Source organism: uncultured Ruminococcus sp. (assembly GCF_947301925.1).
GTDB lineage: Bacteria > Bacillota > Clostridia > Oscillospirales > Ruminococcaceae > Ruminococcus.
Window position 1 is genome coordinate 57,672 of the sequence record NZ_CAMYUE010000002.1, and the last position, 57,671, is coordinate 115,342.

Genomic DNA, 57,671 nt, shown 5'->3' on the forward strand with positions numbered 1-57,671 from the left:
GTACACGCTATCCTCTATTACCTCGATAAGGACGGCGAAGACGCAACTCTTGAAACATGGGCTTCCGCAGAGGATTATATGAATAAGTTCAACGAGAATGACGGTGAAAAGATCTGGAACCTTATCAAGAGCACCAATGACTACGGATACTATATGCAGAAGTATCTGTACGACCACTCCGCAGCAGGCTGGAGCTGGTGGGATCACCAGGCTATGGAGAAAGCATACAGAAACAATGCCGATTTCAGGCTCGCCAAGAACCGCGAGAAGTACACAGAAGCTCTGAAGGCTTACGAGAAGGTCGAGAACTTCAACAGCGACGTCAAGAAGGTAAATCAGACACTCACTCTCGACGCAAATACAAAACTCACACTGAAGGTATCTCTTGCCGAAAACTATAATGGCAGCGTTTCCATGAAGCTTGACGGCAAGAAGGTAACTCCCAAGAAGCTTGATGACGGCCGCTATCAGGTAGCTGTATCGGGTATCCCCGCTCATAAGCTGGGCGATACACATACCCTTGAGATCATCACAAAGAAGGGCACATCTACCTATAAGGTATCTGCTCTGTCATACGCTTATATGTGCGTAGTAGATCCCATTGATAATTCAGAGCTCTACGCTATGTGCGCACTCTATGAATACTACAAGGCAGCAGTTGACTACATATCATAATAATTGATATAAAAGGCAGTCACCCATAACGGTGACTGCCTGTTTTTTCTATACGCTCTCTGCTAATCTCTTTTTCCTCTGATATATAACCGCTCCCGCACATATGACCGCGGCAGTGATACAGAATATCTGGTTCAGGGATATGATCTTCCCCGTATGTGAAGCACGGAGAAAGTCCAGCAGCCCCTTTGCCGCCGCTGACATAAGTATGACGGCAGGAACAGTACAGTGCCTGCGTCCTGCGTGCATGACCAAAGCTATAACGAATATGACAAGGAACGCCGCGGACTCCGCTATCTGTACGGGAAACACGCATATCTCCCCTGCTCTGCCGCTGTATTCCAGCGCAAGAGGTCCGCTGTAGTCCATGCCGTGGCAGCAGCCTGCCATCAGGCAGCCGAGCTTTGCTATGCTGTACATCAGCGGAAGCGTCACCGTGCAGCTCTCAATAAGTATCCGTCCGCAGCTGCGGTCCCGTGATATGAGAGCCATTGTAAAGGCGCTCATGTACATACCCAGAGCGCCTCCCACCGAGGAAACGCCTACGCCCTTGCCGCCAGTGTAGAGCTGCATGACCAGTATTGCGAAGAATGCAGCCATAGGCGGCGCAAGTATAGTCCCGTAGCCTGCGATGCTCTTCTTCACGCCGCTCTTTACGTTAAGCAGGAACTGCACCCCGAGCCCTGCGATGAACGAGATTATGAGCATGACCGCATAAGGCGGTATCGGGCCGTGATCCGTATCTATATGTATAGTCATGTCTCATTCTCCTCTCAGCACGGGATATTGCATTCCTTTAACATCTGATAGCAGGCCGCCAGCAGCAGGATACCTGCGATAAACGAAATGGCCACTACTGCGATATAGAGTATCATCAGCACCAGACCGAAGGTATTCTTCGGATAGCTTGCCCTTACGATTATCATAAGCACTATGGCTGCGATAAATGCCGCAAGGGAAAAATAAGGTATAAAAAATACGGAAACCACGCTGAAGCAGAACAGCCCCAGACTTATGCCGCAGAGCATATTGGGAGTCGTGCCGGCGCTTCTATCCTGATAATTGGCCACGGGAAGTCCAAGCTCGTATCTGCGTGCGCTGTAAAAACTTGATATATTCACCCATGTGGAATAGTCGAAAACCACCCTTTCACAGCCGCTCTGCATCATTACATGATAGTATTCCTGCTGATCCAGAAAATGCACATATCTGCCGTCGTTCATCAGTGAAAAGCCGTAGTTTGCCATTATATCCGCCGCTGTCCCTACAGGTGCGAAAATTGCTGGCCTGCCGCAGTACATATCAAAAGCACAGCCTTTTATCTCATAGTAATCAACTGTCATATCAGTCACTCCTTCCGAAGGCTCTCTGTCCCTCTCTATGACCTGATTATATACTATCACGACTGTTTTTTCAAGATGACGGGAATAACTTTCGCAGTGACATTTGTAACGATCTGCTCATACATAACGGGAAAGACCACCTGCACAGCCTTTCCCGTTTTTTCATATCACTTCTTGTCCGATTCTCTCTTTATCCTGAACTCTACGGAGCGCTTGAGGTACTCAAGATACTCCTCATCGCGGCACATAGCCTTGCCCGGAGCGTCAGACAGCTTCGCAACAGGTCTGCCGTTGACGTACTGGAGCTTTATGACTATATTCAGCGCCTGCTCCTCGGTATCGTTGGAGCAGAAGGTTCCGATACCGAATGATACCTTGGACTTATTGCAGAAATACTCATGGAGCTTCTGTGCTCTGTCGAAATCAAGGCTGTCGCTGAACAGGAGCAGCTTCGTCATGGGATCAACGCCGTACTTCTTATAGTGGGCGATGATCTTTTCGCCCCACTCATAGGGATCGCCGCTGTCGTGACGGACGCCTGTATAGTTGTTTACCATCGAGCGGTTGAAGTCCAGCAGGAACAGATCCGTTGTGATAGTATCCGTAAGAGCAGTACCGTTATCGCCGTCGTATTCGTCATACCAGTCCTTCATGGCATAGTGGTTGGTATATGCCAGCGGTATGGAGTCTATGCCCTGATACATCTGTACGAATTCATGTGCGTATGTGCCTATGGGAGTTACGTTATACTTCATGGCAAGGTACACGTTTGACGTACCCACACAGCTCTCGGTCTCTGTGCAGAGGCGCTTTACCACAACATCCTCCCACTCGCGCGAAAGTCGTCTGCGGCAGCCGAATTCAGCGAATTTGAAGGTATAGGTACCGTCGTTGAGAGCCTTTATCTTTGCGTCCAGCCGCTCCTCAGCGGACTTTCTCAGCCTTTCGTAATCGAACTTCATGCGGAAGTATACCTCGTTGACTATCTCCAGCAGGTATATCTCGAACTGCATAGCCGAGAACAGCGGACCGTCAACAACTATCTCCAGCTCGCCCTTGTCATTGAGCTCAGCCGTCACATAATCCCTGATGGGGTGCCATAGTCTGAGAAACTCAACGTAATCGTCCTTGATGAAACGAATGGAACGGAGATAATCCAGCTCGTCCTTTTTAAAGCTGAGAGTGCAGAGGTGGTCGATCTGTTCGTTGATCTCCTGCACCATTTCGGCAGTGAAAACAACGTCCTTGTTGCGGCACTTGAAGTAATACTGACCGCAGAGGTCTGTGTGCTTGTGGAAGATGACCTGATCCATATTGAACTTGTAGAGGTCGGTATCCAGCAGCGAAACAACAATTGGTTCAAGCTTCATGGTATATCATTCCTTTCCGTTATATAATATCTATCTGGCAGCTTCTCATGGTCTCCAGAGCTGCTTCGTGCTTTTCGGGAGTTACTCCCGCGCAGCAGGCCGCGTCCACCATAATGGCTGCCTCGGGATAATTCGCCTTCACTATCAGTACATTGCTGACTACGCATATATCCGTGCAGAGGCCTATGAACTCCACCGAGAATTCCTCGTCCTCTGCGGCTTCCTTTATGAGCCCAGGCAGCTTTACAGAGCCGAAGGTATTCTTCTCTACGGCAGTGAAGTCCTTACCCTTTAGGGCAGCTGCGATATCCTTATTCAGCTTCCAGCCCTCTGTGCCCTTTATGCAGTGAGGAACAGGCAGCTTCTTTCCCTCGGCAGTCTCCATATAGTTGTCGAAGTGAGTATCGTAGGTAACGAATATCTTTCCGTCGAAGGCCGCTATCTTCGCCGCAGCTGCGGGAACGATGGCACAGGCCTCAGCTGTGCCGAGAGCTCCGTCAATGAAGTCCTTCTGCATATCCACTGCTACCAGTATCTTTTTCATGACAATATCCTCCTTATTATTGCTTTTTTCTTCTGTAGAGCTTTGCGGGACGGTGTCCCTGTCCCCTGACGAATGAGCCTGTCTCCTCCACATACCTGCTGACCATTCTCCTGAAATTCGCAGGCTGGAAGGAGGTGTTCAGTATGGTCTCCTGCACCTTCTGAAAAGCTGAGAGAGTGAACTCCTCCGGCAGAAAATCAAAGATGGTATCATAGCTTTCCGCCGCTCTCCTCAGAGCTGTTATTGCCGAAGCGATCATAGCCGCATGATCGAAGGCAAGCGAGCCGCTGTCCTTTATGCTGAAGAAGGTACGTCCGAAACCCGAGCTCTCCTCGGTGAGAACTGCATTCAGAACGATATCCTCATAGCTCAGCTCCAGGTGATACCCGCCGCCCCCGTCCTTTTCAAAGCTGACATTGAACCACTGAGCGTCAGAGGCGTCGTCCATAGCCACCTGCTTTACCGACTCATCGCCGATGATAGACACATAGACGCTGGATATTATCCAGCCTCTTGGGTCACGATCAGGCCTGCTGAAAACTCCCACGGGCATTATGGAAACAGGAAGCACATCCGTCTCCTCCTTTATCTCCCTCAGCGCACATTCCTCAACAGTCTCGTCGGACTGAAGGAAGCCTCCGGGAAGAGCCCACATACCCTTGAAAGGGTGTCCGCCCCGCTTTATCAGCAGCAGGGACAGCTTGTTCTCGGGGTTCCTGCGATAGCTGGAATTCTCCTCGGACCTTATCATGAACGCAGCCACATCAGCCGTCACGGAAGGCCTTTCGTAGTCGCTGAGCCTGTACTCCGACAGGAATTCCTTTTCTGTCGCCATGGGCATCACCTCCTCTGTTATTTCTATTATGATAATAACACAAAAACTATAAGATGTCAAGTACTTTCCGAAAAAACTTTTTTGATTCGTTATATAACACTATCACTTTTATACAAGTACGGAGCTTTCTGCATTTTTACCAATGTGAGCCGTGCCGTATTGTCACATACTACAAAAAAACTTCCCTGTGCGCCGCAGTTCACAAAATATTCTCAATTCTCACAGCCGATTATGATATCATATAATTATGATGATAACAAGGCTCTGTCTATGCCCGACAGACGCAGAGTCTGAAAAATAACAGCTTAGGGGGGCTGAACGTGAATACCGACAGAATAAGCAATATCACCTTTGATGACGCCATCAGATACGCAGGACAAAGTGCGGACGCTGTTTTCGTCGCCGACGGCAAAGCAGATGTTTACAAGGCCTTGGTCAGACGGGGATTTTTTTCGGAATACCTTCGTGAGGAAGGCCGCTACCACGATCTTATCGAAAGACTCTGGTATCACTTCAACAACAGCGAGGACAAGGTCATAGAGGATTACCATGTGTTTATACCAACTGCGGGTAAATTCGCAGGCAAGTACAGCAAAAGGCTGAACATAACCTTTAACGAAAAGGCGCATATCGTTCAGATGACCATTTATCCCATGGAAGAGGAACAGGTATACCTGTTCGTTCTGAACGAGCTTGACGGAAGTTTTTACATCGACGAGACCCTTACCACAAAAAAGGTCAGCACCATTCAGAACACCTATCTTTTCTCCATGTATGTCGATCTGGTAAAGGACACTACCAACAGCATAAGCATAACCGAAATATCCGACGAGGTCATGAACCAGCAGCTGAAATACTCCGACTGGCGCATGATGATCGTGAATATGATATGGCCCGACGATAAGGATATATTCCTGGAGAGGACGGATCCGGAGTATCTGAAGAAGAACCTTGCTCCCGGACGCACTACCTCCTTTGACTGCCTCATGATGAACCTTGAGGGAAAGTTCATATGGGTAAAGCTGATATTCAGCCGCGCCGAGACCCTCAACCCCGACGATTTCAGATTCGTATTCATGGTGCAGGATATACACGAGAACGCAGAGGAGCTCATGTCAACGCTGAAAAAGTACGAGGATCTGGCCTCAAAGGATCCCCTCACTTCCATATACAACCACGGCAGGATCGAAACAGAGATGTTCAACGCCATTGAGAACATTAAGAAAAACGGCGGCAGTGTGGCAATGATGATACTCGATATCGACTACTTCAAGCGTGTCAATGACGAGTTCGGCCATTCTGTAGGAGATGTGACCCTTGTCCGCTTTGCCGAGGTCATAACGGATTTCCTCAGCGATCACAAGGCTGTAGCGGGACGCTGGGGCGGAGAGGAATTCGTTGCCGTAGTCTACGATATCGATGAAGAAGCGGCCGTAAGTCTGGCAGAAACCCTCAGAGAAAAGGTAGCCGCAGAGGACTTCACAAAAATAGGACATATAACCTGTAGTATCGGCGTTACCTCCGCAGGTCCCGACGACGATCTGAACACAGCCTTCAACCGCATGGACAAGGCGGTGTATTCCGCAAAATCCGCAGGCAGGAACTGCGTAAAGGCGGTATTCTGACATATGAGAAAGCTAATAATAGTCGAAGGTCTCCCATGCTCGGGAAAAAGCACCACTGCCCGTTATATAGCGGAACAGCTGGACATGACATACATAGACGAGGGCAGCGGCTGTCACCCTGCCGACTACGAATTCCACGCTTACATCACCTGTGACGAGCTGAAAAGCTTCACGCCGCGGCAGCAGTCCCGGATACTGAACTGTGCAGAAAAAAAGCAGGGAGGTTACATTGTCCCCATAGGCAGCTTTGAAGGCGAACTCGCAGAAAAGCTTATCAGCCGCAAGATATACGACTTTCTCCCCTGGGAGACCGAGTACCCGCTCATGCTGGACAAGTGGAAGGAATTTGCCGGCACTATCGGCAGCAGGCGCTATGTTTTCAACTGTGTGCTGCTCCAGAACCCCATGTGCGAGACCATGATGAGATTCAACTATGACATATCGGTATCCGCAGGATATATAGGCAGAATATGGGATATCATCGCACCTCTTGAGCCCTTTGTGGTATACCTCCGCACGGAGGATATAAGAGCAGCTGTGGAAGCTGCGGCTCCCGCACGCGGTGAAGAATGGCTCAGCGGCGTTATAGATTATCACTGTAACGGTGCATACGGCAGAGCCCACGGTCTCAGCGGAATGGACGGATATATCGAGGCTCTCGCAGAGCGGCAGCACCGCGAAACAGAGATACTGAAGTCACTCGGTGCAGACCATATCATAATCGAGGCCCCTCAGAAAGACTGGGAAAAGACCTACAAAGACATAATGTCAGCAATATGACCGATGCCTCCTTCCTGCGGGAAGGAGGTATTGTTTTTTTATACTTGACTTCATACATATTATAGTCTATAATTAATATATAATCCGACTTTTTATCAGGGAAAGTCGTCAGATTATACAATCAACAAAATGCTATGGCAGCATATCACACGACAAAAGCCGCTTGATAAGCGGCGATCTCATTCAGGGAGGGAACAAGAATGAAAAAGAAAACATCCAAACATCCAATCAGAAAAATGATGGCACTATCCATCGCTGCGGTAAGCACTGCCGCCTTTGTGCCGTTCACGGCCAATGCGGACTGTCTCGGCCAGAACGACTTTGACGATGGAATAGCACTGCCATGGTCGGTATTTCGGAATATACCTGCCGAGCAGCATTTTGAGACCGAGGGCGGAAGCTACAATATCACCATCGTAAATCCCGGCGGAAAGGAAAGAGGCGGAGATTCAAGATGGGATCTCGGTATACGCCACAGAGATCTCCATATTGAGAAGGATCACAAGTATAAGATACACTGGGAAGTTAATTCTTCAAATAACGGCGAGCTCGCAACCTACATAAACGATGTCAGCAGAAACGGAATGAGTTATAACACAGGTGTATGGCAGAACAACAGTGGCCAATGGGATCTGGGCTGGAACAATGTGAAGATAGAAAAGGGCGATAATAAATTCGACAGTGAATTCACTGCCGACAGAACTATAGAGGTAGCTGAATGGGCGTTCAATTACGGCGGTGCAGGCCCTTATCAGCCTCAGGACTGTTTCCCCGAGGGTACCACGCTCAAATTCGATAATATGCGTCTGGAATGCGAGACCTGCGGAGAGGTATTCAAGGACAAAAGTTCTACCCCTTGTCTCTGGGATCCCTCAAACGAAATGGGAATTGTAACTCCCAGAAGCGACGTAAGGATAAATCAGGTTGGCTACTTCTCATTGGCAGACAAAAGGGCAACTTACGCTACAAGCGAAGAAAAGAGCGCCGTAAGCTTTGTTGTCAAGAAGAACGGTAACACTGTATATGAGGGCAAGGGCACGCCCATAGGCTTTGACAAGGAGGCAGGAGAATACTGCCAGATACTGGATTTCAGCACGGTAACTGATCCGGGTACCTACACCATAGAGGTTGACGACCAGGACAATGTTTACACCAATCCCCGCACAGGCGAGGTCTATAAGAAATATATAAGCCATGAATTTAAAATAGGCCATGATATCTACTATGGGATACTCACGGATGCAATGAATTACTACTACCAGAACCGCTCCGATGAGGATATAATCGAGAAAAACCTTACTTCGTACAATCCAAAGGATCCTAAAGGCAAGCATGGACTTGCACATTCTGCTTTCCACAAGAAGGACAAGGCTTATATCCAATCAAAGTGGGTAAGATACTACGAAAATGAATTTGACGGCAATACTAAGGATTCTATCGACGTAACAGGCGGCTGGTACACAGGCTCAACCTATACAAAGAACGTTATATCAGGCGCAAACTCGGTATGGCTCCTCCAGAATATGTACGAGAGGTCTAAGGTACTGGATGATCCCAATGAGGAATCTCTCAGAGAGGCAAGATACGAGCTTGAGTGGATGTTCAAAATGATAGTTGATCCCGAAAAGGACTCATACTGGGGCAAGAACCATACAGGCTTCGTATACCATGAGGTCAACGACCACAAGTTTATAGATTTCGATGCTGATCCCATGGACTATCAGGAAAAGTATAAAGCTACCCGTATAGTAAGACCTCCGACGTATGCGGCTACTTTCAATATGATAGCCTGTGCAGCTCAGGCTTCACGTCTGTGGAAGGGCATAGACGATGAATTTGCTGCGGAATGCCTTGAAAAAGCTGAGGCATCATGGAAGGCTGTGATGAAATATCAGTCAAAATGGCATATTAACTACGGACAGTATGAGAGTGACCCGCAGTTTGCTCCCACTGTGGGTTACATAGGAACTGGACTGTATGATGACAATTATGTTCAGGACGAAGCATACTGGGCAGCCTGCGAGCTGTTCTCAACAACAGGTTCAGACGAGTATTACGACTACCTGAAAGCATATAATAACGAAACAAATGCTTCAGGAAGCGGAAAGGCATTCGATATAGAGCTTGTATCCAAATCAGAGAATACTCCTATTGCCTTCTTCGATGATGAACATACTGCTTCTATGGGAACACTTTCGCTTTACCTCAGCGACAAGACCTCTGATATGGATAAAGAGTACATCTCCGACAATATCATCAAAGCGGCAGATATACTTTTAGAGAGGGAATACGATCCGACCAACGGAATGGGATTACCATACAAGCAATTCCGGAACGCTGACGTGATAGGTGTGCCCGGTCCCCTGATCTTGGAAGGGTATGCTCCCTCCTCCAATGCATATGTAGCAAATAATGCTATAATCATGGGCTATGCCTATGATGCGGCAAATCATGATATGAAGTACCTCAACGGTTCGGCACAGGCTCTGGACTACCTTTTTGGCAGGAACGGTCTCGGCATATCATATGTCACGGGATACGGCACATACCACACTGAAAATCCCACACACAGATACTGGAAGCACGAGATAGACAACGATTATCCCATGGCTCCCTGGGGAGTACTGGTCTGCGGACCTAATTCATTGCTTGAAGACGATCATGTTAAATCTCTCGGAATGAGAGTGGGTCAAGTCGCTCCTCAGAAATGCTACGCCGACTCAGTAGAAGCCTGGAGCTCAAACGACACGTCTCCTCAGTGCCAGGCAGCCCTCATATGGAACCTCGGCTTCATCGAGGATGCAATGATCTTCGGTCCCGTTCCGCCGCCTGTCACAACAACTACAACGACTACTACCACGCCTCCTACGGTCACTACAACAACTACCACTGTTCCCGATGATAAGCCCATAATAATCTGCGACAAGTTTGATCTGGAGCCGTACGAAACCGCTACTATATCGGTTAAAAACGCTTCGAGCTTTACCATAAAGCCCGAAAAGAATGCAGACGGAACTGATTTTACTTATAGCTTTGATGTAACCAACAACTCTGACGGCTCTGTTTCCGTAACTGCCAAAGGCGGCGGCATTGCAGTATTTGATGTAAATGCAGACGGAGTTTACAAGAAAGTTATCATCACCTGCGCATCGGGCAATGGTGCCCCCGGTTCTAACAGTTACGGTTATGATATCGTAAGGAATGCAAGTATTGAGAAATGCTCAGGCAAGGTCGGCTTCTATAAACTTGAGGGCAAGGAGGACTATATCCTGTTCTCCGATTCCTTCCTTTACAGACAGACCGACGTAGATGCTGCCACCAAGCTCGGCAATACAGTCTCAGGTGTGATATGCTATGATAGACAAACCAGGTACGTATCATGGGCTGCACTTACGTCCTCCGAGGGCGAACTTTGTGAGCTGAAGCTGGGTGATACCAACTGCGACGGAACCATAGAGCTTGCAGACGCTATACTCACCATGCAGAGCCTTGCAAACCCCAATAAATATGGACTTGCAGGCACAGCTCCCAAGCACCTGACAGAACAGGGCAAGGAAAACGGCGACGTTGATAAGTCCACAGAGGGACTTACCTCCAATGACGCCCTCCGCATACAGGAGTATCTGCTCAACAAAAAAGTATCATTCGACACCATGTATTAACAAAAAATTCCCGAAGCCTTACCGCTTCGGGGATTTTTTCATTATCTGTTATTGATGCTCTCGGGGTACATATCATGGTGAGCCAGTCTGTCCCATGCCAACTGCTCCCACTTTGTTCCTGCCATACCGTAATTGCAGTAGGGGTCGATTGATATGCCGCCTCTGGGCAGGAATTTTCCCCACACCTCGATATACTTGGGCTCCATGAGCTTGATGAGATCCTTCATGATGATATTGACACAGTCCTCATGGAAGTCGCCGTGATTGCGGAAGCTGAAAAGGTACAGCTTCAGCGACTTGCTCTCCACCATTTTCTCGCCGGGGATATAGGATATGTATATCGAAGCGAAGTCGGGCTGTCCCGTTATAGGACAGAGACTTGTGAACTCGGGACAGTTGAACTTCACGAAGTAATCGTTGTCGGGGTGCTTGTTGGGGAAGGTCTCCAGCACCGACGGATCGTAGTCCGAGGAATACTTTGTATTGTTATTGCCAAGGAGAGTTATGCTCCCCTTCTCATTTTCTGTTCTACCGCTCATAGTTATTCTCCTTTCATTGCAGGGTCGTCAATTCCGTTTGCCCTGAATGCAGCTATCCTGTCACGGCAGGTGCCGCATACTCCGCATGGACTGTCGCCGCCCTCGTAGCAGCTCCATGTGAGCTCATAGGGAACTCCCAGCCTCAGTCCCTCGGCAACCACCTGCGCCTTGTTCATGCCGATAAAGGGAGCGATAACGCGGAGCTCTCCGCCGCTTCCCAGGTGTATGGCACGATTGATGGCGTCGTTGAAGTCGCTGCTGCAATCGGGATAGGCATTGCCTGCGGCGTCATCGCTGTGAGCGCCGTAGTATATCTCCGTACAGCCGTTTGACAGGGCTATGCTTGCCGCAGAGGCAAGGAAAAGGCCGTTCCTGAACGGAACGTATGTAGATACGGGCTTGCCGCCGGTCTTTTTGAGCTGCTCCGCGTAGCTCTCCTCAGGGATATCCTCATCCGAGCCTTTGAGCAGAGAGCAGTCGCTGTCTGCAAATATCAGCGCAAGGTCAAGCTCCTTATGCTTTACGCCGTAACGCGCGGCTATAGTCCTTGCCGCTTCAAGCTCGCGGCTGTGCTTCTGTCCGTAATAGAGCGAAAGTGCAAGCACCTCGTCCGCTCCGTATTTATCCGCAGCGATGGCGAGACAGGTAGTGCTGTCCACGCCGCCGCTGAAAAGTACCAATGCTTTCATGACGTCCTCCTCAGTCAAATTTTACCAGCTCTTTCAGCTCGGCGCTGTCACGGAAGGCTCCCATAAAAGTGCCCGTGACCGTCTTTGCGTTGGGGTTGCGTATTCCCCTTGCCGTCATACAGCTGTGACTGCCCCGTATCATTACTCCCACGTCGGGAGTACCTGCGGCCTCGGAGATTATCTCCGCGATGTCCTTGCCCAGACGCTCCTGGAGCTGAAGACGCTTTGCCGCCATATCGCAGATACGGGCTATCTTGCTTAGTCCCAGCACCCTGCCGTGAGGGATATAGGCAACGTTTACGCTCATATCGTACATGAGAGCCAGGTGGTGCTCACAGTAGCTGAACACGGTTATATCCTTCATTACCACGGCGCTGTCCGTATCGGGATCGCTGTCAGTCTCAAAGGTCTTGCCGAACATCTCCGCTATCTGATGATTGGTATATGCCGTTCCCTCAAGGACCTCCTCAAGCATACGCGCCACGCGGGCAGGAGTCTCCTTCAGGCCCTCACGCTCCGGATCCTCTCCGATAGCCTTTATCAGTCCGAGAACGTGGTATTCTATTGCTTCTCTGTCCATCAAACGCCCCTCCTTGAAGGCTCCCATATGAATTTATGCAGCTGTAACTGCAATCTTACGCCGTTCATTCTGCGCTCCTCCATGAACGCAACTATGTCCGCAGGATCTATCTCGCCGAAAACGGGGCTGATGTACACATGACAGCGCTCCGTCAGCTTGTATGTCTGTATTATATCCGCTGCCCTTTCCAGATCCTCCATGCTGCCCGACACGAATTTCACCGTATCATGGCAGTCCAGCAGGCGGAAGTTTTCCATGCACATGAACTCCTCCATACCGCTTGAGGGCAGCTTGTAGTCCATAGTAAAAACGGGTCTGTGCTCAGAGGCAGCCAGCCCGTCAAGGGCAATACTGCCGTTGGTCTCTATCTCCACGCGGCAGCCCATTTCCATGAGCAGAGCGATAAGTCTGCCGCACTCCTTATGGAGAAGCGGCTCTCCGCCCGTAAGAGTGACATTATGTACGCCCGTTGCCGATACCCAGTCCGCTATCTCCTCCGGTGTCTCAGTATCGGCGGGAGCATTTTCACAGTTGGCCCAGGCGGTATCGCAGTAGGAGCAGCTGAGATTGCAGCCGCGGAAACGTACAAATACAGCCAACTCGCCTGCGTGAGCGCCCTCACCGTTTATACTCACGAATTTTTCAACTACGGGAAGCATCATATCCCCTCCTCATATACGGCGCAGTTTTCGGGAGTCTCATACACCGTGATACTTTTCACGGGAAGTCCCTTTTCTCTCAGAACGCCAAAGAAATGCCTTGCAAAGTTCTCGGCTGTAGGACGGAAGTCCACACATATCAGACGGAAATCCTCACCGCGGAGAGCCGCAACAGTGGTCTCCTTCAGTGAGCCGTTCTCATAGATAAGAGCGTGATCGAAGCTGTCCGCAAGGGCTCTCACCTCATGCTTGAGGTCGCCGAAGTCGATGACCATGCCTCTTTTTTCGCCCTTGCTGATGAGCTGACCGCTGTACACAACAGCCTCCACCTTCCAGCGGTGGCCGTGGATATTGGCGCACTTGCCGTTATATCCCGCAAGGAAGTGCGCGCTGTCGAACTCTGCGGAAGTTTTCAGATAATACATTTTTTCACCTCAGATAAATAAAAAGCGCCTGCCATAAGCAGACGCATCTGTATCACACAAAGAGCGCAGTATCCCCTGCACTCACAGATGCCCTGGTTTTGTTTAACGACAGGATGGCGCAAACGAACTGTCGGGAGAAAACTCCGAAAAACATTATAGCATTTATCCGCGAATATGTCAAGAGGCTGCGAAAAACTACACACAGGAAAAAGCCGCTATGGGTTGCATAGCGGCTTATATACTCATATACTGTTATCACAGCAGTCTGTTCTTTCTCCTTCTTCTCAGCAGGAAAGCACCTGTGCCTGCAAGAAGGACTGTGGATATGCCTGCCACCTTGACCCATGTCCTGCGGACCAGGAGCCTTACAACGCTTGTGGTTACAAGCACGTTCCTGTAGGTGTACTCCACCTCGTTATCGGCCATATCCGTAAGCTTTACCCTTATGTTCTGGGCGTGACCCGAATTGGGGATAACGAATGTACACTCGTCGTCGGTCAGTCTTGAATGAACCTTGTCGCCGTTGATGTAGACCTCAACGCTCTTGAGATTGACATTATCGCTTACCGAGAGATGAGCAGTATAATTCTCGCCCTTGTATGCGCTGTTCTCGCTGATGTTCAGCGGTATGCACAGAGGCTTTGTCTTGTCCACGAAGAATGTGAGCTCCGCCTTCTTCTTGTCGGAGTCGCTGACGTTGATATTGCCTGCCTCATCGGTTGAATGGACAGACACGGTGTACTTGGCGTCGCTGTCGAAGTTACTTGCATAGATGGTATATGTGTACTCCGACCACTCCTCACTGCCTCCGCTGTGCTCAACATAGTAGTCCCTGCCCTCGCTGAGCTCGATGATCTCCGAATCCTTTGTGATATAAACGGAGCTCTTGCCCGAATGCTTGTCGGCATTGTACTCGGTTATGACAACATCCTGAGGCTTTGAGAGATACTTGTTCTCCAGCTTTCTTGTTTTCTCGCTGAACTCGAATGTAGAGCCGAACCTGTTTACCGAGAAGCTGTAGGACGTCTTGCGCTCGTTGTCGGCATTGTCCTTTACGCTGGCATTGATGGTATAGATATCATCATATGTCTTTCTCGCAGGGAAGTTATCGAATATGTACTCCAGACCGTCGGGAGTCTCATTGAACCTGCCCTCATAGGCAAGTCCCTTTCCGCGCTTTGCACCGTCAAGAGTTATCTTTATGCTATCCTTGTCAAGATTTGTGTCGCTGAATCGTATACGGGGCATTACAACAGCGTCGCTGTTGGCCTTTTCGATATCGCTGATACCGATAGAAGGAGCGGAGGTATCGATGCAGAAACGTGTGCTGTACGCTTCAAGGTGGTTGCCCGCCTTATCGCGTCCCGAAACGTTTACCGCATACTCGCCGTCCTTGCTGAGTTTTACTGAGGAGGTATAGTATCCGCCTGCATTGCTCCACTCTGACGGCTTGGGGAAGCCCTCGGCGCTGCCGTTGAGAGTTCCCGAAACGTTTATCCTTGAAGGATCGAAATTCTGATCGCTGATCCTGAATGTCATGGTCATATTATCGCGGTAGTAATGCTCGTTCTCGAGGCTCCTGTCAAAGCCCACATTGAGAACGGGAGCCGTTCTGTCCACGGTAAAGGTCTGCGAGGTATAGTCGGGAGCTTTTCTGCCTGCCATATCCCTGCACTTTACAGCAAGGGTATATACGCCGTCATCATCGAAGGTGACCTCGGCGCTGTGCTGAGCAGAATCCGTACCCTGAACACCGCCTGCGATATTCCATACGGGGCGCTGTCTTACGCCGTTTACGGTTATCTCCACAAGTTCTCCGTCAAAATTGCGCTCGGTAACCGTGACAACGGCCTTGCGGGCATTCCTGTATATATCATGGAATTCCTGATCTCCGCTTCCCTGATCCGTAAATGCCACATCCACCTTGGGATCGACCTTGTCTATGCTGAAGCTCTTGCTGTCAGCCTCCTCGGAACCGTGTCCCGCTTTGTCGCTATAGCCCAGAGAAATGGTATTGCCGTTGCGGTTATCCGAGAAATGTATGCTGCCGTTCATGGCGGTGATGATATTAGCGAAATCTCCCGACGGCTGCCATATATCCGCACCGTCGCCTTCGAGGCCTTTATCCTCGTTTATCTTTACTGTACCGCTGCCCTGACCTGTTGATGAAACCGTAATTTCGGACAGACCCGAGAAGCTGTCACGGACGCTGAGCTTCACGTCAATATCGCTGCTGTAGAGGGGCAGCCCTTCACCGTCGAAATGATCGGCAGCGGGCAGCTCTATGGAAGCAGACGAGCTCTGACCGTGCTTTGTACCGGTCTCGGTTATGATACCGAAGGTGGTAACGGATTCGGAGCTCCTATCGGTATTGCTCTTCAGGCTCACCACAACTGTTCCGCGGAAATCCGCAGGTACGGTGAAGCTCCACTCCTTGTCAGCCTCGATGACCTTCACATCAGGCACCTGCCTGCTGAGGGTACCGTCCATATTTATAAGGTGCAGATTAACAGCGGATATGCCCGATATAGGTATATTGCTGCCTGCTTTTACGCGGAGCTCCGCAGCACCGCCAGAGAATACATTGAAATGCTGTGTGCCGCTCTTATTAATGATATTTCTTCTGTCGAAGAACACGCCTGCAACAGTGGGCTTTTCGAGCTCCAGGAATATCTTTTCGCTCTGATCGCCGCTCTCATGGCCTGCAAAATCGTAAGCTCTTATGCTGACAGCGATACCGCCCTTGTCGGGAACGTCGCTGTAGCTGCCCGAGGACTGTCTGCCGAGACGGTAATAGCCGCCGCCCAGAGAATACTCAAAGTCGTCATCATTGTCCGATCTGATCACAGCCCTGAAGCTGTCGGGAGCAGTATCTGCGTCAAAGGCTACATAGTAGCTGCCATCTGCAAGTGCAGCGGCGTCCATGCCTGTGTCTGCAAGCACGATCTCGTTGTCCCTGCCGTTGATGTTAATGGCTATCTTCTCCACGCCCGAGCATATATCGGGCTCTGCGTCGGCAGCCTCTATCTTCATTTTCAGGCTCTCAAAGCGGCTGTACCACTTCTTAGTCTGATTGCCGCTTTCGTTGACATACAGATCTTCGGGATCGGAACTGTCTGTGATACTGCACAAAGGCGCCTTGTTATCTACGATGATGGTGAAGCTGTTCTTTACATCGGCGCTGCTGAATTCCGACTCGTTGCCGGTTCTGTCAAAGGCATGGATATCCACGCTTCCGCTGAGATCCCTGCCGCTGAGGTCGCCGCTCGTTATCCTTGCGGTATAGAAGCTGCCGTCTCTGTCCATGGGGTGCAGCTGTCCGTCAATGCTCCACATTACCCTGTCAACGCCGGAGCCGCCCTTGTCCGAAAGCTCTGCCCTGACGGAGGTGCCGTCCCTGAGAACGTAGCGCTTCACGCCGTCCTTTTCGCCGACGAAAACTGCGTCCTGTATAGTTATATCGTTGTTTTCAAGCGCAGGAGCCGTACCGTCGTAGTTGAACACGATCTCGTCGGCCTTTTCGCCTGTGCCTGTATTGTCGCTGTTATCCACTGCATAAACGGGCAGAACGTCCCTGAAGGTATCAGATGCGTTAGCCGAAGCTGCCGTAAGCTTTACGCTGAAGCTCTGTGTGGCCTTGTCAAAAGAAAGCTCGGGAACACAGCGGTAGCTGCTCTTTGCGGAAGCCACAGCGGATCTGTAATCACTTACCGCAGCCTTGAAATTGTTCAGATTCTTCCGGGCAAGATCCAGCTTCTTTGTCAGCGTTTCGGGAACGTCCTTATCGGCGGCAACAAGCTCATTTTTCTCCTCCGTAAAGGAGTTGAAACGGTTTGTAAGCACCTTTTCGATCTCGTCGCACACGCCGTTCCTGAGTATTTTCTTGTAATAGTAATAGCTGTTGCCCTGATCGTCGTAGCCCTCACCAAGATCGCTGAGCTCGAAGGTCTTGAGGTAGTTCACAGCCTTCTGCTCTGCCGCAAGGATATCAGCATTCTCAATATATCCCGTAACAGCCTGACCGTCCTGCCAGCCTTCATCGGGTCTGTCGAACCTGTAATCTCCAACGATTACCGAGCGTATCTCCTGCTTGTCCTCGGTGGGAGCGTTTATGTAATTGTCGTATATCTCCTTTATGTACTTATCAGCATAGGAGCCTGTACCGTTTGCGGGCAGAGGACATTCCTCGGTGTCGTCCACATAGATATTCGCAGACATACCGTCCTTACCCGACCACGCACCGGGATCGGGCTTATTGCCTGTGGCGGGATCCTTTGCCTCAGCAGCAGGCGCATTCCTGTCCATATAGAAGCAGATGCTTCCGTTGAGGCCGTTGGTGATGCCGTCTCCGTCCTTCAGGATATCCTTCGCGATAATGAAGCGTGAATCATCTATGACTCCGCTGTTGAGCACGAAACCGCTCTTGTCCCTGCCTATCCTGAACTTTGCATAGCCAAGTCCCGAGGCGTCATCTCCGCCGAAATAATCATAGAGGAAGGTGCTTCCGAACAGCTCCGAGGGGAATGACATGAGAGCCGTACTGGGAGCGGTGCTGTCGATGGTATAGCATTCGCTGCTCCTCTGTGATATATCGGGCTCGGGAGTATAGATATAGCTTCCGAAGCTGTCGAACTTCCTGTATGTGAGAGTCATCTCCGATACGCCTGGCTTTGCGTCTATGCGAAGGAATCTCTCCTCATTTCCGCTGAGGTCGCTGAACATACTGTCCGCAGATACCTCCACAGAGCCGTCGTAGTCATACTTACTCAGGTAGTAGTTGCCGTTCTCCAGATACGGTACCATATAGTACATATCGTCCCCGTCGATGATAAGGGGGAAATCCACTGTATCGCCGGAGCGCTGAGAGTCGCCCTCATACTCAAAGGTGGCCTTCAGCACATTGCTCACGCTGCTGACCCTGAGGGTACCGTTGCTGACATATTCGATATCCGATTTTTCCAGCAGATTTGAAAGCTTTACCGTATTGCCGCTGAGTTTTTCCGTATAGTATTTTCCGTTGCAGGATATCTGCACAGCGCTGCTGTCGGAAGTGATAAATGAGATATTCCTTACGTCTTTCCACTTGAAAGTGACAATACTCGGGTCAACGGGAAACTGCTTGTTGAACACGGCGATATCCTCATCGCCCACATCTATCCTGAAGGATCTCGGTGCTACACGGTAAACCTTTCCCGAGACATTCAGCTCATAGGACTCTCTCTCGGTGTCCACGTTCTGCTTAACGATATAGGCGCCTTCTTCCACTTTAAAGGATATACCTTCGGAGCTTCCCGCAATGATATATTCTCTTTTGGGCTTTACGGTGACAGTGGAGCCTATCCTGCCGTATTTTCCCTCCTCAAGGCCCACGAATTCAAGCTCTTTGAGGTCGGAAATGCCATTCAGAACCGTATAAGCAGCGATTATGATATTCAGATCGTCACCTGTGGCATCTTCAGCTGCGCGGTCTCTCTTAAATACATGGGAGCCGATATTCATGAATTTGTCGTCGGGTACCGCATCAGCCTTTACGGTAACAGTTCCCGAACCGTTATTATAATCAGACTCGATCACATCCTCAGATTTGAACAGATTGCCGACCAGAGCGCTGAATTCGTTCTCGGACAGTGTACATTCCTCGAAGGTGACAGTGTAGGTCACCGGCTCGCTCTCGGGCTCGGCAGGAGTGTCGTTATCCGTTGAGTTGTCCTCGGGAGGAGCTCCCGTATCATTATCGGCGGTCTGCACCACCGCAGCCGCATTGCTTTCCGTTAAAGGCATACCACAGAGAGAATGTGAGACAAAGATAAGGGCAGCCGCAAAAGCTATTTTTTTCCTGAAATCAAAGATGCCGTTATTCATCCTGATCTACCTCCTTTTTCTTGAAGCGAGTCCCACAGCCGCCGCTGCTCCTATGACAGCAGCGATAATCGCAGGAAAAGGCAGCCCGCCTCTTTTTCTTGTTTCGGTCATTCCAGTGGGAGCGGAAGTCCTCGCTGAAGATGACGTCTCTGCAGCAGAAGTGCTCGCTGCGGTGGTGGAAGTGGTGCTCCTTGCCGCAGTCGAGGTGGTTTTTGTCGTAGATACAGAGGTTGTCGTAACAGCCGCCGCAGTGGTCACAGCCGATCCGTCCGAAGAGGGAGCTTCGGAGCTGCTGACCTGTTCTGACTCAGCTGTGCCCGTTGGCGCGGCGGTCTGTTCCGAGCTCTGAACGGGTGCGGGAGATCCTCCGCTCTGCTCACGGCGGATCTCCTGCGCAGGGGGAGCTTCGATGGATACCGAGCCTCCCTGCATCTGTGAAAAGCACTCTGCGCCGAATTCGGCGTCAAAGTCGTTGTATGTGTATATAAGCATCCTGAAAGAGCCGCTGCTCTCACGGAAGGAGATATCATAGCTGCCGTCGGGTATATCCTGAGGCACTCTCAGTCTCAGATCACCTATATGGCCGTCGTCGGTGAATCTCTTTCTTTTTCCGTCGGTCTCAAAACAGATGGAAATGGTCTTTCCGGATTCGTCGCACCTGTAGATACCGACGCCTCCCAGCTCATCGGCCGCAACATCTGCTTCATATTCTTTATCGAAGCTGAGGTTCCCGTCGATCTCGAATATCATATTCAGCGACGAAAATCCGGGATTGTTCTCTATGTATATGGGCAGCTCCACAAGGGTATCGCCGCTGAGCTGCGAGCGTTCAAGCTGAACGCTGCCCAGTGACAGCATTATATCCGAGGGAGCGTCATAGGCCGAAGCGGTAACGGAAGGTGTGCAGACAAAGCACATCATGACAGCGGCAGCCGCCGCAAGAGGTCTGTAGCTCATCTGTTCCTACCGCCGTTATCTATAGCTTCAACATCAGCATTGACGAGGAGAATGTTCCTTACTATCCTGAAATCCTCCTGTGAATCGGTCTTTGTACCGACCACCACCGTATCGCTGATATCCTCATTTTTCTTCTGACCAACCACAACGGTGATTATGTCTCCGTCCTTATTATCGGACAAATCCTCGGAAAAGAAGTTCTCCTCCGCTCTCAGCGAGCGGCTAACCGAGGGAGACGGCACAGCTTCGGCTGCTGCCCTTCCGCCCTTTGCCGATATCTCGGACACTATATTTGATATCACTCTGAACTTTATGGCAATGAAAAGTGCAGCAAGGAGCAGCACAACACCAATGCCCAATGATATCTGTGATATTATCTGCCAGTGAAATGATTCCATACCGCACCTCCTTATTCAGCGCCCTTTATGCTCTCGAGGACCATTTTATAGTTATTGAGGATATACTCCTTGGTCTCTGCCGCAGAGTCTCCGGCAGCCGACGCGCTCTCGGCCTTATTCCTTATATCCTCAACGAACCTCTCCTGCTCCTCATAGGATATGCCCGACTTTGCGAAATCGTTCATATTGTCCTTTTCGAGGTTGAGAAGCGTCTTGTAGGTCTCAAGAACTATGAGCTCTGGGCTGTCCTCGGACTCCTCCACCAGCTCATTGAGCTCGTTCATATTCTCCCACAGGTCTGAGGCGTAGTTCGACTTCAGCAGCTCATACTCCTTCTTCTGAGCCTGAGAGTAGAAATCGCCTATTGCGCAGTACACCCTTGCGATCTCGTAATCCTTGGGCGAGGAGGACCTGAAGCCCTCGGTCTGCGCCTCCTTGAACCACTTTACCGCAGCTATCTTGCCTGCGGTGCTTACTTCCTGATCGGGATTTCCGTCCTCATTTCCGTAGAAGTAGTGGTACCAGTAGAGTATGCCTATGCGGAAAGCAACGTTTCCGTAATCGGGAGCCTTTTTCAGCTCGTTGGTATGCTCGTTCACAAGGCGGAGTATCTGCTCCACCTCGGCAGAATCGAATACCAGATCGTTATTGTAGAGATCCAGCAGCTTCAGATAGGCGTCGGTATAGGAGCCGTCTGCCTCGATGACGTCCTCGAAGGCGGCAGCCCTCTCGGCATAGTCGCTGGTATTCTCAGCCTTTTCCACCAGCTTGTTGAAGTCCTCGCTCCTGCTCTTGTTGGCCATAGTCCCCGCGAAGAACGAGAATGCAAGGAATACCGCGGCAGCACCTGCAAGTATACCCGAAACTCTTGCGTAGGTATGGTTCTCCGCCTTGTCCAGGGCGTCATAGAGCTCGTCGCAGTTGTGATAGCGCTTGCTTCTGTCGTCGTTGACGCACTTTCTGATTATCCTGACCACAGCGGAGCTCATGCCCTTGCCGAAGGTGAACCTCTCCGCAGAGCTTACCAGCTTGCCGTCCGCCGACACGTTCAGGGGCTTTTTGCCCGTGAGCATATGGTACAGGGTAGCGCCTATGTTGAATATATCCGTCCTCTCGTCCAGTTCCTCCTTGTTGAACTGCTCGGGAGCCGCATAGGCAGGGGTATAGGCGAATGTACCCTGCCTTCTTTCTATAACGGAGCCGAAGTCGATGAACTTCAGTTTGCCGTACTTGTCGGGACGCTTTACGTTTTCAAAGTCCTCATAGTTCCTGACCACCATGATGTTGTCAGGCTTCATATCGCTGTGTATCATACCGCATTTGTGTATGAACGACATTACCGAACAGATATCCTTCGCGTATCTCAGGAAGGTCTTCTGCCGGAAGGGATCATAGGCAAGGAGCTTCTCCATGGAAACTCCGTCTATGTAATCCTGAACTATATACAGTGCCTCGGGCTTGTTGTCGATTATTTCTATGATATTGGGGAAGTAGGAGTTCTTGACGTCCTTTTCGCAGAACTCCTTGATGAGAAGTGATTCCTGTCTTGCGTTGTAAGCGTCTGCACCGTTGGTCTTCATGACCTCCTTCACAGCACGCTGGGCGTTGTTGGCCTTCAGGTCAACGGCTCTGTATACCACGGAAGTACCGCCTTTTCCGGCGATATTCACGATCTTGTATCTGTTTTCAAGGACAAAGCCTTTATTGAGCAAATAGATCTCCTCGCTTTCAGCAGAGCTTTACCATGAGAGCGGTGATATTGTCCTTTTCGCCGCCCTTTATGACCTTGTTTTTCAGCTTTTCCAGATGAGCTGACATTATCCTCTCGTCCTCGTTTGACGAGGGCTTCAGCAGGAAATGTATATCCTCTGAAGTAATCTTCTTCCTGAAGCCGTCTGTGCAGAGCATATAGCAGTCGCCCTCTGCGTACTTGCCTATACTGTAGTCATAGGAGGTATCGTCAAGGCCTGCACCGATACAGTTGGTCAGCTGGTTCTGACGGGGATCCTTTTCGGCCATCTCCGCAGTTATGACGCCGTTTCTTACGTCCTGACCCACTACCGAATGATCGGATGTGAGTATCTTTATCTCGTCGTCGGTTATCTTATACAGCCGCGAGTCCCCCACATGGGCCGTGAGGAATCGTTTCAGCTGAGGTATTATGAGAATGCCCGTGAAAGTGGTAGCCATATCGGAGGCGTGCTTTTCAGCATATGCATTTATACTGTCGTTAAGCTGGTGGAGCCTGTCGTCAAGAGACTCCCTTATTTTGAGTACAGGCGCCGATCTTCTCATGAGGTCGGCAAAGTCCTCGGCGAACCACTCGTTTATGCGCTTGCAGACGAAGCCGCTGGCCTTTTCGCCCGAGGACAGACCGCCGACGCCGTCGCAGACAGCTGCAAAGAAGATATTCTCGCCTCTGAATTCGGCCTCAGCCGCAAAGAGAGAGTCCTGATTGACCTTTCTCACCGCGCCCTCGGTAGACACATAGGAAAACATATATTTCATAGCCGTTCACCGTCAGTTCTCTTCGTAGAATGTATAGGATATGCCGTGATACAGGAAATTGCAGCCCGAGAATATCACGGTCTTTTCACCTGCGGGGATATCGCTTCCCTCCACGTTCAGGGAGTTGCAGGATATATTCTCGATACAGATATTATGCCTGCTTCCGTTGCTCTCACGGTCGATTATAATGCCCGAGAGCTCCGCACAGGTAAAGGGATACACGAAAACAGGTATCCTCTCATTGCTGGAGCCGTTTATGAAGTAGGCGATCTTCTTCACTTTGTTCTTCGGAGGCTGCTGCTTGGCGCCTGCCGCACCCACGATAACAGTAGCTGCGTCCCCTGCGTTCACGGTGAACACGAAGGGCACGTCATAGATATAGATGACGTCGCCGCTGGTTATGGGCTCCCTGGTGATCCTTCTTGCGTTCTCGGCAAAGTCATTGAGGAAGGTACCGTTTGCCGAGCCCCTGTCCTCCACGAACCAGCCGCCGTCCTCGACGGAGATAGCCGCATGGACCTTGGATACCGTTCCCTTGTCCGTAAGGGCAATGTCATTGTCGGGGCGTCTGCCTATAGTAAAGGGCACATGATCTATGGGGAACTCCCTGTTGTTCTCGTCCTTCAGGAATGCCAGACAGTCGCTGCTCCTTCTGCTGACGAGAATGGTGTGGTCTCCGTCGTCATCGGCAGCGCTTTCGGCTGCTCCCGCCGCAGGAGACTGCATATCCGCATTATTCACTATGGCAGCCGCAGGATCCTCCTCGGGTATGGAAAGCACATCGTGGAGCAGAGTATGCAGCTGTGCATAGGAAAGGCCTCCGTTTCTGGGAGTCTTGCTGTTCTGCTTGCCCATGAGGTCCTCAAGGCAGAAGCCGTACTTCTGCATGACCGTACCGTTTGAGATAGTGATGCTGGCGCTCTTGTTGACCTTGCTCAGGAACTTCACAACGTTGGCACACTTGTAGATATTCTCGGAAAGCGGCAGATAGGCCACGAATATCCTCTGCTTCTCGGTATCGTAGTATACGTTCTTCATATCCCCAAGCAGAAGATTGTCGGCCGAAAGGCCGTCGGTAGTGGCGCAGAACTCATATATCTTCTGGAACTGGCTTATTATCCTGAAGTATTTCTCCTGAGTCATGGTCTGCTTTATGTATTCCGAGAGCGCCGTCATATTGCTCACGTTATATTTAAGGACATTTCTTGCGGCAGTCTTTTCCCATCTTATGCCGAGAAAGCCCATATCCTTCCTGCTGTTTATCAGCTGCAGCTGATCCTCGTCGATCTTGTCCTTCTTTTTCAGTCCTGCCTGAAGAAAAGTATCACAGTTCTGGTAGAGGACCTTTGTTGTGACGCTGCCCGCCATTATATCACCCCTCATTGATATACGCCGCTCAGTCATTAAGCCCGTAACCCGGCGGCATTTTTAAGAAAAATCATCTCTGTTCAAAACGCTTTTATGTCATAATTATACATATAGAATCATTATAGCACTTTTCACGACTTTTGTCAAGAATTTGAATAAGTTTACAGCAAAACAAATAATATTTTTGTGCTGTGAATCTACAAGGCTTTTTATTGCAAAAAAAAGCTCCCCATGTTATAATAAAACGAACGGGAGGTAAGGTGAAATGATACTGAAAGCTGCAAACACAGAGGATATCGAGGCGGAATATCTCTTTGTCCGCGATATCCCCGAGGACGAAAACGGCTATATAAACGTGAATCACGGAATAAGCCGCGAGGACTTCGACGAAGCCCTTGATATCATCATAGCCAATTCCCAGGGCAGAAGGCTCCCCGCGGGCTACGTCCCAGCCACTACATATTATCTGTGGGACAACGGCATTATCGTGGGAGAGTTCCAGCTCCGCCATCATCTCTGCGAATCTCTGATAAACGGCTCGGGACACATAGGCTACTACATCGCTCCCACATTCCGCGGCAGGGGCTACGCAAGCGCCGGTCTGAGGCTGCTTCTGAAGGAGGCAAGGGGTATAGTCCCCGAAAACGAATACTATCTCCATGTATTCAAAAGCAATCCCGCCTCGCTGAAGGTCATGCTCAGAAACGGAGGCAGTATACACCACGAGACAGATGACAGCTTTTTTGTCCGCATACCAAAGTAAAAAAATCGCTCCTCACAGATATTCTTCTGCGAGGAGCATTTGTATTGTGAATATAAGTAAGAGATAGGGCAAAACAAATATGAGAGGAAATAACGATCAATATTCGCCGCGAAGCAGTCCCTCCTGTATAGCAAGAGCATCGCCTGCGGTGATACCGCCGCCCGTCTCGCATACATCGGCATTGAATTTGCCTAATTCGGAGAGCTTGTACTTATCGGGATTAGCCATTGACTGCATGATGAAGATAGCGTCTGCAAGATCAACTGTTCCGTCGCAGTTGGAGTCGCCGCTGCGCTTGATAGCCGCATTTGTCCTGAGCTCGCTGAGATTGCTCTCCACAACTGCGGGAGCCGCCTGCGCAGAGCCGAGCTTTGCAGCCCTGAGCTCATCGCTGTATTCATTGAAGAAGCGGACATATCCCTCATGATCGTACTCGGGTGTGCGCTCTGCTCCCTCGATAAAGTCGCAGTACGCATAAATGCTTGTCTGGTATATGCTTACATCGCAGATATCGCCGCAGACGCCGTTCTCGTTGAGATCGAGCTGTGTCTCGAAGAAATCCCATACGCTTTCGGGAATAATGGAGTTCTCTCTCGATACGTCGTTCTTGCAGTCGCGGAGATACATATCCGAGATGAGAATATCCCTGAAGTTCAGCACGCCGTCACCGTTTGCATCGGGGGGAACTATATTTCCCGCAACAACATTGTCGCAGTAGGGGTTGATATACTTGCTGAGCTCGGCTTGATCCAGTCTCATCTTCTCGCTTACGGGGAAGAGCTCATTATAAAGCTTGTTCACTATCGCGCCGAACCATACCGTGCCTGAACCGGGAAGGATACTCTCGTAATAATCATTGTCCATGTACTTTTCGTCAGGCATTCCGTCTCTCTCAAAGAGGTACCAGATAGCGTACTGTTCCAGATCCTCAAAACGATACAGATTATAGTACCAGTTCTCCAGTTCCACGCACTTTTCCCACTGATCGTCGGTGATTGAGGTCTCGAAATCAGGCTCTCTCAGTTCAAGAAGTCCCTCAGGATCGAGATCAATGGGGAGAAGGCTCTCTATCCACTGGTGATTCCTTTCAATGCGGTCATGCTTTGCTTTCTGATCATTACGGTAGTAAGTGAAGATATTGATATCCTCATAGGTAACGACGCCGTCGGAGTCTATATCAAGATCAAATATACCGTCATTCACATTCTTAACAAACAGCGGATACTGTGCAGAAAGTCCGCGTGAGCAGTTTATCATTTCCGATACAAAGGTTTCTGAAAGATGATTCTCGACGGATTCGTAGCCTATTATGGTCTGTTCATCGGCAAGCCTTAAAAGCTCTTCGAGCTCCTCGGGAGTATATGCTGACTTGTCAAAATCCTCGGAATTGAGTTCCTCTACAGCCTCGGGGTGAGCAGGACCATAGATAGGTCCGCCGTTTATGGTCTTTGTCTTTTCCCAGGGCTTATAGAACTCCGCTGTGAAATACTCGTTTGTGATCGGATTATTTACCAGATAGTATCTGAGCAGCTTTTCGGCATCATAGTAACTTATACCGCCGTCGCCGTCATAATCACCTATAGCCTGAACGTTTTCCCTGATCTCGTCACTGTAGTCATATTCGAGATAAACGCCTAAAAAATCATAGCAGTCCCTGAGGTCGAACTTACCGTCGCAGTTTATATCGGTCTGGACCTCACCGTCGTCCATAGCCGCAAAAAGGCTTACCTCGTCGTACTGTAATCTTGTTTTCGGTATCTCACCGATAGCGGCATTGACCGAAACCGCCCCCGCATTTGAAAGCACAGCTATTGCAGCGGCAAATGGCATCAACTTTCTCATAGAATAACTCCTTTCATCATCATAAACAGTAGTAGTAGTGACCGCAGCAGGCGGCGCCTGAGTCATACTCAGTGTCGTAACGGCCGCAGCAGCCGCAGGTCTTGTATTGACTGATGTCGTATGGATAGCCGTTCCCGAAGCTGTCAGAGAAGCGCCTGTAGTCGCAGCAGGTGCATGGGTCCCTGATACGCCTGTAGTCTGAACGGCGGAAACAGTTGTGTACGTAACAGCTGTTTCATGGCTCGAAGGCTCTGTGTCAGTGATAACGTATCCCGTAACAGCGGCGGAGGTGGTCTCCGAAACACCGGTATCACCGCCGTTGAACTCAATATCCTCAGCGCCGCGTCCGAAAACGCTGATGCCAATTACAGCGGCAGCACATACCGACAGGGCAGCGGCAGCGCTTCTTCTGAGTATTATCGCTTTGCGTCTGTCTCTGGCCAGCTGCTCGTCACGCCGTCTGAGCACGGTCTGAGTTACTTCATCATAATCCCGCATACGTTATCCCCTCCTTTTCCAGCTCTGACCTGAGAGCTTTTTTCGCCTGATAGAGCAGGTTGGTTATCTGCCGGCTGCTTTTGTGCATTATAGCTGCAGTTTCTGAATTGGAAAATCCCTCTATGTATATCAGGCATATTACCTGACGGTACTCGTATTTCAGTTTCTGCAGGAGCTTATGAATGATGATCTTACGTTCTTCAACGAGGTAATTATCTTCGATATTCTCATCGTCGGCGATATCGAAGCACTCGTCCGCCGAAACAAAGACAGCCTTTTTTCGTTTTCTCAGGTAGTCTATGGCAAGATTCCTTGCGATAGAGTAAAGCCACGTCCTGAAGGAGCTTTTACCCGAGTATTTAGGCTTCTTGTAAGCAAGCTTGAAGAAGGTTTCCTCCATGAGCTCTTCGGCTTCAAAGAGGTCGTTTGTAAAACTGTTGAGAAATAACGTAAGCCCGTCCTTGTACTCACGGACGAGATCACCCATAGCCGAATCATCGCCGGCAAGATAACGGTCGTAGCTACTTGAACCATTATCCATAGACAAGGCTCCTTTCCGGAAATTTATGCCTTTCACTATATTAGACGGAAGTAAAAATGAAATGTCTTAGCATAAATCGAAATTTAGGTTTGCTAAATTTTGATTTACCGTCACTGCTTGTTTTGTTCATAATTATATGATATACTAAAGATATACAGAGACTAACGGAGGTGATACCATGCGCCACTGCGGCACACTTACCATAGAAACACCAAGGCTGATACTGCGCCGCTTCAGATCAGACGACCTTGAAGATATGCTGAAAAACTGGGTCTCCGATCCGTCCGTGCAGGAGGAATACGGCGAACCCGTATACACCACGGCCGAAGAGGCAAAAAGCCTCCTTGACAGGTATATCCCGGGCTACTGCTCCGACAGCTTCTACCGCTGGGCAATAGAGGAAAAGGCCAGCGGCATGAATATAGGGCAGATAGCCTTCTGCCGCGTGTACGAGGAGCTCCGCACCGCAGAGATAGAGTACTGTATCGGCACTTCTTTCCAGGGCAGGGGCTACGCAGGGGAAGCACTCTCCGCAGTCATAGATCACATATTCGACAATACGGACTTCCGCAGGCTCGAAGCCTATCACCGCGCCGAAAACAGGAAATCGGGGCGAGTGCTGGAAAAGTCCTCAATGCACATTACCGATAACGTTGAACGTTTCCGCAGTCAGGGACTCGAGCCCGAGGGCGAGGTCTGCTACTGCGCAGAGAGAAGCTGAAAGGAGGTACTGCATGAAACTCAATTTCACAAAGCTGCGCCCGGGAAGCGCCGATATCCGCAGGGTAAAGCAGCTCTACACCCGCGCCTTCCCCGACGATGAAAGAGCTCCGTTCCTTATGCTTGTACTGAAAGCAAAGAAAAAGGGAGTTGACTTCTGGAGCATAAGCTGCGACGGACAATGGGTCGGAATGCTATATATCGTCAATCATCTCGACCTGTCCTACATCTTCTATCTCGCCGTCTCCGAGGAGCAGCGCGGCAGGGGAATCGGCAGCGCCATACTCCGCACGGCACAGGAGCTCTACAAGGGACGCAGGCTGTTCCTTGCCATTGAACAGCTTGACGAAAACGCCGACAACTACGATCAGCGCGTCAGCCGCAGGGACTTCTATCTGCGCAGCGGCTTCACCGAGCTTCACCGCAGGCTCCGCGAGGGCAATGTGGTATATGATATACTCGGCGTAGGCGGAGACGTCAAGGCAAAGGAATATGAGGCTCTCATGAAAAACTATGCAGGAAGCATACTCTCAAAGCTTTTCACAATGGAATTCGTGGACTGACAGAAACAGCGTACCCGTGAGGTACGCTGTTTTTATATGACGATATCCATCTCGCCCTCATCAGGCAGTTCAAATAAAGACTGAAATTTTGAAGCAAGTCCCTCGTCAATAAAATATGCGTCGCTCCTGCCTGCGGAAACCTCAGCGTTGCGCTTCTCTATCCGCCTTTTCCATTCGACGTCGTCAATGCTGACATAGTGGAACTGACAGTCAATGCCGCGTGAGCGGTAAAACTCCCTTGCGAAGTCCCTGTCCCTGCGGGTCCAGAAGCCCCAGTCGAGGATAACGTCACTGCCTGCGGCAACTATCTCCGCAGACTTCCTGTAAAGGTACATCTCCGTGCGGCGGACATATTCGTCGTGCATATCCCCCGTATCACCGCCGAGGATATCCAGCATGAGCTCGTCTATTGAGAGTATCACCGCACCCAGCTCCTTTTGCAGCTTTCCCGCGTAGGTGCTTTTGCCGCTGCATATCCTGCCGCAGGTCATAATAACTTTTGGCATTTAATTATCCTTTCCTTACATATCCTGTTTTTTCATAGCTTCCTCAAGCTTGTTCTTCAAGTCAGCTGAAATCGGATAGTATTCAACATTAATCTTATAAAGCTTAATTGTAAAAACAAGGTGAGAGCTTCCCTTTGTAAGCTGCTCTTTTTCTTTCTCGCTGCACACTATTATATACTTTTTCAATTCCTTGCCGCACGCTTTTTCAAGCGTCAGCATTTTCAGTATATCCGCGGCAACTTTGTGCTTCTGTGCAGGCTTTAAAGAACCAAGATGTGTATGTATCTCGCCTATGATAGCATATTTTTCCGAGTAAATATCAGGAAGCATATAATCGTTATCTTCTTCATTCAGCCATACTTTTCGGCCTTTAATAACATCATCAGCCGCAAAACCAAATTCTTCCTGATGTGCTTTTTTGAACTCTTCTATAAGCCTTCCTTCAATATCACGCTGTACAGAAGCATCCGCATTTGCAAACTTCTCCATAATTACATCTCACTTCTCTATTATCTTTGTAAAGCCGTGACCGCTGCGCTCATGAGGGTGGCTCTTGTATCCGCATTTCAGGTAGAACCCGTCCTTGTTCTTTGCGCTCATCAGCTGGAAATAAGACCACCAGCCCTCCTTCAGCTCGCCGCGGATAAACTCCTCTATATGAGCCATAAGCTCCTTGCCTATGCCCTTTCCCTGATACCCGGGATCGACTATCAGATCCTTCAGGAAAAAGGCCATACCTCCGTCGCCGATGAGCCTTGCCATTGCGATGACTTTTTCACCGTCCAGCACCGAGAACGTAACGTAGCTGTTTTTCAGCGAGGTCTCCACCAGTTCGCGGTCAGGCCTTCCCCAGCCTGCCGAGTCGAACAGCCTTATGAAATCATCGGCTTCCAAAGTGTTATGTGATATACGGTATTCCATTTCCGTCAGCTCCTTTCACATATGATTATATCACAGTACAACCCCTTTTTCAACCGATCACGTAGGTGTACACAAAAAGAAGTTGCAAATCTCAACAAAAAGTGATATAATACTGTCATACAGGACATCTTTCGTTAAAACAAAAAAATATATAAATTTATGCGACACTTCCCGGTATTCACGCGAAAGTTATATATGAAAAGACCTTTTACCATTAATAATGAAGGAGAATGAAAATGAAAAGAAGTTTATTTGCCGTTCTTGCAGCCGCAGCCGTTATTTCCTGCACAGCCTGCGGAAAAGATGTTGTCAGCAGAATAGACGAACCCACTGTTTCAACCGAAGCGGTCACCACAACTGCCGCTGAAAATACAGCTGTTACCACAACAGCCGCAGTCACTACAGTCACCACAGCAGCAGAAAAGCCCACCGAAGCAGTGACCACAACCGAAGCTCAGCAGGAGGAAGCTCCCGCAGCAGTTCCCGCAGGCGGCGGAGAGAGCGCTGCACAGCAGCAGGCGCCCCAGCAGTCACAGCAGTCACAGCAGCCTGCACAGAGCGGCCCCGTACACTCTCACGACGCCGTTCCCACTCCTGACAATTACAATTACGGCCCTGCACCTGCGCAGTACAATATAGAAGGACTTACATATATACAGGGCGTACTCATCGCAAACAAGAGCTACAGTCTTCCTTCAAACTTCAATCCCGGAATGGATTCTACCTGTCTGAATCAGTTCTACAAGCTGCAGAACGACGCTTCCGCACAGGGACTGTACATATATGATTCTTCGGACTTCCGCTCATACGACTACCAGAGCCAGATATACAACAACTATGTTGCCCGCGACGGACAGGCTGCTGCCGATACATACTCCGCCCGTCCGGGATATTCCGAGCACCAGACAGGTCTTGCCATAGACGTTAACCAGATTGACGACTCCTTCATCGGAACTCCCGAGGCAAACTGGCTCGAAGCACACTGCCACGAGTACGGTTTTATTCTCCGTTATCCCCGCGGAAAGCAGGATATAACGGGTTACAAGTACGAATCATGGCATATCCGCTATGTAGGTACAGATATGTCCTACGCTATCCACAGCAGCGGTCTTACTCTTGAGGAATACTTCGGTATCGACTCATACTATCATTAATCACTGAACTGAATAACTCAGATCAAGCCCCGAAGCATAAGCTTCGGGGCTTGATTTTATATATCATTGTTTATCATGGCGATTATGCTGTCATAGACGAACGCCATATCTGCGCCGCTGTTCACATAGGAATCAAGTTTCTTCTCCCTGTACAGTTCCCTTGCGGCAGCCACGGCAGAGCTGCTCAGCTCCTCAAATCGTCTCAGCACATGGTCGCCCCTGCCCTCGGATCTGAGCTCGTAGTAGCTCTGTATCACAAGCTGCACCAGCTGGGGCTCGCCGCCCTCATGGACATAGTCAAGTACCTTGCCGCTGATATACGGATCCTCATTCTTCAGATATACCGAGCCGCAGTAAGGATCGCAGGAAGCATATCTCAGGTGCTTGATATTTGACATTACCGCAGTACCCATGCACATGGGGCAGGGCTCCATTGTGGTATAGAGAACCGCGCTGCGCACATTGCAGCGGGCTGTGTCCAGCCTGCGGAGGGCGTTTGCCTCCGCATGGGATATGAGCCTGTTCACCGTATCCGGCTCCCCTGCGCGGTTATGCTCTCTTATAAGTATAGTGCCGCTTTCATCGGTAATAACAGCTCCGATAGGGATACTCCCATTTCCGAAGGCAGTCCACGCCTCCTCAAAAGCTGCCTGCCACTGGGGAGAAAGCTCCTTCCACATATATATCACCTCGTTTCAGACATCAATGAAATTATAGTACAAAACAGGTCTGATGTCAACAAAAGCGTGAGCTGTGAAAATTTTTTCATTTTTACTTAGAGTTTTACGGATAAAACAACGTCTAATAAGTAGAATGGTTTTTACGTTAAATGTCCTTTGTTGAACCTGCACATTTATTATGGTCCGTTTTTGTCATTACGACATATATTAAGTCATAATTTGCGATCATCGATCATTTAATGTGCAGGTTGCACATTTTATATTGACATTTGTGGAAATAAACATTATACTGGTAATATGGATAGTAATATCCTGATATTTTAATTACGAAAGGGGTAACTCACTATGGAAAACATGAAGAAACTGACCAAAGTCACCGCAGGTATCATGAGCTTCGCACTGGCTCTCGGCGCGGTAAGCTACATACCTGCCGCCCGTCCTGTGGGAAGCGTTTTCGCTGCCGGGGAGGAGTCCGAGGAAACGGCGGATATCCACGATTACTATCTCGAAGATGTCTACATCAGCGATGTGTGCACCGACCCGCTGGACGCAAGCCTATCTGTTGAACGCGGCGATCACGGGTATTATGAGCCCTGGTCGCGTAACAGATTAGTGCTCAGATTCGACCGCAGTATGCCTGATGGTCTGTTAAATAAGAATCTCGCCCTTCTCGAAGAGCTGGACGAAAGAACCGTTATATCCCTGAAGCTGCAGACCGCTGAAGAGTATACCATACTTGACAGCTTCAATGATCCCGAAAAAATGACTTACGAATTCGCAGGCTCATACAGGGTATATGATATCGTGAAGGTCATCTCTCCCGGTATACATTACTACGGAGATATAAACGACGACGGCGTCATCGACTCCTTTGACCTTATCACCTACCGCAAGTACGTTACAAAAACCGATCACGACGGGCTCACGGACGCCATGTTCAAGAATGCGGATATAAACAAGAACAACGCCATCGACGAGGATGACCTGAAGCGCGTTTCCGATTACATCCTGGGCAATCTGGACGACTTCTACGATACCGAGATAGGCAGCATACGCCTGGACAATACAGTTAATGTTGAAGCCTCCGAGGGAAAGGTAACTGACGAGGCCTTCGCAAAGGCCGAGATGCAGTTCGGTGTTGATCTGGTGAAGAAGTGCTTCGATCCTACAAAGCAGGGTGAAGAAAACCTGCTCATCTCACCCATGTCCATATCCTCTGCCCTTGCTATGACTGCAAACGGCGCTGACGGCAAGACCAGAGATGAAATGGAAAAGGTACTGGGCAGCGGTCTCACTCTCGATCAGCTCAACGAGTATCTTGCATACTATGCCGCAAATCTCCCCAATGAGAAGAAGCAGAAGGTAATGCTTGCAAATTCCATCTGGTTCAGGGACGATCCCATGCTCCAGGTATACGACAGCTTCCTTGAGACAAACAAGAAGTATTACAGCTCCGAGATATACAAGACGCCCTTTAACGACAGCACTGTTGACGACGTAAACAGCTGGGTAAGCAAGAACACCAAGGGCATGATACCCTCGCTTCTCGAGCCCGGCTCTCTTGATCCCACACCCGAAAAGATTATAATGATGATGCTCATAAACACCCTCTATTTCGAGGCTGACTGGATGAACCCCTACGATAGTTCATACGCAGGCACATTCACCGATCTCAACGGCGAAAAGCACAATATACAGAGAATGAACAGCAAGGAGAGCTTCTACTATGATCTGGGCGACGCCGACGCCTTCAAGAAGCCCTATGCAGGAGGCGAATACAGCTTCGTAGGTATCCTTCCCAGAGAAAATGACATTATCAGCTATGTAAACAGCATGGACGCTGAGAAGATCACTGAAGATCTCAAGACATATGAGGATCCCGACAGCATCGACCTCTATGTTACAATGCCCAAGTTCAGCTATGATTACAGCAAGAGCCTGAGTGAAGTGCTCTTTGATCTGGGCATGGAAGAGGCATTCAGCAAGGATAATGCCGACTTCTCAAAGATGGGCAAGGTCACCATAGAGAATCCTCTCGGTGTTCCCGAAACAACACCGCTCTATATTGACGATGTTCTCCATAAGACAAAGATAGAAGTGACCGAAAAGGGCACAAAGGCTGCCGCTGTTACCGCTATTATGATGGCAGCAGCAGGTGCAATGCCAATTGAGAAGAAAAAGGTAAACATCGTTCTTGACAGACCCTTCGTTTACATGATCGTTGATAAGAACAACACTCCGTTATTCATCGGTGTTGCAACAACTCTTGAAGAAAACTGATATTATTACGCCGTCGGTGCAGCAATGTACCGACGGCGTTTTTTCATTATACACTGTCGTCTTCCGGAACAGCCTGTCTGACGCACATAAATACTTGCTTTTCTCACCGTAAAGATGTATAATATAATTAAAATAAAAAAATAATTCCCGGCCTGTAACGTTTTCCGTTCTGCTTCGGAATAGATATGATGAAAGCCGATGACGCGTCGGAATGCTTTGATAAAGAAGGTGAGTTCATGACACATAATGAGTTTCGCAGAGCGGCTAAAAGCTCTCTTGAAAACGCCCAGCGTATGCTGTTTGAGGAATACTTCAACTATGTATATACTATCGTGTTCAGCAGACTGCGCAGCTGCGCAGGCCGCGAGGATATCGAGGAATGTGTGGGCGACGTATTTGCAGACATATATATCTGTTATGATGAAAGCAGGGACGTAAGCGGCGATATCTCGGGATTCATAGGTGCGGTCGCAAGAAGAAAGGCCGCAGACGTTTACAGGAAACTGACAAAGCACAGCTTCGGAAGAATCTCCCTTGACGATGAGGAGACCATGAACATCAAGGCTCCCGACGATACCGCAGGGACCGTGGAGAAAAAAGAGCTCAACAGCTCCCTCATGCACTGCGTGGAGCTGCTGGGAGAGCCCGACTCCACTATAATAATACAGAAATACTTCTTCATGCGCAGCGCAAAAGAGATAGCGGAGCTCGTGTCACTGACTCCCGAGGCAGTCCGCGTCCGCAGCAGCCGTGCGCTGAAAAAGCTCAGGGAAAAGCTCACCGCTTTGAACATTTCACTTTAAAGGAGGTACAGTTATGAACGATAAGGAATTGAACCTTGACGCGCTCGAAAACGCCGACGAAGATACAATAAGAAAAATTGCGGCGGACTGTCCTGCTTCCGATGAAGAGAAGGAGAGAATGTTTGCAATGAGCAGAAAGATATACAACGAAAGAACCAAGGAAAGCGAATATAAAAATGATATGGAGGTCTCGGGAGTAGACGTCTACAGAAAGCCTGCATGGCATAAGTTTGCTGCGGCAGCTGCGGCTCTGGTCATCGGTGCAGGTGCAATTGCGGGAGGGGTAATGCTGAAGAAGAACAGCAACAGCAAGCCCCCTGTCGTGGACTCGATGACGGACAGAGTGATGTGTCCCATAGGAGACCTCAGTCTTTGCAGCGTAAGAATATCCACGGCAGCTATCGCTCCCGCAGTATTCCAGCCCTCAGAGTATGAAAGACAGAAGATAACCACTGCACTTACAATAGGTCAGTGGGAGGAGATATCCCTTGATACTCCCCTCCCAGACGGAGAATATGTAACATTATACTTCCGTAATCATATGCTTGCAGCCCAATTGGAAGAAGCCATTAATGAGGCTCTCAAGGCTGAAGACGGAACATCTGACCTGGTCACGCCCGACAATGCGGAACAGGAAAAAGTATTCACACTGAAGCTTTTCAATGACAATACGGTGCTTTATGAGGACGAAAGCACACAGACAAGGTATCAGCTGGACGATGATACCGCAAATACCGTAAGAGAGGCCTCAAAGTTCGATCCTCTGGCAGACTATGACCTGCTCTATCCCGAGGTGCCCTACGACGATCTCATGCACACCGTATGGGATATAGTGATAGAAACAGACAAAAAGAATACAATTGACCTTTTCTTCCCCGTCACAAATGAAACTATAAAGGTAGCTCCCGAAAACTGCCGTTTCTGTCTGGGACAGTGGGATCAGGACGACTCCATGAACTGCGTCACCGATCCCGAGGTGGTGAAAAAATTCAACCTTATAAACTGGAAGGAGGCAACAAGAGAGGCAAATGTATCATCTGACGGTATTCTGGTCTCATTCAGATGCACAGACGAAAACGCTCTCAGGAACTATCAGTATACTATACACAGCAGCGGCTTAGCAGTAGTAAGCTATGACGATGTTGAGTTCAGCAAGAAGCAGAACATGATCTATGATATAGGCTCGGATGCCGCAAGCGAGCTGCACAGCGCCTTCTATGATATGCGTGACAAAGCCCTTACGGGGCTGGCTCCCGATGAGTTGTTCTCGCTTATGAAGCTGCGCTCAGCAAAGATAAGCAGAAACAACGATCCAAGCACTCAGACCGCTCTGGACGATGAGGATCTGAAGCTGCTGAATAACGCCATACTCTCAGCCACATGGGAGAAGCTTCCCGATGATACACTGTGCAATAACCGTATCTATAATCTGACTCTGAGCACATATCTGAGAGTGTACAATATAGATATCTACCCGGGCAGCATCGCTACATTCCCGGGGGCAGGCGTATTCAGAGTATCAGACGGTTTTATGGACGCTCTCACCTCCATATCCGACAGTGTATGGGAAAAGGTGGAGCCGCAGGATGATCCCGCCGTTACCGCCGACGAGAATGCCGAGCTCATAGAAAGAGCCACAAAGCTCTATAATGAATGTATCCCCAGATACAATGAATATGTGGGCGGTCCTCCGCGTATGCTGTCTGTAAACCTGACCGAAGATGATTTCTACGACTTCGGTGACAACCTGGCAGGCTACCTTCTTCCCGGTGTCAGCAGCATCGAAGATATACGCCGGATGTTCTTCAAGGAGTTCAGCGAGCGATATCACGCCAACGATATCGGCGGCGATTCCCCCTACTTTGAAAGGGAGGGCAAGGTGTACTGGAAGCCTAGCAACCGCGGCTCAAACATATACTTCCAGAGATCGGAGATCACCGAGGTACAGCGTATAACCGACGATGAGATAGTGTTCAATGTAAAGAACTACTACGACGGAACTGCTGTGGGAGACCCGAGAGTATGGGCAGAGCAGGTGGAATTCTCTGTTGTTGTCCAGCCCGACGGATCATGGCTGGTGGGCAAGCTGACTATCCCCGACTGATATGTGATACAGTAAACAGACCATGATATATGAAAAGAGCCGCAGCTCCCCACACAGGCACTGCGGCTCTTATATATATGAGGGGTATCCGTTCACAGAATGTTTACATTTTGCCTGCACATTTTTGCCCCGCTCAGATGTTTTATATTTAGTGAAAGATCATGCGTATCTAAGATGACACGCTGTTTTATCACAATAAGGAGGTGCTGAAAATGATGAACAACTACAGAAACATGCTCTCAAAACGTATATGTCTGCTTCTCTCGTCAGTGCTGATATCGGGACTTGCAGCAGGCTGCTCGGATAAAAAAAGCAATGACTCCGCTGACGTCAAGACGGAAGCTGTGACAGAGGCTGTCACCACCACTGCCGAAAACAAAGAGGCTGCAACAACGTCTGCTGCGACTTCGGCTAAATCAACGACCACCTCCGTTACAACAACTGCGGTCACGACTACCCAGGGCACTACCACCACTACCTTTGCGGTGACAGTTCCTCCCGATGCGGTGAACTATGCAGATCCGGATATAAACGACTCTATCAGGGAATGTCTGAATATACTCCTTAACACGGAAGAAAACCTGCTCCAGGCAAAGTATATGCTCACAGACGTCAACGGCGATTATACTCCCGAGATCGTCTTACGCTATGACAACGGCGACTGGTATGACGCCTTCTTCGTATACAAGAACGGAAAATACGAGAAGTGCGATCTGAAGGCACTGACCATATATACCTGCAAGGAAAAAGGTCTGATTGGTACCAGCTTCTATGACGGCAGCTATATCTATGGAAAGTATAAGCTGAATGCAGACAACGAGCTTGAAAGAGTATACTATTACAACGAGGACGAGGGCGTGGAGACAGGCACCATGTATCCGGAGCTTACTCATCAGGTTGAAGTCACAGACGAATTCGGCAATACATTTTATGTAGAATGTGATTACGATGATGAGTACAATTGTTACTACAGCTCTGCTTTCCAGACCTGTGAGCCCTGGGACGCTCCCGACTTCACCACATTCTATAACGCTGATTAACCTCCTTTTTTATAAATAATATGATCTGATTTGGCAGTTTTTTACAACTGCCATTATTTTTTTGCCTTTTTGATTGTGCAGGCATACAATATTTTATAAATCTTGCAATATTGTATTGACAATCAATATTATACGCGATATAATATTGTCAGAAACCAGATATTACAACTCACAAAATACTATATGGTTTCAGAAAGGAGTACACTATGGGATTTTCGATCAACGCAGGGCTCCTCGACGCCATGGTGCTGTCAATAGTTCAGAACAACGACACCTATGGCTATGAGATCACTCAGTATCTCCGCAAGGCCGTGGATATTTCCGAATCCACACTCTACCCCGTACTGAGGCGATTGCAGAAAGGCGAGATGCTCGAAACCTATGACAAGGAGTTCATGGGCAGGAACAGACGGTATTACCGTATAACCACAAAGGGTAACGACTCCCTTGAGGAGTACAGAGAAGAATGGCGGAGCCATAAGAAAAAGATCGACAGTATTTTATTGAATGAGGGAGCTGAAAACAATGAACAAACTTGAATTTCTTACCCGTCTCAGGAATAATCTTGAAAGAGGCGGTCTTGGTCCTGATGATATAAATGACGCCCTGTCATATTATGAGGAGGTCTTCCTCGATGCAGGCTTCGGCAAGGAGGAGGAAACTGCCGCTTCCATGGGCTCGCCCGAGGAGGTAGCCGTGAACATTCTCCGCGAAAGCGGTATCCATGTCGGAGGCGCTCCCGTAATGCCTCCCCAGAGAATGAATGCCCCCCAGGGACAGAACGGCCCCGCTATGGGATACGTTCCCCCCAAGAAGAAGGCTTCGGGCGGCACCATCGCTCTCGGAATCATACTCGGTGTACTTACATTCCCCATATGGCTTCCTTTAGTCATTGTTGTAGTTACACTGCTCTTTACACTCATCGTAGTTCTCATCTCAGTATTCATAGCCTTCGTTGCAGCCGCTATCGGTCTTATCATCGGAGGTATCGCAGCACTGTTTGAATTCCCTGCTGTGGGTCTTATGGCTCTTGGTCTGGGACTCTTCCTTACAGGTATCGTAATACTTATCTGCAAGCCTGCCGTCAGCGCGGCTGTTCCCGCTATCGGCAGAGGAATAAAGAGCTTCTGCGGCTGGGTAGTAGGTCTTTTCAAAAAAGGAGGAAAAGAAAATGTCTGAAAACAATAACAACACCATTACACGCGAATCAGAGGCAGCTCCTGCTGCAAAGAAGTCAAACGGCGGTCTCTGGGCAGGTCTTATCTGTATAATCCTCGGCATTATCATCGCCCTTGTGGGTTATATCATGCTCAGGAACACCGATACAAGCAAATACTACAAGTTCAAGGATTACACCAACAGCTTCAGCAGCCAGTCCGTAAAGGATCTGGATCTGGATATCGAATGGGCCGATCTCATAGTGGAAAAAAGCCCCGATGACGATATACATATAGACGCAAAGGACGTTCCCGAGAAGTTTGAGGCTTCCGTATCGGGAAGCACCTTCAAGATAGATTTCGGCTCTGCAAGAGTGAACTTCATCCCCTTTTCTACGTTCCTGTCAAATAACGACGTGGATCCCGTCATAACCTTACAGCTTCCCGACAAGGAGTTCGGGGAATTCAAGCTGGATCTGGGCGCAGGAGATAACAAGATCACAGGCATAAGCTGCTCCGATCTCATCATCAAATGCGGTGCGGGCGAGGTAAATCTCAGCCAGGCAGAATGCAGGACCTGTGATATCGACTGCGGTGCAGGCGAATTCAATATAACTGCCATGAACTGCGAGAACAAGCTGGATATCGACGGCGGCGCAGGCGAAATAAACATAATGGATTCCATTCTGGGAGGCCTCGATCTGGATCAGGGCGTAGGCGAATTCTCCTTCAGAGGCACTATCAACGGCGATATCGACGCTGACGGCGGTGTGGGCGAGCTGGTATTCAACCTCACCAACCCCGAGAGCGACTTTTCGGGAAGCGGCAGCAAGTATAAGCTTGATATAGACACAGGTATAGGCTCCAAGACTGTAAACTATAATGTTTCAGATTAACAGCCATGTTCGACCACAAGGAAATAAAAAAGGGAGACAGGGTGCGTCACCGTCTTTTCGGTACGGGAACCGTGAGCGATACACTCCCTCTGGGAGACGACACTGTCGTTACCATTGAATTCGACAGCGGAAGCACCAAGAAGCTGTGCGCTGTCATATCGGCTCTGGAACCCGTTGAACCGGAGTCCGGACAAAAGGAAGAATAAATATGAAGCGGGCAGGCACGCGGCCTGCCCGCACAGAAGGAAATGATAATATGAAAAAAGCATTGAAGATCTTCGGAAAGATCATGCTGGGGATAGTTGTTCTTTTCGCGCTTTTTCTCATAGTAATGACCATATACAATCAGATAATGCTCAGAAAGAACAAAGACCTGTATGAAACTCCGCTCGGACAGCTCGTTGAGGTGGACGGTCACAATATGAGCATTTACACCGAGGGTCAGGGCGACCATACACTGGTCTTCATGTCGGGCTGGGGAACTCCCTCTCCTATACTGGACTTCAAGCCCCTGTACTCAAAGCTCAGCGATGAATACAGGATAGTAGTAATAGAGAAGTTCGGATACGGATTCAGCGATATAGTTGACGGCGAACGCGATGTTGACACTCTGCTCCGCCAGGACAGAGAGGCTCTGCAAAAGGCGGGGATAGAAGCTCCCTACGTGCTGTGCGCTCATTCCTTTTCGGGCTACGAGGCGACCCTCTGGGCGCAGAAGTACCCCGACGAGGTCGAAGCTATAGTAGGTCTCGATATGTGTACCCCAAACTGTGAGAATGAAGATACTCTCAAGAGCAATGCCAAACTCGTTGGTCTTGCAAAGTTTCTGAACAGAGCAGGCAAAAACACGGGGCTGTTAAGGCTTGCAAATCCTGATTATTCGGGAACGCTCACCGATGACGAGAAAAAGATATTCACCGAGATAGCCTGCCATACCACAGCAAATGATACAATACTGAAAGAGCAGGAGCTTGACGGCGTGCTTGCAGTGAATGACGAGCTGAACTCCGCTCCCCTGCCGACAGTGCCTATGATAATGTACGTTTCTGCCGATTACGGCGATGAAGAAATGTGGGTAGGCGGTATGCAGGCAATGGCAGACGCTTCATCGGACGGACAGCTCATAAAGCTGGACTGCGGACATTATGTTCACGATTTTGAATATGAAAGAATAAGTGACGATATAAAGGATCTCATAAACGGTCTGGATACCTGATCGGCCCGGCCGTCACGTACTCGGGAACAAACAACATCTCTACTAAAACCGATATCAACCTGCTGTTTCGGATGGGACGGCCTCACCGTCCTTTTCTCGATCATTCCGTTGCAGCTCCCATACACGCAAAAACTTTTTTATCCCGAGCACACAGCGAAAGCCTGATCCGATATTATACCAAAGAGCCCGTGGCGCTTAAAAAACGCCTCCGGGCTCTTTTTACATGGATAAGAATATTACGAATTCCATTTCCGAGGTCTCCTCGATACGTCTTGCGTATACTGTACCGCCGAGAGCCTTTACAGTCTCATGAACAACATAAAGTCCTATGCCGCTGCCCTCGGGAGCAGCATTTGAACCGCGCCAGTAGCTCCTGAACACATAGGGCAGCTCCTTTTCGGGAAGCAGCTCTCCCCTGTTCCTGACGGATATGGAAAAACCGTCGTCATGACGCATGAGCTCCACTCTTATACCGCCGCCGTCGCCGTACTTCACCGCATTCTCAAGGAGCTGGCTCACCGCACGGTACAGCGCATACTTATCGCTAACAAGCATTCCCTCGCTGCGGCATTCCACAGTGAATGGTATGCGCTTCAGCTCCATTCTGTCGATGAACTCGCTGCGGATAAGGTCCGCAAGCTCCTTTACGGCAAATGGGCTTTTCTCAATATCAAATCCGTCAAGGGAGGAATACTGGGCTGACATAAGCTCCGCCGCCAGCTTCTCTATCTTCACGGTGTTCCGGTCTATCTTGTCGGCGATATCGTCGGTCATGCCCTCGTCGGAGTACAGTCCCGTCCTGACTGCGTCCGTATAAAGCCGTATATTGGCTACGGGAGTCTTGACGCCGTGGGCTATGGTGGATACCAGCTTCTGACGCTCCCCTTCAAGGGTATGTATGCGCCTGCTGCTTGCCGCCAGTATGTCCGAGAGCATATTCATTCCCCAGATGTACTTGCCGAAGAACCTGCTCCTGCTCTCGGGTAGCTTCTGTATATCCCTGAGCCTTGCCAGCCTTTCGGGATAGTCCGACAGCCGCCTGAAGGGCGCAAGTATAGCTGCGCACAGGTACAGGAATACTGCTGATACAAGCAGGAAGCATATGACAAGGAAGATGTTTCCCGCAGTCCTCATCCAGCTGTGGATACTGTTATCGTATGTGTATTCGGCTATTCCCGTCAGTCTGCCGCTGCTGTCGTACACGCAGCATACGGCGCAGTTCTTATCGGCTGTATTGAGGAAGCTGCCTGTGCTGCCCTCAGCGGGAATGAACACTATCTGCCGCGGCATATCCTTGCCGAAGCGCCTGCTCCAATCCGCTTTGTGCTCCGCTATTATCTCCGCAGGTTCACTGCCGCTTTCCCTCATCGCCTCCGAAAGCTCCGCGTTGATCCTGTTCACCGCCACATTCCGCGAGGACATCTTCAGCTCCGAGACCTTGCCGAATACAACGTTGAAGCTCACCAGAAGCACCGCGAAAAACGCCGCAAACAACAAATAAAACGATATAAACCTCTTCATTTCTTTTCACCGAATATATAGCCGACCTTCCAGACCGTCCGTATGATCTCGGGAGAGTTGGGGTCGCGCTCTATTTTCTCTCTGAGCCAGCGTATATGCACGCTGACGGTGCTGGGCTCCGTAAAGCAGTCAAAGCCCCATACAGCATTGAAAAGCTCCTCCTTGCCCACGGCCTCGCCGCTGTGCTCCATGAGGTACTTCAGCAGCTCGAACTCCTTGGCATTCAGCTTCAGCTCTGCTCCGTCCTTTGCAACGGTGCGGGAGGCTGCGTCAAGGACTATGCCGCAGCCTGTCAGCCTTCCCTGCTCCTCATAGGGAGATCTGCGCTTCAGCAGCGCCCTTATCTTTGCTGTCAGCACCTTGATGGAGAAGGGCTTGTCGATGTAATCGTCGGCTCCCGTATCATAGCCCAGCAGCTTGCTGTCCTCATCGGTGAGAGCGCTCATCATGAGTATGGGGACGCTGCGCTTTTTCCGTATGGCCGCGCAGGTCTCAAAGCCGTTCATGCCCGGAAGTATAACGTCAAGCATGACAGCGCCGAAATCCTCCTTATCAAGCACCTCAAGGGCTTCCTCGGCGGCAGAGCAAAGCTGCACCGAGAAGCCCTCTTTTATAAGAAAATCCCTTACTATCGGCCCCATTTCGGGGTCGTCCTCTATTATCAGTATATCTGCCATAGACCTCTCCTGTAATGCGGCGGTCTCCTTATTTCCAGCTTCCCAGATCAATGAATTCGGGAGAGTCGATAACTCCCTCCGTACCTGTGAACACCGCCTGTAGCGTTCCGGTGGAATAGTCGGCGATGACCATATGCACCAGACCTTCACTTCTTATGAGGATAAGCTTATCGCTGCTTTTCTCGCAGGTCATGAGCTCCTTGAAGCGGTCGAGAGTCAGCCCCTTCTGTCCGCAGAACAGCTCGTTGTATCGGTTCCACCTTATGGTATTGTCCTTTGAGCCTGTAAAGAAGTCGGAATTGCCGTCTGACGCAAAAGCATTGACTGCGCAGACGTAATTGGGGTCGTCCCATTCGATACCGTTTTTCAGCTTGGTGGAGCTGTCGCGTATAACGGTCTCTCCGTCCTCCTCCGTAACGCTGAGCTCCGCTATCAGCGCTTCGTTCCTGTCCGTTGCAAGCACGTTTACGCAGTATGGGTAGCTGTCTGCGTTTGCTGCCAGATACCCGGCGGCCTCACGGGCTGTGCCGAAGTTCTCAAGTGCGTACCTCATACCGTAGGTGTAGCTTTTCTTGTCCTCACAGGTATATTTTACCATTTTTCTGCTGCCCACGTCAAGCTCTCCCAGCATAAGGCCCTCGCGGTTCACTGCGGTAAGTATGGTCATGAACCCCAGATAGGACACTGATACGAAGCTCTTGCTGCCGTTCTTCATATGCACCACCGAATGGCAGCGGCAGATCTGGTTCTCGCTTCCCAGAATCCATTCCAGCAGTCGGCAGGTTATACGCTCCCCGCTTGCTGTAGCCGCTCCGTCGGCAGATATGGCGCTGCACGCAGTTCCCCTGAGTGCGTCCGGAATGAACTGCATGAGTATGACCTCGTCACGGCTCAGTATACCGTCCTCGACAAAGCCCTCAGAATCGCCCTTTATCTTCTCTGTAAGGCCGTCAAGCTCCTGCCGGTACTCCTCGTCAAGAGCTTCATAAAAGACCTCCGCCCTGTTCTTTAAAGATGAATAATCCCCGTTCAGATTACTGAACTCAGCCTTGATGTTCTCATATATATAGGGCTCGCATATTTCGTGATATTCGGGACAGGCAAGGAGCAGAGTCTCCGCATAGGCAGCGCCCACTTCTTTCGGTGTTCCCTTCTCATAGTCAAGGGTAACGTCATAGTAGCTCTCCATTACGTCTATCCTGCACAGGCCGTCGGAAGAAGCGAAGGTCTCCTTCACCTTCTCCTTCGTAGGCGCTACCCCCTGATAATTCGTCTCCATGTAGCAGTCATCAACTGGCTTGAGAGTGCTGCCGCCCTGAACGGGTATCACAAAGCTTTCATAGCCCTCCCTGTGTCCGCAGCCCGCGGCAGTCGCCGCCATGACCAGCGCTGCCGCTGCCGATAATAACCTTTTCATATCCATAACGCTCCTTACCAGCCGCGCTCCATGAGCCAGCTGCTCAGCCTTCTCTCCCTTGCGGCAAGCTCTCCGTCGTCTATGAGCTTGCCCAGCTCGATCTCTCCCTGAATATCCCCGTCCATAAGGTATATGACCTTATCGCTCATGGCCGCTACCCTGGTGCTGTGAGTCACCATCATTATGCTGGTGCCTCTGCGGTTGGCATTTATCAGCTGATCCATAACATCTGCCGCCGCCTTTGAGTTAAGGGCGCCTGTGGGCTCGTCGGCAAATATCACCTTGGGATCGTTTATCAGCGCTCTGCAAAGGCAGGCTCGCTGGAGCTGACCGCCCGACACCTCGTTCACGTTATGCTCGGCTATGTCGATAATGTCCAGACGCCTCATGAGCTCCTCGGCACGCTTGTTTGCCTCCTTGTGAGATGTGCCTGCCTGATATGCGGGAAGAACGATGTTATCGAACACGCAGAGCTTCTTCATCATGTACATCTGCTGGAATATAAAGCCCATCTCCGTCAGGCGGAGCTTTGAGAGCTCCTTCCTGTTAAGCGAACTGATGTCCCTGCCTGAGAACTCCACTTTGCCCGAGGTCATGCGGTCCATACCGCTGACCGTATAAAGCATGGTGGACTTGCCGCTTCCGCTGGGTCCCATCACCGTTATGAACTCTCCGTCCTCAAGGTCGAAGCTTATATTCCTCAGCACGTTGTTGCTGTACTTCTTGATTATATATGTCTTGCATAGCTCCTTTACGGATAATACTGTACTCATTTTCTGCTCTCCCTTATTCTTCGGAAATTTTCCATATTTCGATATTGCGGACTCCTCTTGACGTCAGCCATGCGGTAAGTTCCACCGTTCCTATGATAAGAAGCGGTATCAGAACGAAGCTGACGGGGAACTCAAAGAAGAACTTCATGCCTGTAGCCTCGTACTGCTTCAGGAACAGATTGAAGAATTTTGAGCCCAGCGTCCATATTATCACCTCTCCGATGACTACGGAGATAACTGCCAGCAATGCCATTCTGATGAGGTAGGCCTTTCTGACCGTTCCGCCGCGGAAGCCCATACTCTTTAGCAGAGCCGTCTCCGAGGCTTCCTCGGATATGAATATGTTCACATACAGATAGGTTATCAGTATGAGCACGAACACGACCACAGCCGTCATGACCTTTTCCAGTGTGGCGAAAAGCCTGTCGTAATCATCCATCTGATTTATTACCGCCTGATGCTGATCCATTACAGCTTCATCGCCGAACAGATCGCGGAGCTGCTTTATCACTGCGGGATGCTGCGACTTCGGAGCATCTATCACCCAGCCGGTCCAGTTGTCCGTATAGTGGCTGCCGGTATTGTAATCGTCGCCCATAATCAGCGCAGGGAAGCCGTTTTCCATATAGTCGAACAGACCTGTGATGACAAGCTCCCTTTCGTTTTCATCATAGCCTGTATGATCCTCGTTATCCTCTGTGATAGTAACCTTGATAACGTCTCCCGGCTTTATGCCAAGGTTATTGGCAGTAAACGCGCTCATTGCCGCCTCATTGGCAAGCTTCGGAGCCTTTCCGCCCTTGCGGTAATCGAATTTTTCAGGCTGGCCCTCATGCCATAGCACCCCAAATCTGACCTTATCGCCGTTGTGCTCAAAGACTCCGTCAGTCTGCCAGAAATACTCTACATGGGCAGGTATGCCGTTGTCCGCAAATCTTTTGTTGAGTACATCATAGAAACCGCTTCCCGTCCTGCTGACTTCCTTATCGATATCGTCCTCGATATCATTGGGAAGATCCAAATTGAAATCAAGGGTATGGGTGAGCCAGGTCTTCATGTACTCCACAGATACGCAGCTGTTGCGGACATTGAATACCAGCAGCACTATTGCTGCACCGAGGGTATAGGCTATCATCAGGAATATGTAGCGCCTGAATCGTCCCAGTACGTCGCTGATACCCAGGAAAAGGGGCACGGACATCCTCTTTCTCCTGTGAAGGAACATGGGAGTTCCCCTGCCGAAGCGCTCGCCGCGGTTCTCACCGTGAATGGCGTCTATGACTGATATCCTGTTTATCCTGCGCATTACCAGAAGCGAGAAAAGTATCATTATCAGGATAGTCAGCAGCACCGATATCACGCCGATAAGGATCATCTGCCAGCGCTCGGGAAGGATACAGTCTGGGCCGAACATATTCACCACCATGCCCGAAAGAGGCAGACCCGCGGCTATTCCTATTATGCCGCCCACTATGGCAAAGGCGATATACTTGGCGGCGAACATCCAGCGGAAGCGGAGGGAATCAACTCCCAGAGCCTTCATCATGCCTATTTCCTTCTCCTCGTTCTTCATCTCCGCCACCATGGTGAAACGGATAGTCATGAAGATTATGGCTATAAGAAAGATACTTGTTATGATAACGAAAACGGAGATTATCTCCATCATCATGAAATCATCGCTCATGGTATATGAATCGGCGATACCGTAAAAGCCTCCTGTCGACTCCTCATTGTCCTCCAGTTCTCTGAATAGTTCTTCTACTTTACTATAGTTATTGTCCTTCATTCGCACGCCGTATACTATATCAGAGCCTGCACATTCGGAAGCGAGCAGCTCGTAATCGGCGTCAGAGACTATGAATCTCTTCACAAAGCTTATACTGTTATCCTTGAAGATATTGCTGACCTCAAGCTCATAGACCTTGCCCGTATCAGTGGTCAGTCTTATCTTGTCGCCGATACCTGCTCCCGTCTTCTGATATGTGTCAACAGACAAGGCTATGCAGCCGTTGGGCACATAGAAGGGTCTGTCATTCAGGTCGTAGACGAGATCGAATTCACGGGGCAGCGGCGTCAGGAAACAGGCGCCTGTATTAGGCGGATTCTTTTCCTCGTCATAGTTGGGATAGTCTATACTGGCAGATTTTATCCTCATCATTCTGAAACGCGACCACTCGGTAATGTTGTCGCAGCTGTCAAATATGGGCTCTGCGTTCTTGTAGTCGTCCTCGCCATCGGAAAATCCCCTTACAACGCCCAGCAGGAGATCCGAAGGCCTGCACATGGTCCGGGCAGTGCTGCTCCGCGCGATATTGGAGTATATCTGCACCGAGCCCGCAAATACCAGCACAGAGGCTACCGCTATGAACAGGAATATTATGATATTCAGGCCTTTTTTGCATTTAAGGTCGTTTTTCAGCATCTTGAAGAACATATCTTTTCCCTCCGATGTTCGTTTCGCTGATATTATATTATCACAGAAAAGTTTAAAAAGTCTTTAAAAAAACAAGATCCATTAAATTATACCATATATCCTCACAGCAATCAATAATTACAGTTTGGTGAAAAATTAGCGAAAATCGCAAGAAGTGTGATGACAAATCCATAATAGTGTGATATAATGAATGGGACAAATAATTCTTTCGGAGGTCTACCATGAAAAAATACCTTGCAATTCTGTTTGCAGTCGCTATGCTTTGCGGCTGCTCCGATAAAAACAACAGCAGCTCCACCGGCGGTTCAACTGTCCCTGCTGCCACCGACGATCTGGGCAATCCCGTATCTCCCGGCGGCGAGGCCACTACACAGTATGTTATGGACACATCATACGAGGACCCCATCATCGGCACCGATGTGGATATGTCCGAGGTTGAGAACGTTGACTGGAGCCTTATCTACCGCGACGCTATCGAAGAATTCAGAAAAACCGACAAATGCGACGAGACCGCACGCTTTACCGTATACGATATAAACGACGACAAGATACCCGAGCTCATCTTCTCCTACGGCCCCGGAGACGCAAGAGTCTACGAGATAAGATCACTGAGCTCCGAGAATATATATACCGAATTCGAGCCCATAGAGCACTGCGACTATATGATCTATACCATGAACCGCAGTCTCCTTTCCACCTTCAAATACGATTACGACAACAGCAGTCAGGCCATACAGTTCTACCGTCTGAAGAATTCCAAGATGGCCAATGTATTTACCCTGGGAATGAAGGACAACATCTGTCTTATGAACGGCGAGGAGTGTACCGAGGACGAATACTTCGAGGAGTACACCAAGCTCTACGACGGCGTGAACAAGCCCATGGGCACCGACTTCGGCTTCGATGACGAGACTATCGACGCCGCCCTCGGCAACTGCGATTCATGGGAAAAGGCGTACAGCGCTGTTTTAAACGATTACCTGAAGTACAAGAACAGTTCGGATCTCAACCGCTTCTCCGTAATGGACATCAACGGCGATGATATCCCCGAGCTCTTTGTATCGGGCGGCGCTCCCTACGATCCCTATGTTGACGTTTACTCATGGAACGGCTGTGCAGTTCCCGTAAACTGCTTCAGCGGAGACGTATACCTGTACTATTTCCAGGACAGCAAGAAGCTGTGGTCCGATTATAAAAGCGGCTCTCTGACCGCAGGAACCATATACACCTTCAACGACGTATACAAGTTCGACAAGATATTCAGCTACGCCGATGACGAGGTGGCACATCAGAACGAGGAAAATGCTACCGATGTACAGTACAAGATCAATAACGAGGATTCAAACAAGGACGACTACAAAAAGCAGGTCGAGGAAAACACCAAGGGAAATCCTTATGCTCTGGGTCAGGACAACGAGGTCACTGAAGAGACAGTGAAGCAGATGGCCGAGGGCAAGTTCACAGCTCCCTCGCTGAGATCGTAAAATCAGATAAGAAAAGCCATAAGGAAGCAAAAGCTTCCTTATGGCTTTTTGTTTACGTCAAGATCGGGCGTACTCTATATACCGTACAGTCTTTCGGAATTACCGTGCATGAACAGCTCCCGCTGATATGAGGTGATATCAAGGCTCTCCGCAAAACGGATATGAGCCTCCATCGAGCAGCTGCCGTAATCAGAGCCGTATATGAACCTTCCGGGCATGACTGCTATGGCCTTTTCAAGAGACTTCTTTATCTTAGGCACCGCCTTTTCATCGTCCGCCAGCGAAGATGTATCAAAGTATAAGTTATCACAGCCGCCCAGCACCTCAAAACAGCTTACTGTATCGGGATAGAAGCAGTGACAGTATACGAAGCTGTTCTGCGGACGGCTGTCCGCAAGCTGCTTCATGACACGCGGAGCCGAATACTGACAGTTGTCCCAGCCTGTATGGAACAAAACGGGAACGTTATACTCAGCGGCAAGGTCATACACGGGAAGCAGACGGCTGTCGTCACAGTAAAAATGCTCATGTCCCGTGTATATCTTCAGTCCGACGATATCCCCGCAGGCAAGGAGCTCCCTGCAATAGGCAAGCTGTCCCTCATAGTCTATAAGCGGACTTATGCCCGCAACCACCTTTATCCTGCGGTCTCCGCGGAACATCTCCGCACAGTCGCGGACAGAGCCGATAACGCTTTCCAGCTCGGAATCGGCTATAACTATCCCCTTATCCGCATTATGCCTGTCCATTTCAGCGAAAAGCCTCTCCTTTTTCGCTTCAAGTCCCTTTTCCTCCCAGGGAAGATGCAAATGTGAATCGATCCTCATTATGATACTCCTTTCAGTGTGCAAGGCGCTGATAAAACAAAAGCCGCAGATCACTCTGCGGCAGACTGACTAAGATTTGCAGAGCGATCAGTTTACAGCACGAACAGACCGCCTTATTGCAGTCTTAACGCGCATTTGATTCCGATCGTCCGCACTTTCCGACACATACGCTTACCGCTTCTGCGGCAGCCTTATCTTCGGGAGTATCACTTCCTTTTCATTGTTTCGCCTTGCTGACGTAAGTATACCATATTTTTCGTCACAAGTCAAGATTATTCCTTTACAATTGATGCCGCCTGTGTTATAATAGATTATAACTTTTCACATAAACTATGATACCCCGAAAGGAACAATATGAAACTCAGATATATATTTCCCGCAATAGCTGCTGTTATGCTGCTGACAGGCTGCGGCGGCAGAAAAACGGTCAGCACAGCAGACGTCACCATCGAAGTCGGGACCGCCACCACTGTCACCTCCGTTGTGACCTCCTCATCTGCACCCAAAACAACAACGGCTGTGACAACTACTACCGCTGCAAATCCCGAGCCTCCCAAGGATCTGGTAATGAAATGCAGAGACTCCGTGGAGGTCTATGAGGAGATAAAGCTCAAGGACTTCATAACCGAAAGGAACGTTGACCTAAAGGACGGAGAGGTCATGCTGAACACCTCCGATACGGGAGTTTTTGAAGTGGAGATACCCTATATATACAACGGCAGCGAGTTCAGACAGAAGCTTCAGTACAGCGTTGTGGATACCACTCCGCCTGTTATACTGAATGCAGGCTGGGATACCGCACATAAAGTCGGCAAGGCCTTCGACCTCAACGACTATGTGGGCTTTGCCGATAACTTCGATAAATCCCCCGTCCTCACCTATGAGGGAGAGGTGGATCCTAATACGGTGGGCTCCTATCCGCTTACCGCTACAGCGACGGACAGCTCCGGCAATGAGTCCACATGGGACATCACCATAAATGTAGTGGATCAGGTGCCGCCTCCCGTGGACAATAACCCGCGAGTTGACTACAGCAGCTTTATCGAGCGTTACGACGCTGATAATGTGCGCTTCGGCATAGATGTCTCGGCATGGCAGACCAACGTTGACTATGACGCTGTACGCGACGCAGGCTGCAGTTTCGTTATAATGCGTATCGGCTACTATTACAGCCAGATCACCATGGACGACTACTTCCGCCAGAATATCGAGAACGCCACGGCGGCAGGGCTCGATGTGGGAGTTTACTTCTATACCACCGACAATACCGAGGAGGGAGTCCGCGAGCACGCACGCTGGATAGCCGAAAACCTGAACGGTCAGCAGCTGGACTTCCCCGTCGCCTTTGACTGGGAGGAGTTCGGCAACTTCCAGAAGTACGGCATGAGCATAAAGGACCTCAATGATATCTATGCTGCCTTCGCGGACGAAATGGAGAAGTGCGGCTACTCGGCAATGCTCTACAGCAGCAGGAACTTCCTCAATAATTTCTGGAGCGAGAAGACCAAGGCTTCCCACCCTGTGTGGCTGGCGCACTTCGTTGACGAAACCAATTACGATGGCGAGTACGCTATCTGGCAGGCAAGCGCCTACGGACGTATACCCGGTATCACAGGCGATGTGGATATGGATATTCTTTACACGGATAAGAAACTGGATTAACAGAAAGAGCTGACCGAAAGGTCAGCTCTTACACTTTGTATATGCGCACTCACTCTATTGACTAATCTATGGGGACATGATATAATGATTAAGGGTGAGTTATGTATGAGATTTTACATAGACTTTGAAAATGTCGGAAGTGCAGGTCTTATAGGAATAGAATCATTATCAGAAAATGACTGCGTACGAATATATTACAGCAACAATCCCAATGTTGATATGAATACTGTAAAGAATATGACGCTTTCATCAGCAAAGATCAGTTTTGTGAAAATACCTGATTCCATAAAAATGATGAATTTGTCAAACGCTCTTGATATTGTATTACTGACTGATATTTCAAGAAATGCAGGTACTTTGGGAAATAATTACGCTTATGTGATATCAAACGATAAAGGTTTTGATCTTGTTATATCAGAGATAAACCAAACTCATAACATAAAAAGCATTTCAAGATGTGAAAATATTCTGTCAGCTCAAAAAGCATCAATTTCTACAGTAACGGAAATCGCCACGAAAAAGCTTGACGAAAATGCCTTAAATCAGCTTTTTTCGCAGAGCCTTTCAAAGTACGCAGGTTATAAAGACAAGATCATAAATATCGTAAAAAAATCCAAAACAAGAAGTTCGATCAATAATAATATCAACAAGTCATTTGACAGTAACCAGACTAAAATAATAATGTCCGCTTTAAAACCTATCATAAAAAACTTACCGGGACAATAAACAAAAGAGCTATCCGATTCGTAATTGAATCAGATAGCTCCTTTTTATGTCTTTGGCTACTTTTCAAGCAGGGGGTACCCCCACTTGCGGTTCCCGGAATCTCCTTCGCTTCACGCTCGGATATTCCGACCGCTGCGCAGTAAACACCTCGCTGCATCTGCCACAGGCAGCGCTTTCAATATCGGTACCCACTTGCGGTTCCCGGAATCTCCTTCGCTTCACGCTCGGATATTCCGACCGCTGCGCAGTAAACACCTCGCTGCATCTGCCACAGGCAGCGCTTCGGTGTTTACTCCCACTCCCCAGATTTCGCCTAATACTAAACAAATTTGTTTAGGAGATTTGCTTTGTGGTATCTCAGTTATACATTTTGCTCTGTACTATACTGCCCGCTGATGCCAAGTTATCATTTTATTAGCGCCATGATAACAAAAACCAGCGACTTATAGGAGAATATGTGCCCGGTGGCTTGCTCCTTATTGGGTATTATAGCGCAGATTGGGACGGTTGTCAAGAGCCTTCACCATTATTATCAACTATTTTGTCATATAGGGATTGAGCAAGTTGTCTCATAATCTCATTGTTTATATCTCGTATATTTTGATATTTCGATACATCAATAGAAACTACATTTTCCAAATCACTTTCGCATATATTCCCGTAAGATTTCATGATCTGTTCTGAATATTGTTTGAGCTTATACTTTATATACGCTTCTTTTTCATCTTTAGATAGAAGCCCAAATGAAAACTTGCAGCTAAATCTTGATCGTAATTCTGGGGGAATATACTGACCGACATTTTCTTTCGACATATTTGAAGTGAAAACAATAATATACTTGTTCAAATCATATTCTCTACCTAATGAATCTGTAAATCTCCCATCTTCCAACATCTGAAGAAAAAAGTTGTATACAGGTTTTCCTGCTTTTTCAAATTCATCAATCAATATGACTTTACTTTTACTGTGCTGTAATTTATCTGTCAACTCACCTTTACTGCTTCCAATATAGCCCCGCGGGCTTCCTATCAAGCTATTTAATGCATCTTGCGTACTGTAATTTCCAAAATTTATTTTTATAACAGGCTCATTCGGACTTAATTCTCTATGCAAGATCCTTGCTACCTCAGTTTTACCTATTCCAGATGCTCCACATATTAAGACAGAAAAAATAGGCTGACATCCGATTCGATTGAAAAAGCGGTATTTTATTAGTTCTTCTTTAAATCTGTCCTTAAAGATTTGGTTGCCAAATAGTTGATATGAGAAATGGGACATTATAGTATTAAACTTATCGTTATCAATATCTACAATATTGTTGATCTCATCCAATTCTATGCCTATTTTTTCTTCAAGTGATTGTATTCCTTCTACTCTATAATACAAGTAATCTGAAAGTGTTTTTGCGTACTGGCTCTCAACTATATAGTGTATCTCTGCACCATCAGAAGTTGCATTAAATAGTGCTTCAAGCAATGGAATAATTATATCCGCTCGATCTTCGCTATGAAAAAGTGATGAAATGTCTATAAAAAGTGACTTAGTGCCTTGGGGAAGCTGATAATTATTATCATTTTTAGAAAAAAACGCCCAATTTACAATACAACCGGAATTATTTTCGATTTGTTGAGTAAATAATTCACGATTCCTTCTATCATATTCATAGATAATCTTTTTATCCATAGGTCAAATTCCTTTTTTATAGATTCAATTCCTGAATAATAGATATTACATCAATATAATGAGCTTTTTCAGCATTATTAGCCCTTTGCGTCAAGCTCCTCATTGAGCTGCTTGATGATCTTGTATGCATACGGAACGGAGATCTCCATGATCTCAGCGACTTCCTCTGCACGGATAAACTTTTCTGACATAGTAGTCAACCCTTTCTTAAAATATTGTTCTGTGTGGTATCGGGCGCATTTGCGTATCCGATCAGCAAAATTCTCTATCTAAACATTTTTGCTTAGTCTTATTATACTAAACATTTTTGCTTTTATCAACCCCTAAATCGAAATTTTTCTAAATTTTTTTGTTTAGTATCTATTGACTATCCTAAACAAATATGTTATAATGCAGTAAAGCTACTATCCCGGAGGTGAATCATATGATAGAAGATAAGGTGCTTGAAAGCAATGCGACTGTGCTCAGAACCCCACTTGTTGACATTGAGATCGTAGATGAGGACGAAAAGAATATCTCATTCGATATAGTGGATAGCTGGAACACATCACATGGAGTGTATATCAATAATGATGAAAACCATATCATTGAAGCGACTGACTATGAAGAAAAACAGATCAGAATAAGATCGGATTCCCTTGAAATTGGAAAGAAATATTATGTTAAGACTTCCGTTCCTATTGAAAGCAGAGATTCTGACGAGCGTTTGTTTACATATGGTTATACAAAAGGCTCTCAAACATTTGCAATCAGTTTTCCAGATCCCAATGACATGGCAAAGCTATTTCCCGAAGAATTTGATAATAAATTGGAATGGTATGACTTTAATGGGGAAGCACCGTCAGGCACAAAGGCTGTCTCTTTCTATTTGATTGACCGAGAGAAAGAATTCATCTATATTGCAACTGCGTGGATTTGGAATATCCAAGATCATATGGATGACTATGAAAGTGCAGCCGAGGTCTTTACCTGGATAGTATGAGATTTTGCTAACACAGAAATATATAAGGAGTGAACCACCATGAGCATTATCGGAGATAAGATACACCGCATTCGTGATTTCAGAGGAATGACGCAGAAACAGCTCGGTATGGCTGTCGGCTTTGACGAGAAATCCGCCGATGTCCGCATCGCACAATACGAATCAGGCACACGCACACCCAAGCAGGCACTTGTTGAATTGCTTGCCGAGGCATTGGACGTGAACCCTCGCTTCCTTGCTGATGATGAGATACTCGGAGCGGAAGGCGTTATGGAACTTCTCTTTGAGCTTGACGAGCATTACCCGATCAGCATTGAGGACTGCGAGGACGAGGACGGCAACAAGCGCAAGGGCGTTGTTTTCGGCTCTATCCTGATGACTGACCTCCTTTCTGAGTGGCAGAGACGAAAAAAAGACCTTGCTGACGGTAAGATCAGCAAGGCCGAATATACAGAATGGAAGCTTAACTGGCCGAAAACGACCGATGACTGCGGTAAACATGAGCCTGCGAAAGAGTGGCGTAACTTATAAGCCACTTGAACCGCAGAACAATTCCGCTTAGCTCCCTGTTATCAAATTGTTATCACTGAGATTTTAAGGCTTCGGAAATGGCGTATCTACGCCGTTTCTGAGGTCTTGTTTATTATTCCCACTCCACAGTTCCCGGAGGCTTAGAAGTTATATCATACACTACTCTGTTGACGTGCTCGACCTCGTTGCAGAGGCGGTTTGAAACTCTCGCCAGCACATCGTAGGGTATCCTTGCCCAGTCGGCAGTCATGAAGTCGTCGGTAGTAACAGCGCGGATAGCGATAAGGTGGTCGTATGTACGGTGATCGCCCATAACGCCTACTGTACGCACATCGGGAAGCACGGCAAAGAACTGCTTCAGCTGATCCTCTATGCCGCTCTTGCGGATCTCGTCGCGGAAGACCGCGTCTGCCTCCTGAAGTATCTTTATCTTCTCCTCGGTTATCTCGCC

General features: G+C 48.9%; 52 protein-coding genes (2 of these 52 cut by a window edge). 22 read left to right on the forward strand and 30 right to left on the reverse strand.

The features are described 5' to 3' along the window. A protein-coding gene (locus Q0Y65_RS03715; protein ID WP_297957221.1) for a hypothetical protein crosses the window boundary here: on the forward strand, window positions 1–675 show its 3' portion. 957 nt of this gene lie to the left of the window's left edge; 675 of the gene's 1,632 nt are visible here — the last part of the coding sequence; its start codon lies beyond the left edge, outside the window; the stop codon is at window positions 673–675. A gap of 48 nt (window positions 676–723) precedes the next feature. Here Q0Y65_RS03715 and Q0Y65_RS03720 read toward each other — a convergent pair whose 3' ends face one another. The 5 genes from Q0Y65_RS03720 to Q0Y65_RS03740 form a co-directional block, all read right to left on the reverse strand. Beyond that, complete coding sequence (locus Q0Y65_RS03720) at window positions 724–1,434, reverse strand: prolipoprotein diacylglyceryl transferase family protein (RefSeq protein WP_297957224.1); 711 nt, start codon at window positions 1,432–1,434, stop codon at window positions 724–726. 14 nt (window positions 1,435–1,448) lie between these two features. After that, window positions 1,449–2,018: a hypothetical protein gene (locus tag Q0Y65_RS03725; protein ID WP_297957227.1), complete on the reverse strand. Its 570-nt coding sequence runs from the start codon at window positions 2,016–2,018 to the stop codon at window positions 1,449–1,451. A gap of 167 nt (window positions 2,019–2,185) precedes the next feature. Further along, window positions 2,186–3,388, reverse strand: coding sequence for a nicotinate phosphoribosyltransferase (gene pncB, locus Q0Y65_RS03730; protein ID WP_297957229.1), 1,203 nt, complete (start codon window positions 3,386–3,388; stop codon window positions 2,186–2,188). Between the two features lie 19 nt (window positions 3,389–3,407). Continuing rightward, a complete protein-coding gene (locus tag Q0Y65_RS03735; RefSeq protein WP_297957231.1) occupies window positions 3,408–3,932 on the reverse strand; it encodes a cysteine hydrolase family protein in 525 nt (174 codons plus the stop codon). Window positions 3,933–3,948: 16 nt separating this feature from the next. Then, complete coding sequence (locus Q0Y65_RS03740; protein WP_297957234.1) at window positions 3,949–4,767, reverse strand: NUDIX domain-containing protein; 819 nt, start codon at window positions 4,765–4,767, stop codon at window positions 3,949–3,951. Between the two features lie 320 nt (window positions 4,768–5,087). Between Q0Y65_RS03740 and Q0Y65_RS03745 the strand changes: the two genes are divergently transcribed. The 3 genes from Q0Y65_RS03745 to Q0Y65_RS03755 all read left to right on the forward strand — a co-directional run bounded on the left by Q0Y65_RS03745 (window position 5,088) and on the right by Q0Y65_RS03755 (window position 10,834). Next, window positions 5,088–6,392 carry a GGDEF domain-containing protein gene (locus Q0Y65_RS03745; RefSeq protein WP_297957237.1) on the forward strand — a complete coding sequence of 435 codons (1,305 nt, stop codon included), beginning with the start codon at window positions 5,088–5,090 and terminating at the stop codon, window positions 6,390–6,392. 3 nt (window positions 6,393–6,395) lie between these two features. Continuing rightward, window positions 6,396–7,172, forward strand: coding sequence for a hypothetical protein (locus tag Q0Y65_RS03750; RefSeq protein WP_297957240.1), 777 nt, complete (start codon window positions 6,396–6,398; stop codon window positions 7,170–7,172). Window positions 7,173–7,372: 200 nt separating this feature from the next. Next, on the forward strand, window positions 7,373–10,834 hold the full coding sequence (locus Q0Y65_RS03755) for a glycoside hydrolase family 9 protein (protein ID WP_297957243.1): 3,462 nt from the start codon (window positions 7,373–7,375) through the stop codon (window positions 10,832–10,834). Window positions 10,835–10,875: 41 nt separating this feature from the next. Here Q0Y65_RS03755 and queF read toward each other — a convergent pair whose 3' ends face one another. From queF to Q0Y65_RS03810, 11 genes are all read right to left on the reverse strand, one after another. Continuing rightward, window positions 10,876–11,373 carry a preQ(1) synthase gene (gene queF, locus Q0Y65_RS03760; protein ID WP_297957246.1) on the reverse strand — a complete coding sequence of 166 codons (498 nt, stop codon included), beginning with the start codon at window positions 11,371–11,373 and terminating at the stop codon, window positions 10,876–10,878. A gap of 2 nt (window positions 11,374–11,375) precedes the next feature. Beyond that, the gene (queC, locus tag Q0Y65_RS03765) at window positions 11,376–12,062 is read right to left on the reverse strand and encodes a 7-cyano-7-deazaguanine synthase QueC (protein WP_297957248.1); all 687 of its coding nucleotides are present in this window, start codon (window positions 12,060–12,062) and stop codon (window positions 11,376–11,378) included. Between the two features lie 10 nt (window positions 12,063–12,072). Further along, entirely contained in the window at window positions 12,073–12,642 is a 570-nt protein-coding gene (gene folE, locus Q0Y65_RS03770) for a GTP cyclohydrolase I (protein ID WP_297957251.1), read from the reverse strand. Then, window positions 12,642–13,304, reverse strand: coding sequence for a putative 7-carboxy-7-deazaguanine synthase QueE (gene queE, locus Q0Y65_RS03775; RefSeq protein ID WP_297957254.1), 663 nt, complete (start codon window positions 13,302–13,304; stop codon window positions 12,642–12,644). The genes folE and queE overlap by 1 nt, the downstream gene beginning before the upstream one ends. Next, window positions 13,301–13,726: a 6-carboxytetrahydropterin synthase QueD gene (queD, locus tag Q0Y65_RS03780; protein ID WP_297957257.1), complete on the reverse strand. Its 426-nt coding sequence runs from the start codon at window positions 13,724–13,726 to the stop codon at window positions 13,301–13,303. The genes queE and queD overlap by 4 nt, the downstream gene beginning before the upstream one ends. A 255-nt stretch (window positions 13,727–13,981) precedes the next feature. Further along, a complete protein-coding gene (locus Q0Y65_RS03785; RefSeq protein ID WP_297957259.1) occupies window positions 13,982–19,588 on the reverse strand; it encodes a hypothetical protein in 5,607 nt (1,868 codons plus the stop codon). 6 nt (window positions 19,589–19,594) lie between these two features. Continuing rightward, complete coding sequence (locus Q0Y65_RS03790) at window positions 19,595–20,545, reverse strand: hypothetical protein (protein WP_297957262.1); 951 nt, start codon at window positions 20,543–20,545, stop codon at window positions 19,595–19,597. Next, complete coding sequence (locus Q0Y65_RS03795; RefSeq protein ID WP_297957264.1) at window positions 20,542–20,943, reverse strand: hypothetical protein; 402 nt, start codon at window positions 20,941–20,943, stop codon at window positions 20,542–20,544. The genes Q0Y65_RS03790 and Q0Y65_RS03795 overlap by 4 nt, the downstream gene beginning before the upstream one ends. Before the next feature lie 11 nt (window positions 20,944–20,954). Then, window positions 20,955–22,655 (reverse strand): serine/threonine-protein kinase, encoded by a 1,701-nt coding sequence (locus Q0Y65_RS03800; protein WP_297957267.1) that lies wholly within the window; start codon window positions 22,653–22,655, stop codon window positions 20,955–20,957. A 16-nt stretch (window positions 22,656–22,671) separates the two neighbouring features. Next, a complete protein-coding gene (locus Q0Y65_RS03805; protein WP_297957270.1) occupies window positions 22,672–23,451 on the reverse strand; it encodes a PP2C family serine/threonine-protein phosphatase in 780 nt (259 codons plus the stop codon). 12 nt (window positions 23,452–23,463) lie between these two features. Beyond that, window positions 23,464–24,834: an FHA domain-containing protein gene (locus Q0Y65_RS03810; protein ID WP_297957274.1), complete on the reverse strand. Its 1,371-nt coding sequence runs from the start codon at window positions 24,832–24,834 to the stop codon at window positions 23,464–23,466. 250 nt (window positions 24,835–25,084) lie between these two features. On the opposite strand from Q0Y65_RS03810, the gene Q0Y65_RS03815 reads away from it, so the two are divergent. Beyond that, window positions 25,085–25,582, forward strand: coding sequence for a GNAT family N-acetyltransferase (locus tag Q0Y65_RS03815; protein WP_297957278.1), 498 nt, complete (start codon window positions 25,085–25,087; stop codon window positions 25,580–25,582). A 96-nt stretch (window positions 25,583–25,678) separates the two neighbouring features. On the opposite strand, the gene Q0Y65_RS03820 is transcribed toward Q0Y65_RS03815, so the two are convergent. Together Q0Y65_RS03820 and Q0Y65_RS03825 are read right to left on the reverse strand one after the other, a co-directional pair. Then, window positions 25,679–27,922: a hypothetical protein gene (locus tag Q0Y65_RS03820; protein ID WP_297957281.1), complete on the reverse strand. Its 2,244-nt coding sequence runs from the start codon at window positions 27,920–27,922 to the stop codon at window positions 25,679–25,681. Then, a complete protein-coding gene (locus Q0Y65_RS03825; RefSeq protein ID WP_297957284.1) occupies window positions 27,909–28,463 on the reverse strand; it encodes an RNA polymerase sigma factor in 555 nt (184 codons plus the stop codon). Before Q0Y65_RS03825 ends, Q0Y65_RS03820 begins: the two co-directional genes overlap by 14 nt. A gap of 178 nt (window positions 28,464–28,641) precedes the next feature. On the opposite strand from Q0Y65_RS03825, the gene Q0Y65_RS03830 reads away from it, so the two are divergent. Together Q0Y65_RS03830 and Q0Y65_RS03835 are read left to right on the forward strand one after the other, a co-directional pair. Continuing rightward, window positions 28,642–29,184 (forward strand): GNAT family N-acetyltransferase, encoded by a 543-nt coding sequence (locus Q0Y65_RS03830; RefSeq protein WP_297957287.1) that lies wholly within the window; start codon window positions 28,642–28,644, stop codon window positions 29,182–29,184. A 13-nt stretch (window positions 29,185–29,197) separates the two neighbouring features. Continuing rightward, on the forward strand, window positions 29,198–29,746 hold the full coding sequence (locus Q0Y65_RS03835; protein WP_297957290.1) for a GNAT family N-acetyltransferase: 549 nt from the start codon (window positions 29,198–29,200) through the stop codon (window positions 29,744–29,746). A gap of 32 nt (window positions 29,747–29,778) precedes the next feature. On the opposite strand, the gene Q0Y65_RS03840 is transcribed toward Q0Y65_RS03835, so the two are convergent. Genes Q0Y65_RS03840 through Q0Y65_RS03850 form a run of 3 tightly spaced genes read right to left on the reverse strand, consistent with a single transcriptional unit; the run spans window position 29,779 to window position 31,173 of the window. After that, window positions 29,779–30,252, reverse strand: coding sequence for an ATP-binding protein (locus Q0Y65_RS03840; RefSeq protein WP_297957293.1), 474 nt, complete (start codon window positions 30,250–30,252; stop codon window positions 29,779–29,781). A 15-nt stretch (window positions 30,253–30,267) separates the two neighbouring features. Next, window positions 30,268–30,741: a hypothetical protein gene (locus Q0Y65_RS03845; RefSeq protein ID WP_297957296.1), complete on the reverse strand. Its 474-nt coding sequence runs from the start codon at window positions 30,739–30,741 to the stop codon at window positions 30,268–30,270. A gap of 9 nt (window positions 30,742–30,750) precedes the next feature. Then, a complete protein-coding gene (locus Q0Y65_RS03850; protein WP_297957299.1) occupies window positions 30,751–31,173 on the reverse strand; it encodes a GNAT family N-acetyltransferase in 423 nt (140 codons plus the stop codon). A 236-nt stretch (window positions 31,174–31,409) separates the two neighbouring features. Between Q0Y65_RS03850 and Q0Y65_RS03855 the strand changes: the two genes are divergently transcribed. Continuing rightward, window positions 31,410–32,327, forward strand: a complete 918-nt coding sequence (locus tag Q0Y65_RS03855; protein ID WP_297957301.1) for a D-alanyl-D-alanine carboxypeptidase family protein — start codon at window positions 31,410–31,412, stop codon at window positions 32,325–32,327. A 56-nt stretch (window positions 32,328–32,383) separates the two neighbouring features. On the opposite strand, the gene Q0Y65_RS03860 is transcribed toward Q0Y65_RS03855, so the two are convergent. Continuing rightward, window positions 32,384–33,007, reverse strand: coding sequence for a nucleoside deaminase (locus Q0Y65_RS03860; RefSeq protein WP_297957304.1), 624 nt, complete (start codon window positions 33,005–33,007; stop codon window positions 32,384–32,386). A gap of 345 nt (window positions 33,008–33,352) precedes the next feature. Between Q0Y65_RS03860 and Q0Y65_RS03865 the strand changes: the two genes are divergently transcribed. From Q0Y65_RS03865 to Q0Y65_RS03905, 9 genes are all read left to right on the forward strand, one after another. Then, window positions 33,353–35,287 carry a serpin family protein gene (locus Q0Y65_RS03865; protein WP_297957307.1) on the forward strand — a complete coding sequence of 645 codons (1,935 nt, stop codon included), beginning with the start codon at window positions 33,353–33,355 and terminating at the stop codon, window positions 35,285–35,287. 188 nt (window positions 35,288–35,475) lie between these two features. Continuing rightward, entirely contained in the window at window positions 35,476–36,090 is a 615-nt protein-coding gene (locus Q0Y65_RS03870; RefSeq protein ID WP_297957310.1) for an RNA polymerase sigma factor, read from the forward strand. 13 nt (window positions 36,091–36,103) lie between these two features. Next, complete coding sequence (locus Q0Y65_RS03875; protein ID WP_297957312.1) at window positions 36,104–38,194, forward strand: hypothetical protein; 2,091 nt, start codon at window positions 36,104–36,106, stop codon at window positions 38,192–38,194. 212 nt (window positions 38,195–38,406) lie between these two features. Beyond that, window positions 38,407–39,234, forward strand: a complete 828-nt coding sequence (locus tag Q0Y65_RS03880; protein ID WP_297957314.1) for a hypothetical protein — start codon at window positions 38,407–38,409, stop codon at window positions 39,232–39,234. Between the two features lie 206 nt (window positions 39,235–39,440). Then, window positions 39,441–39,773 (forward strand): PadR family transcriptional regulator, encoded by a 333-nt coding sequence (locus Q0Y65_RS03885; protein WP_297957317.1) that lies wholly within the window; start codon window positions 39,441–39,443, stop codon window positions 39,771–39,773. Then, on the forward strand, window positions 39,760–40,413 hold the full coding sequence (locus Q0Y65_RS03890; RefSeq protein ID WP_297957320.1) for a DUF1700 domain-containing protein: 654 nt from the start codon (window positions 39,760–39,762) through the stop codon (window positions 40,411–40,413). Before Q0Y65_RS03885 ends, Q0Y65_RS03890 begins: the two co-directional genes overlap by 14 nt. After that, on the forward strand, window positions 40,406–41,287 hold the full coding sequence (locus Q0Y65_RS03895; RefSeq protein ID WP_297957322.1) for a DUF4097 family beta strand repeat-containing protein: 882 nt from the start codon (window positions 40,406–40,408) through the stop codon (window positions 41,285–41,287). Before Q0Y65_RS03890 ends, Q0Y65_RS03895 begins: the two co-directional genes overlap by 8 nt. A gap of 5 nt (window positions 41,288–41,292) precedes the next feature. Continuing rightward, entirely contained in the window at window positions 41,293–41,493 is a 201-nt protein-coding gene (locus tag Q0Y65_RS03900; protein ID WP_297957325.1) for a hypothetical protein, read from the forward strand. 50 nt (window positions 41,494–41,543) lie between these two features. Then, window positions 41,544–42,503 carry an alpha/beta fold hydrolase gene (locus tag Q0Y65_RS03905; RefSeq protein ID WP_297957328.1) on the forward strand — a complete coding sequence of 320 codons (960 nt, stop codon included), beginning with the start codon at window positions 41,544–41,546 and terminating at the stop codon, window positions 42,501–42,503. Window positions 42,504–42,722: 219 nt separating this feature from the next. On the opposite strand, the gene Q0Y65_RS03910 is transcribed toward Q0Y65_RS03905, so the two are convergent. The 5 genes from Q0Y65_RS03910 to Q0Y65_RS03930 are packed head-to-tail and all read right to left on the reverse strand — an operon-like array spanning window position 42,723 to window position 49,325. Beyond that, entirely contained in the window at window positions 42,723–44,024 is a 1,302-nt protein-coding gene (locus Q0Y65_RS03910; RefSeq protein WP_297957331.1) for a sensor histidine kinase KdpD, read from the reverse strand. Continuing rightward, window positions 44,021–44,701, reverse strand: a complete 681-nt coding sequence (locus Q0Y65_RS03915; protein WP_297957334.1) for a response regulator transcription factor — start codon at window positions 44,699–44,701, stop codon at window positions 44,021–44,023. Before Q0Y65_RS03915 ends, Q0Y65_RS03910 begins: the two co-directional genes overlap by 4 nt. 28 nt (window positions 44,702–44,729) lie before the next feature. Further along, window positions 44,730–46,118 carry a C45 family autoproteolytic acyltransferase/hydolase gene (locus tag Q0Y65_RS03920; RefSeq protein ID WP_297957337.1) on the reverse strand — a complete coding sequence of 463 codons (1,389 nt, stop codon included), beginning with the start codon at window positions 46,116–46,118 and terminating at the stop codon, window positions 44,730–44,732. Between the two features lie 14 nt (window positions 46,119–46,132). Continuing rightward, the gene (locus Q0Y65_RS03925) at window positions 46,133–46,891 is read right to left on the reverse strand and encodes an ABC transporter ATP-binding protein (protein WP_297957340.1); all 759 of its coding nucleotides are present in this window, start codon (window positions 46,889–46,891) and stop codon (window positions 46,133–46,135) included. A 13-nt stretch (window positions 46,892–46,904) separates the two neighbouring features. Beyond that, the gene (locus Q0Y65_RS03930) at window positions 46,905–49,325 is read right to left on the reverse strand and encodes an ABC transporter permease (protein ID WP_297957343.1); all 2,421 of its coding nucleotides are present in this window, start codon (window positions 49,323–49,325) and stop codon (window positions 46,905–46,907) included. Window positions 49,326–49,546: 221 nt separating this feature from the next. Here Q0Y65_RS03930 and Q0Y65_RS03935 point away from each other — a divergent pair, with 221 nt between their 5' ends. Continuing rightward, on the forward strand, window positions 49,547–50,809 hold the full coding sequence (locus Q0Y65_RS03935; protein WP_297957347.1) for a hypothetical protein: 1,263 nt from the start codon (window positions 49,547–49,549) through the stop codon (window positions 50,807–50,809). A 74-nt stretch (window positions 50,810–50,883) separates the two neighbouring features. Here Q0Y65_RS03935 and Q0Y65_RS03940 read toward each other — a convergent pair whose 3' ends face one another. Next, on the reverse strand, window positions 50,884–51,636 hold the full coding sequence (locus tag Q0Y65_RS03940; protein WP_297957350.1) for an amidohydrolase family protein: 753 nt from the start codon (window positions 51,634–51,636) through the stop codon (window positions 50,884–50,886). Between the two features lie 354 nt (window positions 51,637–51,990). Here Q0Y65_RS03940 and Q0Y65_RS03945 point away from each other — a divergent pair, with 354 nt between their 5' ends. After that, window positions 51,991–53,298, forward strand: coding sequence for a GH25 family lysozyme (locus Q0Y65_RS03945; protein ID WP_297957353.1), 1,308 nt, complete (start codon window positions 51,991–51,993; stop codon window positions 53,296–53,298). Between the two features lie 105 nt (window positions 53,299–53,403). Further along, complete coding sequence (locus Q0Y65_RS03950; protein ID WP_297957356.1) at window positions 53,404–54,024, forward strand: PIN domain-containing protein; 621 nt, start codon at window positions 53,404–53,406, stop codon at window positions 54,022–54,024. Window positions 54,025–54,534: 510 nt separating this feature from the next. On the opposite strand, the gene Q0Y65_RS03955 is transcribed toward Q0Y65_RS03950, so the two are convergent. After that, on the reverse strand, window positions 54,535–55,707 hold the full coding sequence (locus tag Q0Y65_RS03955) for an AAA family ATPase (protein WP_297957359.1): 1,173 nt from the start codon (window positions 55,705–55,707) through the stop codon (window positions 54,535–54,537). Window positions 55,708–56,131: 424 nt separating this feature from the next. On the opposite strand from Q0Y65_RS03955, the gene Q0Y65_RS03965 reads away from it, so the two are divergent. Beyond that, entirely contained in the window at window positions 56,132–56,689 is a 558-nt protein-coding gene (locus Q0Y65_RS03965) for a hypothetical protein (protein WP_297957362.1), read from the forward strand. A gap of 39 nt (window positions 56,690–56,728) precedes the next feature. Beyond that, window positions 56,729–57,220, forward strand: coding sequence for a helix-turn-helix domain-containing protein (locus Q0Y65_RS03970; protein ID WP_297957365.1), 492 nt, complete (start codon window positions 56,729–56,731; stop codon window positions 57,218–57,220). Between the two features lie 112 nt (window positions 57,221–57,332). On the opposite strand, the gene guaA is transcribed toward Q0Y65_RS03970, so the two are convergent. Next, window positions 57,333–57,671: the 3' portion of a glutamine-hydrolyzing GMP synthase gene (gene guaA / locus Q0Y65_RS03975; RefSeq protein ID WP_297957368.1), read on the reverse strand. Its footprint extends 1,215 nt past the window's final position; the window shows 339 of its 1,554 coding nt (coding positions 1,216–1,554); the start codon falls outside the window, past its right edge — the gene reads right to left on this strand; the stop codon is at window positions 57,333–57,335.

Excerpts from the sequence above, each read along its gene's own strand:
- Q0Y65_RS03720 (WP_297957224.1), bottom strand. The coding sequence starts at position 1,434 with ATGACTATACATATAGATACGGATCACGGCCCGATACCGCCTTATGCG.
- Q0Y65_RS03725 (WP_297957227.1), bottom strand. The coding sequence starts at position 2,018 with ATGACAGTTGATTACTATGAGATAAAAGGCTGTGCTTTTGATATGTAC.
- pncB (WP_297957229.1), bottom strand. The coding sequence starts at position 3,388 with ATGAAGCTTGAACCAATTGTTGTTTCGCTGCTGGATACCGACCTCTAC.
- Q0Y65_RS03735 (WP_297957231.1), bottom strand. The coding sequence starts at position 3,932 with ATGAAAAAGATACTGGTAGCAGTGGATATGCAGAAGGACTTCATTGAC.
- Q0Y65_RS03740 (WP_297957234.1), bottom strand. The coding sequence starts at position 4,767 with ATGGCGACAGAAAAGGAATTCCTGTCGGAGTACAGGCTCAGCGACTAC.
- Q0Y65_RS03750 (WP_297957240.1), top strand. The coding sequence starts at position 6,396 with ATGAGAAAGCTAATAATAGTCGAAGGTCTCCCATGCTCGGGAAAAAGC.
- Q0Y65_RS03755 (WP_297957243.1), top strand. The coding sequence starts at position 7,373 with ATGAAAAAGAAAACATCCAAACATCCAATCAGAAAAATGATGGCACTA.
- queF (WP_297957246.1), bottom strand. The coding sequence starts at position 11,373 with ATGAGCGGTAGAACAGAAAATGAGAAGGGGAGCATAACTCTCCTTGGC.
- queC (WP_297957248.1), bottom strand. The coding sequence starts at position 12,062 with ATGAAAGCATTGGTACTTTTCAGCGGCGGCGTGGACAGCACTACCTGT.
- folE (WP_297957251.1), bottom strand. The coding sequence starts at position 12,642 with ATGGACAGAGAAGCAATAGAATACCACGTTCTCGGACTGATAAAGGCT.
- queE (WP_297957254.1), bottom strand. The coding sequence starts at position 13,304 with ATGATGCTTCCCGTAGTTGAAAAATTCGTGAGTATAAACGGTGAGGGC.
- queD (WP_297957257.1), bottom strand. The coding sequence starts at position 13,726 with ATGTATTATCTGAAAACTTCCGCAGAGTTCGACAGCGCGCACTTCCTT.
- Q0Y65_RS03785 (WP_297957259.1), bottom strand. The coding sequence starts at position 19,588 with ATGAATAACGGCATCTTTGATTTCAGGAAAAAAATAGCTTTTGCGGCT.
- Q0Y65_RS03790 (WP_297957262.1), bottom strand. The coding sequence starts at position 20,545 with ATGAGCTACAGACCTCTTGCGGCGGCTGCCGCTGTCATGATGTGCTTT.
- Q0Y65_RS03795 (WP_297957264.1), bottom strand. The coding sequence starts at position 20,943 with ATGGAATCATTTCACTGGCAGATAATATCACAGATATCATTGGGCATT.
- Q0Y65_RS03805 (WP_297957270.1), bottom strand. The coding sequence starts at position 23,451 with ATGAAATATATGTTTTCCTATGTGTCTACCGAGGGCGCGGTGAGAAAG.
- Q0Y65_RS03810 (WP_297957274.1), bottom strand. The coding sequence starts at position 24,834 with ATGAGGGGTGATATAATGGCGGGCAGCGTCACAACAAAGGTCCTCTAC.
- Q0Y65_RS03815 (WP_297957278.1), top strand. The coding sequence starts at position 25,085 with ATGATACTGAAAGCTGCAAACACAGAGGATATCGAGGCGGAATATCTC.
- Q0Y65_RS03820 (WP_297957281.1), bottom strand. The coding sequence starts at position 27,922 with ATGCGGGATTATGATGAAGTAACTCAGACCGTGCTCAGACGGCGTGAC.
- Q0Y65_RS03825 (WP_297957284.1), bottom strand. The coding sequence starts at position 28,463 with ATGGATAATGGTTCAAGTAGCTACGACCGTTATCTTGCCGGCGATGAT.
- Q0Y65_RS03830 (WP_297957287.1), top strand. The coding sequence starts at position 28,642 with ATGCGCCACTGCGGCACACTTACCATAGAAACACCAAGGCTGATACTG.
- Q0Y65_RS03835 (WP_297957290.1), top strand. The coding sequence starts at position 29,198 with ATGAAACTCAATTTCACAAAGCTGCGCCCGGGAAGCGCCGATATCCGC.
- Q0Y65_RS03840 (WP_297957293.1), bottom strand. The coding sequence starts at position 30,252 with ATGCCAAAAGTTATTATGACCTGCGGCAGGATATGCAGCGGCAAAAGC.
- Q0Y65_RS03845 (WP_297957296.1), bottom strand. The coding sequence starts at position 30,741 with ATGGAGAAGTTTGCAAATGCGGATGCTTCTGTACAGCGTGATATTGAA.
- Q0Y65_RS03850 (WP_297957299.1), bottom strand. The coding sequence starts at position 31,173 with ATGGAATACCGTATATCACATAACACTTTGGAAGCCGATGATTTCATA.
- Q0Y65_RS03855 (WP_297957301.1), top strand. The coding sequence starts at position 31,410 with ATGAAAAGAAGTTTATTTGCCGTTCTTGCAGCCGCAGCCGTTATTTCC.
- Q0Y65_RS03860 (WP_297957304.1), bottom strand. The coding sequence starts at position 33,007 with ATGTGGAAGGAGCTTTCTCCCCAGTGGCAGGCAGCTTTTGAGGAGGCG.
- Q0Y65_RS03865 (WP_297957307.1), top strand. The coding sequence starts at position 33,353 with ATGGAAAACATGAAGAAACTGACCAAAGTCACCGCAGGTATCATGAGC.
- Q0Y65_RS03870 (WP_297957310.1), top strand. The coding sequence starts at position 35,476 with ATGAAAGCCGATGACGCGTCGGAATGCTTTGATAAAGAAGGTGAGTTC.
- Q0Y65_RS03875 (WP_297957312.1), top strand. The coding sequence starts at position 36,104 with ATGAACGATAAGGAATTGAACCTTGACGCGCTCGAAAACGCCGACGAA.
- Q0Y65_RS03880 (WP_297957314.1), top strand. The coding sequence starts at position 38,407 with ATGATGAACAACTACAGAAACATGCTCTCAAAACGTATATGTCTGCTT.
- Q0Y65_RS03885 (WP_297957317.1), top strand. The coding sequence starts at position 39,441 with ATGGGATTTTCGATCAACGCAGGGCTCCTCGACGCCATGGTGCTGTCA.
- Q0Y65_RS03890 (WP_297957320.1), top strand. The coding sequence starts at position 39,760 with ATGAACAAACTTGAATTTCTTACCCGTCTCAGGAATAATCTTGAAAGA.
- Q0Y65_RS03895 (WP_297957322.1), top strand. The coding sequence starts at position 40,406 with ATGTCTGAAAACAATAACAACACCATTACACGCGAATCAGAGGCAGCT.
- Q0Y65_RS03900 (WP_297957325.1), top strand. The coding sequence starts at position 41,293 with ATGTTCGACCACAAGGAAATAAAAAAGGGAGACAGGGTGCGTCACCGT.
- Q0Y65_RS03905 (WP_297957328.1), top strand. The coding sequence starts at position 41,544 with ATGAAAAAAGCATTGAAGATCTTCGGAAAGATCATGCTGGGGATAGTT.
- Q0Y65_RS03910 (WP_297957331.1), bottom strand. The coding sequence starts at position 44,024 with ATGAAGAGGTTTATATCGTTTTATTTGTTGTTTGCGGCGTTTTTCGCG.
- Q0Y65_RS03915 (WP_297957334.1), bottom strand. The coding sequence starts at position 44,701 with ATGGCAGATATACTGATAATAGAGGACGACCCCGAAATGGGGCCGATA.
- Q0Y65_RS03920 (WP_297957337.1), bottom strand. The coding sequence starts at position 46,118 with ATGAAAAGGTTATTATCGGCAGCGGCAGCGCTGGTCATGGCGGCGACT.
- Q0Y65_RS03925 (WP_297957340.1), bottom strand. The coding sequence starts at position 46,891 with ATGAGTACAGTATTATCCGTAAAGGAGCTATGCAAGACATATATAATC.
- Q0Y65_RS03930 (WP_297957343.1), bottom strand. The coding sequence starts at position 49,325 with ATGTTCTTCAAGATGCTGAAAAACGACCTTAAATGCAAAAAAGGCCTG.
- Q0Y65_RS03935 (WP_297957347.1), top strand. The coding sequence starts at position 49,547 with ATGAAAAAATACCTTGCAATTCTGTTTGCAGTCGCTATGCTTTGCGGC.
- Q0Y65_RS03940 (WP_297957350.1), bottom strand. The coding sequence starts at position 51,636 with ATGAGGATCGATTCACATTTGCATCTTCCCTGGGAGGAAAAGGGACTT.
- Q0Y65_RS03945 (WP_297957353.1), top strand. The coding sequence starts at position 51,991 with ATGAAACTCAGATATATATTTCCCGCAATAGCTGCTGTTATGCTGCTG.
- Q0Y65_RS03950 (WP_297957356.1), top strand. The coding sequence starts at position 53,404 with ATGAGATTTTACATAGACTTTGAAAATGTCGGAAGTGCAGGTCTTATA.
- Q0Y65_RS03955 (WP_297957359.1), bottom strand. The coding sequence starts at position 55,707 with ATGGATAAAAAGATTATCTATGAATATGATAGAAGGAATCGTGAATTA.
- Q0Y65_RS03965 (WP_297957362.1), top strand. The coding sequence starts at position 56,132 with ATGATAGAAGATAAGGTGCTTGAAAGCAATGCGACTGTGCTCAGAACC.
- Q0Y65_RS03970 (WP_297957365.1), top strand. The coding sequence starts at position 56,729 with ATGAGCATTATCGGAGATAAGATACACCGCATTCGTGATTTCAGAGGA.